This window comes from Wolbachia endosymbiont (group A) of Andrena hattorfiana (assembly GCF_947179565.1).
Classification (GTDB): domain Bacteria; phylum Pseudomonadota; class Alphaproteobacteria; order Rickettsiales; family Anaplasmataceae; genus Wolbachia.
Genome location: NZ_CAMXBT010000002.1, coordinates 1 through 57,671, shown reverse-complemented (window position 1 = coordinate 57,671; position 57,671 = coordinate 1). Strand labels below are relative to the sequence as shown.

At 34.8% G+C, this 57,671-nt stretch carries 52 protein-coding genes, 2 tRNA genes and 3 pseudogenes (1 of these 57 running past the window's edge); 31 read left to right on the top strand and 26 right to left on the bottom strand.

The window, feature by feature from the left end:
• From OM966_RS01980 to OM966_RS01965, 4 genes are all read right to left on the bottom strand, one after another.
• Nucleotides 1–641 carry the beginning of an alanine/glycine:cation symporter family protein gene (locus OM966_RS01980; RefSeq protein ID WP_264328620.1) on the bottom strand. The gene continues 694 nt to the left of window position 1, outside the view, so the window shows 641 of its 1,335 coding nt (coding positions 1–641); its start codon is at nt 639–641; its stop codon lies off the left edge, out of view.
• A 218-nt stretch (nt 642–859) separates the two neighbouring features.
• Nucleotides 860–1,363: a protein-disulfide reductase DsbD domain-containing protein gene (locus OM966_RS01975; RefSeq protein ID WP_264328619.1), complete on the bottom strand. Its 504-nt coding sequence runs from the start codon at nt 1,361–1,363 to the stop codon at nt 860–862.
• Nucleotides 1,364–1,650: 287 nt separating this feature from the next.
• Nucleotides 1,651–3,300 carry a chaperonin GroEL gene (gene groL, locus OM966_RS01970; RefSeq protein WP_264328618.1) on the bottom strand — a complete coding sequence of 550 codons (1,650 nt, stop codon included), beginning with the start codon at nt 3,298–3,300 and terminating at the stop codon, nt 1,651–1,653.
• Between the two features lie 100 nt (nt 3,301–3,400).
• On the bottom strand, nt 3,401–3,691 hold the full coding sequence (locus OM966_RS01965) for a co-chaperone GroES (RefSeq protein ID WP_373457551.1): 291 nt from the start codon (nt 3,689–3,691) through the stop codon (nt 3,401–3,403).
• 173 nt (nt 3,692–3,864) lie between these two features.
• Here OM966_RS01965 and ygfZ point away from each other — a divergent pair, with 173 nt between their 5' ends.
• From ygfZ to OM966_RS01950, 3 genes are all read left to right on the top strand, one after another.
• On the top strand, nt 3,865–4,671 hold the full coding sequence (gene ygfZ, locus OM966_RS01960) for a CAF17-like 4Fe-4S cluster assembly/insertion protein YgfZ (RefSeq protein WP_264328617.1): 807 nt from the start codon (nt 3,865–3,867) through the stop codon (nt 4,669–4,671).
• A 149-nt stretch (nt 4,672–4,820) separates the two neighbouring features.
• Nucleotides 4,821–5,282, top strand: coding sequence for a dUTP diphosphatase (dut, locus tag OM966_RS01955; protein WP_264328616.1), 462 nt, complete (start codon nt 4,821–4,823; stop codon nt 5,280–5,282).
• A gap of 78 nt (nt 5,283–5,360) precedes the next feature.
• Complete coding sequence (locus OM966_RS01950) at nt 5,361–5,939, top strand: hypothetical protein (RefSeq protein WP_264328615.1); 579 nt, start codon at nt 5,361–5,363, stop codon at nt 5,937–5,939.
• Between the two features lie 191 nt (nt 5,940–6,130).
• On the opposite strand, the gene nusB is transcribed toward OM966_RS01950, so the two are convergent.
• Genes nusB through yidC form a run of 3 tightly spaced genes read right to left on the bottom strand, consistent with a single transcriptional unit; the run spans nt 6,131 to nt 8,719 of the window.
• Nucleotides 6,131–6,613: a transcription antitermination factor NusB gene (gene nusB / locus OM966_RS01945; RefSeq protein WP_264328614.1), complete on the bottom strand. Its 483-nt coding sequence runs from the start codon at nt 6,611–6,613 to the stop codon at nt 6,131–6,133.
• Nucleotides 6,613–7,041, bottom strand: coding sequence for a 6,7-dimethyl-8-ribityllumazine synthase (locus OM966_RS01940; protein WP_264328613.1), 429 nt, complete (start codon nt 7,039–7,041; stop codon nt 6,613–6,615). Before OM966_RS01940 ends, nusB begins: the two co-directional genes overlap by 1 nt.
• On the bottom strand, nt 7,019–8,719 hold the full coding sequence (gene yidC, locus OM966_RS01935) for a membrane protein insertase YidC (protein ID WP_264328612.1): 1,701 nt from the start codon (nt 8,717–8,719) through the stop codon (nt 7,019–7,021). Before yidC ends, OM966_RS01940 begins: the two co-directional genes overlap by 23 nt.
• A 134-nt stretch (nt 8,720–8,853) precedes the next feature.
• Here yidC and OM966_RS01930 point away from each other — a divergent pair, with 134 nt between their 5' ends.
• Nucleotides 8,854–9,357, top strand: coding sequence for a TIGR02281 family clan AA aspartic protease (locus OM966_RS01930; protein WP_264328611.1), 504 nt, complete (start codon nt 8,854–8,856; stop codon nt 9,355–9,357).
• A 6-nt stretch (nt 9,358–9,363) separates the two neighbouring features.
• Here OM966_RS01930 and secF read toward each other — a convergent pair whose 3' ends face one another.
• The 4 genes from secF to OM966_RS01910 all read right to left on the bottom strand — a co-directional run bounded on the left by secF (nt 9,364) and on the right by OM966_RS01910 (nt 13,380).
• Nucleotides 9,364–10,239, bottom strand: a complete 876-nt coding sequence (secF, locus tag OM966_RS01925) for a protein translocase subunit SecF (protein ID WP_264328610.1) — start codon at nt 10,237–10,239, stop codon at nt 9,364–9,366.
• Between the two features lie 74 nt (nt 10,240–10,313).
• Nucleotides 10,314–10,520: a hypothetical protein gene (locus OM966_RS01920; RefSeq protein WP_264328609.1), complete on the bottom strand. Its 207-nt coding sequence runs from the start codon at nt 10,518–10,520 to the stop codon at nt 10,314–10,316.
• On the bottom strand, nt 10,520–11,278 hold the full coding sequence (locus OM966_RS01915; protein WP_264328608.1) for a helix-turn-helix domain-containing protein: 759 nt from the start codon (nt 11,276–11,278) through the stop codon (nt 10,520–10,522). The genes OM966_RS01920 and OM966_RS01915 overlap by 1 nt, the downstream gene beginning before the upstream one ends.
• Before the next feature lie 206 nt (nt 11,279–11,484).
• Nucleotides 11,485–13,380, bottom strand: coding sequence for a heme lyase CcmF/NrfE family subunit (locus OM966_RS01910; protein ID WP_458694302.1), 1,896 nt, complete (start codon nt 13,378–13,380; stop codon nt 11,485–11,487).
• Here OM966_RS01910 and OM966_RS01905 point away from each other — a divergent pair.
• The 8 genes from OM966_RS01905 (at nt 13,337) to OM966_RS01870 (ending at nt 22,031) form a co-directional block, all read left to right on the top strand.
• The gene (locus OM966_RS01905) at nt 13,337–13,516 is read left to right on the top strand and encodes a hypothetical protein (protein WP_264328606.1); all 180 of its coding nucleotides are present in this window, start codon (nt 13,337–13,339) and stop codon (nt 13,514–13,516) included. The genes OM966_RS01910 and OM966_RS01905 overlap by 44 nt on opposite strands.
• Nucleotides 13,517–13,618: 102 nt before the next feature.
• A complete protein-coding gene (locus OM966_RS01900) occupies nt 13,619–14,860 on the top strand; it encodes a hypothetical protein (protein ID WP_264328605.1) in 1,242 nt (413 codons plus the stop codon).
• A gap of 122 nt (nt 14,861–14,982) precedes the next feature.
• The gene (locus OM966_RS01895; RefSeq protein ID WP_264329015.1) at nt 14,983–16,308 is read left to right on the top strand and encodes a dihydroorotase; all 1,326 of its coding nucleotides are present in this window, start codon (nt 14,983–14,985) and stop codon (nt 16,306–16,308) included.
• Between the two features lie 208 nt (nt 16,309–16,516).
• Complete coding sequence (locus OM966_RS01890) at nt 16,517–17,701, top strand: dicarboxylate/amino acid:cation symporter (protein WP_264328604.1); 1,185 nt, start codon at nt 16,517–16,519, stop codon at nt 17,699–17,701.
• A 3-nt stretch (nt 17,702–17,704) separates the two neighbouring features.
• Nucleotides 17,705–18,301 (top strand): orotate phosphoribosyltransferase, encoded by a 597-nt coding sequence (gene pyrE / locus OM966_RS01885; protein WP_264328603.1) that lies wholly within the window; start codon nt 17,705–17,707, stop codon nt 18,299–18,301.
• Nucleotides 18,302–18,406: 105 nt separating this feature from the next.
• Complete coding sequence (typA, locus tag OM966_RS01880) at nt 18,407–20,236, top strand: translational GTPase TypA (RefSeq protein ID WP_264328602.1); 1,830 nt, start codon at nt 18,407–18,409, stop codon at nt 20,234–20,236.
• Nucleotides 20,237–20,710: 474 nt separating this feature from the next.
• On the top strand, nt 20,711–20,896 hold the full coding sequence (locus OM966_RS01875) for a hypothetical protein (protein WP_264328601.1): 186 nt from the start codon (nt 20,711–20,713) through the stop codon (nt 20,894–20,896).
• Between the two features lie 115 nt (nt 20,897–21,011).
• Entirely contained in the window at nt 21,012–22,031 is a 1,020-nt protein-coding gene (locus OM966_RS01870; RefSeq protein WP_264328600.1) for an Mrp/NBP35 family ATP-binding protein, read from the top strand.
• Nucleotides 22,032–22,457: 426 nt separating this feature from the next.
• Here OM966_RS01870 and OM966_RS01865 read toward each other — a convergent pair whose 3' ends face one another.
• The gene (locus tag OM966_RS01865) at nt 22,458–23,210 is read right to left on the bottom strand and encodes a hypothetical protein (RefSeq protein ID WP_264328599.1); all 753 of its coding nucleotides are present in this window, start codon (nt 23,208–23,210) and stop codon (nt 22,458–22,460) included.
• A 136-nt stretch (nt 23,211–23,346) separates the two neighbouring features.
• Here OM966_RS01865 and ubiH point away from each other — a divergent pair, with 136 nt between their 5' ends.
• Entirely contained in the window at nt 23,347–24,495 is a 1,149-nt protein-coding gene (ubiH, locus tag OM966_RS01860) for a 2-octaprenyl-6-methoxyphenyl hydroxylase (RefSeq protein ID WP_264328598.1), read from the top strand.
• 446 nt (nt 24,496–24,941) lie between these two features.
• On the opposite strand, the gene OM966_RS01855 is transcribed toward ubiH, so the two are convergent.
• Together OM966_RS01855 and OM966_RS01850 are read right to left on the bottom strand one after the other, a co-directional pair.
• Nucleotides 24,942–25,961 carry a gamma-glutamyl-gamma-aminobutyrate hydrolase family protein gene (locus tag OM966_RS01855; RefSeq protein ID WP_264328597.1) on the bottom strand — a complete coding sequence of 340 codons (1,020 nt, stop codon included), beginning with the start codon at nt 25,959–25,961 and terminating at the stop codon, nt 24,942–24,944.
• Between the two features lie 89 nt (nt 25,962–26,050).
• Nucleotides 26,051–26,123 (bottom strand) — tRNA-Phe (locus OM966_RS01850).
• Nucleotides 26,124–26,204: 81 nt separating this feature from the next.
• Here OM966_RS01850 and coaD point away from each other — a divergent pair.
• A complete protein-coding gene (gene coaD / locus OM966_RS01845) occupies nt 26,205–26,711 on the top strand; it encodes a pantetheine-phosphate adenylyltransferase (RefSeq protein ID WP_264328596.1) in 507 nt (168 codons plus the stop codon).
• A gap of 68 nt (nt 26,712–26,779) precedes the next feature.
• Nucleotides 26,780–26,971 (top strand): zinc-finger domain-containing protein, encoded by a 192-nt coding sequence (locus OM966_RS01840; RefSeq protein WP_264328595.1) that lies wholly within the window; start codon nt 26,780–26,782, stop codon nt 26,969–26,971.
• A gap of 24 nt (nt 26,972–26,995) precedes the next feature.
• Here OM966_RS01840 and OM966_RS01835 read toward each other — a convergent pair whose 3' ends face one another.
• The 6 genes from OM966_RS01835 to rpsB all read right to left on the bottom strand — a co-directional run bounded on the left by OM966_RS01835 (nt 26,996) and on the right by rpsB (nt 31,585).
• Nucleotides 26,996–27,622: a phosphatidate cytidylyltransferase gene (locus tag OM966_RS01835; protein ID WP_264328594.1), complete on the bottom strand. Its 627-nt coding sequence runs from the start codon at nt 27,620–27,622 to the stop codon at nt 26,996–26,998.
• Nucleotides 27,612–28,307: a polyprenyl diphosphate synthase gene (gene uppS, locus OM966_RS01830; RefSeq protein WP_264328593.1), complete on the bottom strand. Its 696-nt coding sequence runs from the start codon at nt 28,305–28,307 to the stop codon at nt 27,612–27,614. Before uppS ends, OM966_RS01835 begins: the two co-directional genes overlap by 11 nt.
• 278 nt (nt 28,308–28,585) lie before the next feature.
• On the bottom strand, nt 28,586–29,143 hold the full coding sequence (frr, locus tag OM966_RS01825) for a ribosome recycling factor (protein ID WP_164224746.1): 558 nt from the start codon (nt 29,141–29,143) through the stop codon (nt 28,586–28,588).
• Nucleotides 29,144–29,150: 7 nt separating this feature from the next.
• Nucleotides 29,151–29,885, bottom strand: coding sequence for a UMP kinase (pyrH, locus tag OM966_RS01820; protein WP_264328592.1), 735 nt, complete (start codon nt 29,883–29,885; stop codon nt 29,151–29,153).
• Nucleotides 29,886–29,895: 10 nt separating this feature from the next.
• Nucleotides 29,896–30,756 (bottom strand): translation elongation factor Ts, encoded by an 861-nt coding sequence (gene tsf / locus OM966_RS01815; protein WP_264328591.1) that lies wholly within the window; start codon nt 30,754–30,756, stop codon nt 29,896–29,898.
• Entirely contained in the window at nt 30,737–31,585 is an 849-nt protein-coding gene (gene rpsB / locus OM966_RS01810; RefSeq protein WP_264328590.1) for a 30S ribosomal protein S2, read from the bottom strand. The genes tsf and rpsB overlap by 20 nt, the downstream gene beginning before the upstream one ends.
• 185 nt (nt 31,586–31,770) lie before the next feature.
• Between rpsB and OM966_RS01805 the strand changes: the two genes are divergently transcribed.
• The 5 genes and pseudogenes from OM966_RS01805 to OM966_RS01790 all read left to right on the top strand — a co-directional run bounded on the left by OM966_RS01805 (nt 31,771) and on the right by OM966_RS01790 (nt 36,105).
• Nucleotides 31,771–31,847: transfer RNA gene (locus tag OM966_RS01805), tRNA-Asp, on the top strand.
• A gap of 137 nt (nt 31,848–31,984) precedes the next feature.
• Complete coding sequence (gene yajC, locus OM966_RS01800) at nt 31,985–32,431, top strand: preprotein translocase subunit YajC (RefSeq protein WP_264328589.1); 447 nt, start codon at nt 31,985–31,987, stop codon at nt 32,429–32,431.
• A gap of 32 nt (nt 32,432–32,463) precedes the next feature.
• Complete coding sequence (gene glmS / locus OM966_RS01795) at nt 32,464–34,275, top strand: glutamine--fructose-6-phosphate transaminase (isomerizing) (RefSeq protein WP_264328588.1); 1,812 nt, start codon at nt 32,464–32,466, stop codon at nt 34,273–34,275.
• A 192-nt stretch (nt 34,276–34,467) separates the two neighbouring features.
• Nucleotides 34,468–34,604, top strand: a pseudogene (locus tag OM966_RS07295) (IS4-like element ISWosp8 family transposase); the annotation flags it as partial.
• A gap of 385 nt (nt 34,605–34,989) precedes the next feature.
• The gene (locus OM966_RS01790) at nt 34,990–36,105 is read left to right on the top strand and encodes a WD_0033/WD_0034 family tandem repeat-containing protein (protein ID WP_264328587.1); all 1,116 of its coding nucleotides are present in this window, start codon (nt 34,990–34,992) and stop codon (nt 36,103–36,105) included.
• A gap of 158 nt (nt 36,106–36,263) precedes the next feature.
• Here the strand turns inward: OM966_RS01790 and OM966_RS01785 are convergent, their stop codons facing one another.
• Both OM966_RS01785 and OM966_RS01780 read right to left on the bottom strand, forming a co-directional pair.
• Complete coding sequence (locus tag OM966_RS01785) at nt 36,264–37,217, bottom strand: ankyrin repeat domain-containing protein (RefSeq protein WP_264328586.1); 954 nt, start codon at nt 37,215–37,217, stop codon at nt 36,264–36,266.
• Between the two features lie 71 nt (nt 37,218–37,288).
• Nucleotides 37,289–37,423 (bottom strand): hypothetical protein, encoded by a 135-nt coding sequence (locus OM966_RS01780; protein ID WP_264328585.1) that lies wholly within the window; start codon nt 37,421–37,423, stop codon nt 37,289–37,291.
• Nucleotides 37,424–37,989: 566 nt separating this feature from the next.
• Here OM966_RS01780 and OM966_RS01775 point away from each other — a divergent pair.
• The 6 genes from OM966_RS01775 to OM966_RS01750 all read left to right on the top strand — a co-directional run bounded on the left by OM966_RS01775 (nt 37,990) and on the right by OM966_RS01750 (nt 48,191).
• A complete protein-coding gene (locus tag OM966_RS01775) occupies nt 37,990–39,090 on the top strand; it encodes an ankyrin repeat domain-containing protein (RefSeq protein WP_264328584.1) in 1,101 nt (366 codons plus the stop codon).
• A 61-nt stretch (nt 39,091–39,151) separates the two neighbouring features.
• Nucleotides 39,152–39,295 (top strand): hypothetical protein, encoded by a 144-nt coding sequence (locus tag OM966_RS01770; protein ID WP_264328583.1) that lies wholly within the window; start codon nt 39,152–39,154, stop codon nt 39,293–39,295.
• Nucleotides 39,296–39,656: 361 nt separating this feature from the next.
• Entirely contained in the window at nt 39,657–40,643 is a 987-nt protein-coding gene (locus tag OM966_RS01765; RefSeq protein WP_264328582.1) for a C48 family peptidase, read from the top strand.
• A gap of 54 nt (nt 40,644–40,697) precedes the next feature.
• Complete coding sequence (locus OM966_RS01760) at nt 40,698–40,964, top strand: hypothetical protein (RefSeq protein ID WP_264328581.1); 267 nt, start codon at nt 40,698–40,700, stop codon at nt 40,962–40,964.
• Nucleotides 40,965–41,147: 183 nt separating this feature from the next.
• A complete protein-coding gene (locus tag OM966_RS01755) occupies nt 41,148–43,043 on the top strand; it encodes an ankyrin repeat domain-containing protein (protein WP_264328580.1) in 1,896 nt (631 codons plus the stop codon).
• A 63-nt stretch (nt 43,044–43,106) separates the two neighbouring features.
• A complete protein-coding gene (locus OM966_RS01750; protein ID WP_264328579.1) occupies nt 43,107–48,191 on the top strand; it encodes an ankyrin repeat domain-containing protein in 5,085 nt (1,694 codons plus the stop codon).
• Between the two features lie 165 nt (nt 48,192–48,356).
• Here OM966_RS01750 and OM966_RS01745 read toward each other — a convergent pair whose 3' ends face one another.
• Together OM966_RS01745 and OM966_RS01740 are read right to left on the bottom strand one after the other, a co-directional pair.
• The gene (locus OM966_RS01745; RefSeq protein ID WP_264328356.1) at nt 48,357–49,304 is read right to left on the bottom strand and encodes an IS110 family transposase; all 948 of its coding nucleotides are present in this window, start codon (nt 49,302–49,304) and stop codon (nt 48,357–48,359) included.
• 118 nt (nt 49,305–49,422) lie between these two features.
• Nucleotides 49,423–49,545, bottom strand: a complete 123-nt coding sequence (locus tag OM966_RS01740; RefSeq protein WP_264328578.1) for a hypothetical protein — start codon at nt 49,543–49,545, stop codon at nt 49,423–49,425.
• 92 nt (nt 49,546–49,637) lie between these two features.
• Between OM966_RS01740 and OM966_RS01735 the strand changes: the two are divergent.
• Nucleotides 49,638–49,883, top strand: a pseudogene (locus tag OM966_RS01735) (Rpn family recombination-promoting nuclease/putative transposase); the annotation flags it as partial.
• A gap of 63 nt (nt 49,884–49,946) precedes the next feature.
• Here the strand turns inward: OM966_RS01735 and OM966_RS01730 are convergent.
• Complete coding sequence (locus OM966_RS01730; RefSeq protein WP_253309635.1) at nt 49,947–51,194, bottom strand: IscS subfamily cysteine desulfurase; 1,248 nt, start codon at nt 51,192–51,194, stop codon at nt 49,947–49,949.
• Between the two features lie 249 nt (nt 51,195–51,443).
• Nucleotides 51,444–52,371, bottom strand: a pseudogene (locus OM966_RS07485) (IS110 family RNA-guided transposase).
• Nucleotides 52,372–52,784: 413 nt separating this feature from the next.
• Between OM966_RS07485 and OM966_RS07240 the strand changes: the two are divergent.
• The 4 genes from OM966_RS07240 to OM966_RS01710 form a co-directional block, all read left to right on the top strand.
• Nucleotides 52,785–52,985 carry a hypothetical protein gene (locus tag OM966_RS07240; protein ID WP_319604294.1) on the top strand — a complete coding sequence of 67 codons (201 nt, stop codon included), beginning with the start codon at nt 52,785–52,787 and terminating at the stop codon, nt 52,983–52,985.
• Between the two features lie 86 nt (nt 52,986–53,071).
• Nucleotides 53,072–54,229, top strand: a complete 1,158-nt coding sequence (locus OM966_RS01715; RefSeq protein ID WP_319604183.1) for a cytoplasmic incompatibility factor CifA — start codon at nt 53,072–53,074, stop codon at nt 54,227–54,229.
• A gap of 159 nt (nt 54,230–54,388) precedes the next feature.
• Nucleotides 54,389–54,847: a hypothetical protein gene (locus OM966_RS07235; RefSeq protein WP_319604185.1), complete on the top strand. Its 459-nt coding sequence runs from the start codon at nt 54,389–54,391 to the stop codon at nt 54,845–54,847.
• Nucleotides 54,848–54,895: 48 nt separating this feature from the next.
• Nucleotides 54,896–57,671: cytoplasmic incompatibility factor CifB (locus tag OM966_RS01710; protein WP_319604318.1), on the top strand; the 2,776-nt coding region annotated here is incomplete at its 3' end.

The following is a 57,671-nucleotide window of genomic DNA, read 5'->3' as shown; positions in this document are numbered from 1 at the left end:
AATATGATACCGCAAAGTGTGAGGTAACTTACCGTCATTATCGGTATCATAGCCGATATAAAAATTTTAATTTTTTTTAAGCTGAGAACTGCAACAACAAAAAATATTATGGCCATTATAATGCCACCAATGACTACAGGCACATCTATCATGTTAAGTGGTATTGATAGAGAATTTACCTGAACAAGGTTACCAGCTGTTATTGAAACCATCATCATAACAACCAGAAACACAATTGTAGCTTTTCTAGAATTAAATGTATCAGCCATGTAGGCTACAGGGCCACCTATAAACCGTCCGTTCTTTTCCTTTCTGGTTTTTATACTTAGATAACAAGTGACATATTTTATCACAGAAGTGATAACAATAATTATTGCCATCCATAAAATAGAGCCCGGTCCTCCGGTTTTTAGAGCAACAGCAGTTCCTGAAATGTTTCCTACTCCTAAATTTCCCCCTAAGATTGTAAACAGGGCGGCTATAGAAGAAAATTTATTTTCCCCTCTTTTAACTCCAATGAGTGAAAGGGCGTACGGCAATCTAAATATCTGTAGCCATTTTAGTTTAACCGATAGGTAAACACCAGCAACTAGCATGAGTAATATTGTTGGCAGTAATAAAACAAACTTTACTGTATCCATCTGTAAAAGTGAGATTTTTATTTAAGTATACAACAAAAATTGAAAATACCTAATTTATTGTTTATGAGAGTCACACTACAAAAGCTATAGTAAGCTAATAGCCTGCTATAGCTAAACTGACTTAGATTTACCGACAATTTGAAAAACGACAAATTCGTCATTCCGCTACTTGTTAGCGGAATCTATCCGCGGCGGTATGACGTGTTAGCTATAAAACCCTATTTTTCATACCACTCATTTATAAGTTTATTGATATCAGAATCTATAAAATCCTTTAGTGGTTGCCTGGTTTTTATCTCAACATTTTTAGGGATGCACCTATCTTTACATATCGCATAATTTATATGGAAGTTAAGGTCAATATACCCTTGATTTGAAAATACATTCATCTTAAAGGGAAATAATATCATATCCTTATATACGTTACTGATAAATATCTCTCTTCCTACTTTATCTCTATGTTCCTTTGGAGTAGGCCAGTAAATATCTATGTTTAATGTGTTACCCTTACAATCAAAAGAAGTGGGAAGACCGAAATCTCCAGGATCTTTATAATATATGTGCCAGCCTGGTTCTACTGTAACCTTTATTGCACCTTTAAGAGTGAGGTTTGCTTCATTTATCTCGCCAATAAGTAAATCAAATTTTGCAATTTCCTCGTCATCATATAGTTGGGTGCAAGAAAAAAATAAAAACAATATTAAATATATATGTATTTTCATTAAGGCAAATTTCTCCTTTTATAGAGAAAGTGATTTAGATTTTAAGTGTTATATTTAATAGCATTATATGGATTATTTATTAATTTAGCATTATGCTAGTATAAATACACCAGGGGTTATAGTTTTCTTATGCTGCCTTTTTGTTATTAGACAACCACAATATAAGGGGGTGAAACGGATGCAAACAGTAGTGCCTTTCTGCAACAAACGTATTACCTTTAACGAATAGTAAAATGTGAGATTTTTTGGAACTACCGTGGAGCAGTTGCTCCACGGCTTCACTCTACTCAGAATCCACCCATGCCACCCATTTCTCCTGCGCCCATAGGAGATGAAGCATTTTCTTTGCTTGGTACATCAACTATCATAGATTCAGTAGTAATCAGCACACTCGCAACAGATATCGCTGTTTCAAAAGCAATACGCACCACTTTTGCTGGATCAATCACACCAGCTGTAAATGCATTAGCGTAATTCATAGCCTCAACGTTGTATATAAGCTCTTTATCATTCTGCTTAATCAAATAGTCAATGATAACAGCAGATTCAAGACCAGCATTTTTAACTAACCTTCTAATTGGAGCACTGAGAACTTTCTTGATAATGTTTATGCCTATTTGCTCTTCGTCACTTGCACCTTTTAATTTGTCGAGAACAGATGAAGCATAAAGAAGTGCAACTCCACCACCTGGAACTATGCCTTCTTCAACTGCAGCTCTTGTTGCATGCAGCGCATCTTCAACTCTATCTCTACGTTCTTTAACTTCCACTTCAGTTGCTCCACCAACTTTTAGCACAGCAACACCACCTGATAATTTCGCTAAACGTTCTCTTAGCTTTTCTTTATCATAATCAGAAGTTGAAGTTTCAATTTGAGATTTGATCTGCTCGATTCTAGCTTTCACACTGTCAGAATCGCTATTTTCGCTGACAACTGTGGTATTATCTTTGGTAATTTTAACATTTTTAGCAGTACCAAGATCATCAAGTGTCAGATCTTCCATCTTGATTCCAAGTTCATCTTTTATGACGTACTTAGCACCAGTCAAAGTTGCTATATCTTCGAGCATTTCCTTTCTTCTGTCACCAAAACCTGGAGCTTTTACTGCAGCAACTTTTAAACCACCACGTAATTTATTGATAACTAAAGTGCTTAATGCTTCACCTTCGATATCCTCTGCAATAATAACCAAAGGTTTACCAGATTTAACAACAGCTTCAAGAATAGGAAGTAAAGGTTGAATAATATTTAATTTTTTCTCTGTAATTAATAGATAAGGATGATCAAGCTCCACGATCATTTTTTCATTATTTGTAATAAAATACGGAGAGAGATAACCGCGATCAAATTGCATGCCAGTAGTCAGCTCAACTTCTAACTCTTTTGAACCTTTACTTTCTTCAACAGTGATTACACCCTCTTTTCCAACTTTTTTCACGGAATCAGCGATACTGTTACCTATATCCTTATCACCATTTGCAGAGATTATCGCAACTTGCGCTACTTCATCCATTTTCTCTAGAGAAATTGTACGAGACATTGATGCAATTTCCTTTAATATTACATCTTTTGCCTTCTGTATTCCGTTTTTAATACCAACACGATCGTTTCCAGCAGCAATTGATTTTGAAGCTTCCATGATCATGCTGCTAGTTAATATTGAGCACGTTGTTGTACCATCACCAACTTTGTCGTTACATTGAGAACAACTTTGGGCAAAGATGCTTGCTATTGCAGCATTTAGTGGTTTTTCAGGCTTGATACCCTTCATCACCTTATAACCATCTTTTGTAATTTCTGGTGCTCCATAGGGCTTATTAATCCCTACTGTTTTTCCTCTAGGTCCCGCAGTTATTGCTACCGTTGAATCCACTATTGCTGCGACTTCACGAAAGGCTTCTTGTAACTGCTCACCTGATACTACTACATTAGTCATTTTTATCACCTCTTGTTAATAAAAAATTTAGAAAACTATAATAAAACCATTTACAATGCGCCATGTTGCGCTTTGTTTCAGTTTAGTAAAATAAAGACTGCTATTTAATGACAGCAAGTATATCGGACTCTTTCATCACGATAAGCTTTTCATCATTATGTTCTATTTCTGTACCAGCCCATTGACGATAGAACACTTTATCACCAGCCTTTACAGTTAAAGCTATGCGTTCGCCATTTGAGTTGCGTGAACCTTCACCAGTTGCTACAATTTCACCTTTAGTAGGTTTCTTTTCAGCACTTGATGGAAGCATAATTCCACCCTGCTTTTCCTCGCTAATAGGCTTGATCAGCACGCTATCATCCAATACATTTAAACTTATACTTGACATTTGCTTTTCCTTTCAACAAATTAACCTATAACTTTATATATATACTCGTAAGTTAGATTTCAAGGGCTGGAGCTTGTAAAATATGCACACCATATAAAATATGCACGCCAAAAGCAGTTTCTAAAAGAGCCTAATGTTATATAATAAAATTTAGGTTTATTTATAGAGATTTCATGAGTTATATACCATTCTTAAGTCGTGGTGTGATAGTGCTATATGGGCCTGACACTAGAGATTTTCTGCAGGGCATTATAACCAATGATATTAATAAGCTAGATAGCCAAAAAGCTATTTACTCTTTATTGCTTAGCCCTCAGGGAAAATACCTATATGATTTTTTTCTTATTGAATATGGTAGATATATTTTCTTAGAGTGCGAAAATGTGCACTTACAGCAAATAATCGAGAAACTAGATTTACTTAAAACTTATTTGAGAGTGAAAATTAAAGACATTAGTGCACTATATAAGGTTGGAGTTTTGTTTGATACTAAGTTGGCAGAGTGTAGTAGTAAGTCACAAGTTATTTTTCAAGATCCAAGGCACAAGCTGCTAGGAATGAGGATCATACATAAAGATGAAATAAAAGAACCGGTTGGAGATTTTATTCAGTATGAAAAAGTTAGAATTAAAAACCTTGTTCCAGATGGAGCAAAAGATATGGTACAAAATTCATCGTTCCCATTGCAATATTTAGTCGATAAGGCAAACGGTATAAGCTTTAATAAGGGGTGTTACGTAGGTCAGGAAGTCGTAAATCGAATGAGCAGACAAGAAATATTCAGAAGAAAACTTTATCTTGTTGAGGGGGATAACGCACTTCCAGATATTGGCACTAAAGTGACAAATGAAAATAATGAGGAAATAGGGGAACTGCGCTCTAGTGTAGACAACATTGGACTTGCATTGCTTAATACTCAAAAAAGTCATGCAAATTTATATGTCGATGGGGTTAAGTGCGTTAAGACGTTGTATAATTAAAGTCTTAAGGTAGCACATATAGAAACGAAAAACTTATTTTATGGCCTGGCGTCACGCACTAGAATGACATCATTTACGATGTAACATTTATTACTTTTGCAGATACAATTTACATGCTATAATTGAATCTTCATAGTTGGTAAATTGGAGTGCAAAGAAGTAAAATTAAAGTAGAAATAAAAAGATTATCACACGGAGAAGACTTGTCTCTTCCATGTTATGCAACTACGCAGAGTGCTGGTATGGATCTTTATGCTGCATTGAATGACTCTGCTGTTTTAAATCCACTTGAGAGATTACTTGTTCCAACTGGAATTGTGATTGCAATACCAAACGGTTTTGAGGGGCAAATCCGCTCACGTTCTGGTCTTGCTGCAAAACATGGAATCACTGTCTTAAATTCTCCGGGCACTATAGACTCTGATTATCGAGGTGAGGTGAAGATTTGCCTAATTAATCTAAGTAATCAGTCGTATGAGATAAAAAGAGGAGATAGAATTGCACAAATCCTTATTTCTCCTGTGTCTCAGGTAATTTTGGATGACAGAGAAGAATTCTGCACAGAAGAAACCTGTCGCAATGCAGGGGGCTTTGGCTCAAGTGGTAGGTAATTTGCGAAAAAGCTTGACTATGCCAGTTCTTTTATATACAATTTAAGCATATTAATATTTTATTAAATGAGTTCGTTTATGCTAACTTTCAAAAATCATCGAGGTCAGTTCCACAAAACAAACACTGCACTTGTTGCACTTACTTCTTTGTATGTCATAGGCGCAGCAGTAGCACTTTCAGCACCATATTGGGTGTCTTCAACTTCCATGCTAGCTCCACTTGCAGCTTTTGCAGCTACACCACTTGGAATGAGTGTTTTAGCATTTGTTGCTGTTGCACTGATTTGTTTAGCAGTATATGCCATCAGCAAAAGTAACGAAATATCTGAGTTGAAAGCTTGGAAGATTGTTAGTGTCAGTGATACACAATCAGTGTTACAAATAACAAAAGGAGAGCTTAAGTATATCGAAGAAAATAATAAAAATAAGGATAAAGACGGTAATCTTATAGACGATGAATATCGTATAGATTTTGTTAACCAAAAGGGCAAAGAAGGCTATGTTATTGTGCAAGAAGCAATCAGTGATATGGTACCTGATATTACGCTTTTACTTATAAAGTCACGAGCAATGAAAAACGATGAGGGTGGTGAATACGTTCCAATAGGTAACAGTAAGCTAGTGAACGAGTTAGGCTTACGTACTAAAAGAAAATGATGCTAAAGTGTTCAACTTCTATTTACAAGAAGCTGTTGTTGAACAAGTTGCTTCTCAACAACAAGGAAAATAGACAGTATGGCCAAGTGAAATAAAAGAGGCAGGCTAAGTCTGCCTCTTTATTTTTTAGTGTCAGTTACTTAAATTTATTATGGAAATTTCCTTAACTTTTATATAGTTGTGAGAAGCTGCTAAGGATTTTTATTTAATTTAACTGCATCTTTTGCCTTATCCAATAACCCATTAATAAAACCAATTTCGCTTGGTTTATCAAGTAAATCAGATGCAATGTTAGTATATTCATTAATGACAACTGGAACTGGCGTATCACAATTAGCTAACTCACATATTGCAACACGCAAAATAGATAAGCTTATAAGATTTAACCGTGAAAGGGACCAGCTTGGGTGTAAGTAAGACTCTATTATTTTATCATATTCTTCACTGTTTTTTATAACCTTATATAACAAGTTTTCTAAGAACTGATGTTCAAATTCTTTACATTCAAATATATCTTTCAACTTACTTATGTAGTCCTTAAGTTCACAATTTTCCAATTTAAAAGTGCTTTTGTTGTAACCTACAAAAATATTTGAATAAGCAACTTGTACAGCAAGAAATCTTGCCGTACTTCTTTTTATGCGCCACTTTTTATCTACTGGTTTTTCCTCCATTATTTTAATTTATTGTGTAAATCTATCATATGCAAAACAGTTGAGGCTGCATGGCCACCAACGTTCTTTTTGTTTTTGTCAGCTCTAACTAGTGCTTTATCTTTGCTGTCAGCGGTAATTATGCCCATACCAAGGGGCATAACATAATGCATAATAACTTCATTTAAGCCTTCGATTACTCCTTTACAAACATATTGATAGTGATCGGTTTCACCGCGAATCACGCACCCAAGAGCTAAATAACCGTCATAATTAGCATTCTTGCTTTTGACCGCAAAAAGAATTATAGCTGGTATCTCAAATGCACCAGGAACTTCAATTATGTCATAGCTTGCATGACTTTCTTTTAATCTATCGACTGCACCTTCAAGCAAAAGGTTCGCTATTTCAGTGTGGTAAATTGAATTAACTATTAGTATTTTCGACATTTACTCCTACTTTTCTCGTTAAAAATAATTTTATTAATGATTGTTGGACTAAGGTGATTATATTACTAAATATCCAATATATTACTAGACCAGCGGGAAGGGAAGAAACAATAAAGACAGAAATATAAGGTAAAAATTTCATAACATTCATTTGAACGTCATCTTTTTTGGCATGATCGTTCCCGCTCAATTTTTGTTGAATTAACATAGTAATTCCATAAATTATAGGTAAAATACCTATAGAAACAGGAAAATTGTAATTAAATAGCCCAAATAATGTGAAAATGTTTGTTGGATCAGGAGCTGAAAGGTCCTTAATCCATAAATAAAAAGGTGCATGTCTCATTTCTATAGTAACAAACAATACTTTATATAGAGCAACAAACACTGGGATTTGTATTAGCATGGGAAAAATGCTCGATATTGGGTTTATATTGTTTTTTTTGAATAATGCAATCGTCTCTTTATGCTGTTTCAGACTATCATTTTTATACAGCTCTTTTATACGAGTTAATTCAGGCTGCAGGCTTTTCATTTTAAACATCGAAACATATGATTTATTCGCTAAAGGAAGCATCAAAAGCTTGGTCACCAAAGTGAGCAGTAATATTGCTAAGCCAAAATTTCTTAAAACGAAGTTAAAATATTCAAGTAATAAAAACACCGGCTTGGTTATAAAATAAAGAACACCAAAATCTACAGCTTTATCAAACAAAGGTATATTGAGAGTATCCTTATAAGAATCCAGTAAATTCAACTTTTTTGCTCCAGCAAAAAAATAATTCACATTAGAAACACTTGCGCCAGGAAGTATGCTCTTATAAGGCTTGACAAAATCTACTTGAAATTTATCAATATCATTAGCATTAGTATGCTTAATGCTTACATTTATTTTATCAGATTTTTCAGGTATGATGGCTGTGAGCCAGTATTTATCAGCAAAACCAAACCAATTTTTTTCACTTGAGCTTGCTTTTATTAAATGTTTCTTAGAGATATCCTTATATGTCCACTCCTCCAGTTTATTATCAAATGCACCCAGTACTCCTTCATGGGATATCCAATAAGATTCGTTGATATTGTCACGTTTACGGTTAATTCTACCATAAGGAACCAAAACTACATTATCTTTTGTATTGTTTTCAATAATTTGCTCAACTTTAAACATGTAGTTATCGTCAAGGCTAATTTTCATTCTAAATAAAATGCCATTTTCATTATCCCAAAATAAATTGACCTCTTTTTGATTGAGTTTATCTGCTTGCCAGACTGTTTTAGAATCTGGAACTTTAATCTTTTCATTCGGATCGAGCCACCCAAATTCTGCGAAATATACATCTTTTGATTCTGCAGGTGACAGTAACACCACTTGTGGAGAAGAAGAACTCGGTTCTAAGTAGTAGTTAGTTAAGATTAAGTCATCAAACCTTGCACCTTTCAAAGAAATTGATCCTTTAATCATGTTATTGGTTAAACTAACCCTCTGTTCTCGAGTGGAATTAATAATTTCAGAACGATTTTGGTGTATTATAGGAGCAAGGTCGTTAAAAGATTCGATATGTTCAATCAATGGCTGGTTTTGGTTTGCACTAAAAAAATTATCATAAATAATGTGCCAAGATACCATGATCAACATGGAAAGGATAGCTGCTAAAATTAAACTTTTTGCTTCTGACATGAAATTAAATCAAACATATCTTCTTAAAGTGTATATTAAATATTGTACTAAAACAATAAAATTTGCTTATTTTTAATAATAACTTTTAACGCTAATCTTTAAAATTTATTTTAATAGCTTCAAATTTTAACAATATGAACGCGGTGAAAAGTCTAGTTATTTGGTTACTAATAATAGCTGCCACTTCAATGCTTATTGATTTACAAAGGGACAAACTAAGCGACAGATTTCTCAGTACTTTTTTACCATATAAAGGGAGAATTCAGAATAGTGGAAGTATCGAATTTACGAAATCATACGATGGACACTTTTATATTCAGGCTCAGGTCAATGATCGCAATATAACGTTTTTGCTTGATACCGGAGCAACCGATATTGTTCTATCACAAAAAGACGCATTACATGTTGGTATTAACTTACAAAACGTTCAGGATTTTAAAATATATGAAACTGCGAAAGGTCAAATAAAAGCTGGTGTTGTTCACATCCCTCAGGTTAAAATAGGGAATTTTTTAGTTAATGATGTACAGGCGAGCGTTAACACTCATTCTATGTCTCATTCACTACTTGGAATGAGCTTTTTAAGGTATTTTCATTTCACTATAAGAGATAATAAGTTGATATTATACCGCGACTAAACACTTCTACAATCTACTTATCAAAGCTCTGTAGGTTAATATAGGAGCAGAAATAAATATTGCAGAACAAGTGCCAATCAAAATACCAAAAAAAATGATCAAGCTGAAGTCTCTCACTGCATCTGTGCAGATTAATGTCAAAGGAAGAGCAGCAAGAAGGGTTGTACCCGAGGTTAATATAGTGCGAAATAATGTAGCGTTGATACTTGCATCTACTATCTCACTCATCCGCCCACTTTTACCACTCTTGCAATACTCTCGAATCCGATCGTATATAATTACTGAGTTATTGATTGAATAACCAATGACAGTGAGGAGAGCTGCAACTGATGAAATATTAAACTCAATGCCAGTTAGGCTAATAAAACCAACAGTTAAAATCACGTCATGAATCAGTGCTGTTATTCCACTGAATCCACATTGCCAATTAAATCTAAACCAAACGTAAAAAAATATTCCAACAATTGTGATCAACATGGATAACATTCCTTCAAATATTTGTGTTGAGCTTATTTGTGGGCCAACATAGTCTATTTTACGATAGCTTATTGAGCTACCTAGCTTTTCTTCTAGTATGCTTTTTATCTTTTTGATTTTATCTTCATCTCCTTCATCTTTAAAACGCATGACTAAATTATCACCCGCTTTTGAACTCTGCACTGTAAAACCATTTTCTTTTAATGCATCGAGAATAGAGTGATTCTCATCTGAAGATTGTATCTCTATCAAAATTCCGCCTGCAAAGTCTATGCCTAAGTTCACTCCACGTAACACAACAATGAGCATTGAAAAGATGATAAAAATAATGCTAACGAGTGCAGTCAAATCCCTATATTTACTAAACTTGATATTGGGGTTATCTGGAATGAGTCTAAGTGCCATGCTATTTACTTAAAGTAATCACTTGAATTTTATATACTTTTTAAAAAATTCACTAGTTTATTCTGTGATTGGAGTCATACAATTTCATCAGTTGATAAGCCAGTTATTTGGAGAATAACATCAATAGAGACGTCTAACCTAAGTAGATTCCATGCAACTTCAACCTTAACTCTTTTTATAACCTCTTTTTTGCCAGCCCACATGCCTCCACATAAAACACAGGATAACAAATCCAATACATCCAATAATTCTTGATTATTAATCTCGTTACATTCTCCCATCAACTTAATATCCCTGCTTCACTATTCTTGTTTTTACCTCTTTTTGGTCTAGGCTGTAGAGCTATAGCATCAACTGTTAATTCCTCCGCTAAAGCACATAACATTTTGTGTGGAACATTGTCCCCTTTTTCATATCTTTGTATTTGCTGTTGTGATATCCCGACTTTACTTGCTAAATCTGCCTGAGTATATTTTCGCTTTACCCTCCAGCGTTTTATCCTTTGTCCTGTTGTACAATCTACAGAATCAGTACGAATTTCTCCTTCTGTATTATTATATTCATCGGTAGATAAGCCTGTTGCTTGAGAGATAATATCAACAGAAACTTCTGCTTTAGCTAGACTCTTTGCCAATTCTACTTTGGTTGCTTTTACAGTACTCTTTTCGTTAACCTTGATAGACCTGGCTAGTAAATAAAATGCCTCGTCTAATCCATGATTTTCAATTTCTTCATGTACTCCGACAAGATTTTTCAACACTTTCATCCTATCTTTATCCCAACAACTATGTTCACTTTTAGGGAGTAGAGCTCCGATATTAACTGATAACGCTTTTGCTATGGCATAGAGTTCGTGTGGATAAATGTCATCTACCCCTTGTTCTTGTCTCAGTATTTGCTGTTTTGGTACTCCAATTTTATTTGCCAAATTCTCCTGAGTATATTTTAGCTTTAACCTCCAGTATTTTATCTTTTGCCCTATTTTGTAATTTATAGAGTCAGTGTGCTTTTTGTCATTGCTATCGTTGGAGTCGCTCATATTACTTTCTTTATATAAACAAACATATGCTTTACCATAAGGTTTTATGATAGTATATTATTTTTTATAACTTTTTTTTCATATATTCATAAGATAGCTATCTATAGTAATAACTATATGAAATTTTTGTTGCGAGCTTTTATAAGATGCCTCTCTTTCTTAATGAGATTTAATATAATCCTTCCTAAATACCGTATAACCCACAGCTAAACAACCCTTGTTCGTCCACTAGAAGGCAAAGCAGCAAGGAGCGAACCAAAAGCGATGAGAAAGGATCCAAGCCAGATTATAGACATTCCAGGTTTATAGTGCACTTTAGCTGCGATTTTGCTCTTACTCTTATCAATCTCTCCAATTACAACATAAATATCAGAAAGCAAATTGTGGTAGATACTGCTTTCAACATTTTTCTGACCTTCCGCAAGGTAAAATCTATATTCAGGAGTTACTTCACCCAATATCTTGTTATTCAGCAAATTCCTGATATCCATTGTACCTCTCACTGCATGGAAATTTTTTTCTTTTATTAGCTCAATATTTTGCAAAGTAACTTTAAATTTATTGACTGTTATGCTATCCCCTATTTTTAAGTAATTTTCTTTTTTCTCCTGCCAACCAACTGAATAAGCTATACCAAGCACTAAAATTGCCACTCCAGCATGAGCTGCCATCATTGCATAGTAGGATTTAGAAACTTTTCTTGCTAATAAAATTGATTCACCAAATGCTACCTTAAATAAACAAATTCTTTTACTATATGCTTCTAAAACAAAGATTAATAATGCTATGGAGCTAGTAATTGATAGCACAATTATTAGCTCCATGTGAAAGATAAACGGCAAAATAGCTGCAGCACTACAGAATGAAAATCTGTATTCACGAAATATTGGCAATAGACTATTTCCCTGCCAACGGCAGTATTGCCCGATCATGGTGAGCACTAGAATAGCCAGTGCAATAGGATTAAATAAAGAATTGTAATATGGTGCTCCAACTGAAATTAATTCACCGGTTAAATACTCAAGCACTGTAGGGTATAAAGTGCCAACGAACACAATGAAAAAGGCAGTAATAAATAATAAATTGTTCATCAGCATCATCGTAAGGCGTGAAAAGAATCTTCTACCCTCTGTCACTTGAGTAGCAGATTTCTTTCTGGATTCCAATGTTGAGCACTGGAAAGATGTGCGATTTTTTCTCGTAAACACTACAAATATTACTAAGCTACTGACTGTAATTACACCAAGTAGAGCTAATATATATAGTCCATACCTTGAGTCATCTGCAAACGTGTGCACTGAGGTGAGTATTCCTGAGCGGACTAGAAATGTTCCAGTTACACTCAATATAAAAGTTGTAAGCGTAAGTAAAATAGCGAAATTCCTTAAAGTATTGAAATTTCGTACAACGAGCAACAAATGTGTCAGCGCCACTGCAATTAGCCACGGCATCAAAGAAACGTTTTCCACTGGATCCCAAAACCAAAATCCACCCCACCCAAGTTCGCGATATGCCCACCAGCTACCCAAGCTGATGCCCAAAGTGAGCAGCGACCAAGAAATAAGTACCCAAGGCCTGACAATTTTAGCCCAAACATTTCCTTCAGTATTTGCAATTAATCCAGCTATAGAGAGCGAAAAAGGAACGCTAAATCCAAGGTACCCCAAATATAATATCGGTGGATGAATAGCAAGGCCTATATCTTGCAATATCGGATTAAAACCCAATCCATCTTTTTCAACGCTTGGCATTTTAGTGAAGGGGCTGAATTCAAGTAAAGTGAACAGTAAAAAACAAAAGCAAATCAAGCCTTGGGTGATCAAGGATACTTTCTTCAATTTACTGTCGTTATCAGCAAAAATATCCATCAGAAATAGGTAAAAGGTAAGCACTAATGTCCAAAGCAACATAGACCCTTCTTTATTTCCCCAAACTCCACAAATCTTATAGATCAAAGGTTTTGTTGTGTGTGAGTGGTAATATACGTTTTCGAGTGAGAAATCATTTGTAATGTGGCAGTAGATCAAAATAGCCATTGATGTTGATACACAAAAAAATATGGCAGTGGTAATAAACCGACAAGAACTAAGCGGTAAAAACAAATATGTCAAAGACAATAAGCAGGCTACCAATAGCAATATATTCCCAAGTTCAGGCATAAAAAATTATAGTTTTTATATAAACAATATTACTGATGACAAGTTAGAAGTTAAAGTGTTAATTGACGCTTGCTATTGATGCTAGCATAATGCCCCCGTAGTTAGCTGTGCTAGTATTAATTAAAAATTAAATATTAAATCTTTATACTTTTATAGATAGCGTTAATATTGAGGTAACATTGTGGGTACAACTAAGATTAGTAAATTTCCATTCAATATAAAAGGTAAAGTGGCAAAACAACATGCCGAACCAATAGTTGAAAAAAATCTCTATACTATTTTAGGATTCAAAAGTAGAGAAGATTTTGAAAATAAGACAAGTAAGCTTATTAATAAAAAAGTTTGGCAATCATTTGTTGACTGCTTTGCAAAAGAAATAGATTATGCAGCAACTGAAAAAGTTGTAAAAAACATCGTTTGTAACATTGCAAAGAGTGATCAAGGTAATGCTTTTACCAAAACTGAACATCTGATATTAAATGAAAAGCAAGATAATAAAAAGAGAGAAAAAGCGATTAGAAAAACTGTTGGTATTTTGAGAAAAATCAATCCAGAAAAAGCCTTCAATGAACTTTCAGTAATAAAAAAACAAGCTGAAGATTTTTTACAAACCGATTTTTATAAAGCTCAGAGTAAACCACTTCAAGGATTTGCTCCATCTGGTGGACAGCTCTTTGCGGAAGTTCTGAAATATATAGAAACACTAGAAAAATTAGCTGAAGTTAAAAAGGAAGAGCTAGTTAAAGATTTCTTGTTAAATCATGTTAGTTCATTGAATAAAAAGTATCCTAAATCACAAGGCAAAAGGGAAGATGCTATAACAATACTATCAAGTGATGAGTTGAAGAATTTTTACAATAAAGGTGTAGAAGAAGGAATATTACAACCAATGGTATCTTACAAAGAATGCAGAAACCTGTATGACAAAATGAACCAAATGAAAAATGAATCCAAAAGTATAATTAAAAGAGAAGGACGGGAAGAAAATTTGAAGAAAATAGATAAGTCGATAGTCAGTGCAATTAATGACATAAAAAAACATAGAGAAGCAATCCTTAACTGTAAAGACTTTCAAAGTTCTTACATAAAAGAGAAAAAAGAACATCCATTTAGAGGCAACGCATGTCAAAAAATGATTGATATATATCAAGAGAGAATTGCTGGATATCAGGAGAAAATTTGTCAAAACTTAAGCCAAATAAAAGCGATATTAAAAAGTGCGCCGCAAGAAATGGATGATGTGGAAGAATTAGAGGAAATAATCGATGGTATGCATGAAGCAAAGCAGTGTGATGAAAATTTTGATTCAGCTTTGATTTGTTTATTTAACATACAGAATAAGTTAGATGTTCAGCTAGAAAGTCCTCCAACAGAGCTAAGAGTTTCACACATTAACGTTAAAACTAAGCTAACTAGGTTATAAGAGCCAAATTTTTGAGACAATAAAAGCACTTTAATTCAAGACAGCTCTTAGTCTGTGTTTTAATTTGTTTGTGTTTTATTAAAAAAACTTTAGATTTATTGCATAATCGATACTCAAATATAATGACTCAAACTTGGAATTTGTTGCAAACAGGGCAAAAGGAAGGCTATAAAATTGCGTATACTAATGCTCGTATTATCGACCCGGAAACTAAACTTGATATAAAAGGTTCATTATTGACTGAAGGGGATAAAATTGTTGACTTTGGTGAATCATTATTTTCAACAAGTGGGGTCGATGAAACAATAGACTGTAAAGGGCTTGTTCTAATGCCAGGCCTTATTGACATTCACGTACATTTTCGTGAACCAGGCCAAGAACATAAAGAAACTATATATACAGGCAGCAAATCTGCAGCTGCGGGAGGCGTTACAACTGTAGTTTGTCAGCCGAACACTGTTCCAGCAATTGATAGCGTTGTTTTGGCTAAATATTTGAAATATAGAGCACTTGAAACTTCACATGTAAACGTTGAATTTTACGCTAAAATCACCACTTCGGAAGAAAAGTTGACTGAAATGGCACTTTTAAAGGAAGCAGGTGCGGTTGGGTTCACTGATGATGGCATGCCAGTTATGAACCCAATGATTATGAGACAGGCGCTGCTTTATTCAAGTATGCTGGGTGTTCCTATTGCTCAACATGCAGAAGATTTAAATTTATCAGCAGGTGGTGCAATCAACGAAGGTAAAATTTCTGAAGAATTGGGAGTAAAGGGAATCTTGAGTGCGTCAGAATCGGTTATGGTAAATCGTGATATACTGCTCATAAAAGATATAGAAAATGTGCACTACCATATTCTACATGTCTCTTCAAAAGATTCACTTGATGCTATTAAACGTGCGAAAGATTTGGGATTAAATGTTACATGTGAAGTAACCCCTCATCACTTCACTTTGACTGAAAATATAGTAAAACAACATGGAGCAATTGCAAAAATGAACCCGCCGCTTCGCACTGAAGAAGATCGTTTAGCTATGGTTGAAGGTTTAAAGACAGGTGTGATTGATTGCATTGCAACCGATCACGCTCCGCATGATCGTAATTCTAAAGATCTTCCACTTGAAAATGCTGCATTTGGTATTGTTGGCCTTGAAACAATGCTGCCCCTTTCACTTGAACTTTACCACAGTGGGCAAATGGGTCTACTTGATGTGCTTGCAAAATTGACATATAAGCCTGCAGATATAATACACGTATCACGTGGTCGTATACAAAAAAACCTTGCTGCAGACTTAATTTTAGTTGACCTCAATCATGAATGGGAAATTAAAACTGACAACTTTGCTAGTAAATCAAAGAATTCCCCTTTTGATGGGCGCAAAGTAAAAGGGCACGTGGTACGTACTGTTGTGTCTGGCAAAACTATATACTCACAGAAAAGTTAGTTATCATACCTTATCTATTCCAATTTGTTATCACCAGAATGGGCTAAGTGCACCTGAATTTAAAGTACATCGCATGACATATTTTTAACACTTAATTAATAATGAAATGTTACTTATCTTTCCCTAATCTATAAAGTTATTTTGTCTATCAATCTGATTCCAAAACAGCAAAATTGTTGTATAATGTTACTTTGAAGTTTTATTTTCAATGCACAAGTTTGCAATACTCTTTTCTATACTGTTTGCAATAGTTGCTTACTATTTAAACAGTGAGATTATATTTGAAATAGCAAAGCTGTTTAGTGACATATTTGTTAGTTTGTTGAAATTAATAAGTTTACCTTTAGTTTTTCTATCAATAGTTTCCACAATTTCAGGACTTAAAGACTCAATCGAAATTAAAACCTTAGTTAAGAAAACACTATTTTATACGCTGCTTACAACTATTATAGCTGCGTTTGTTGCATTATTGTTTTACCTGCTAATAGACCCAGTGAAAAAAAATTTCATATGTAACACGATAGGAAGTTTGGATAATAACAATTACAGTTACTTTTCATACTTAAAATCACTCATTCCTTCGAATTTTGTGCAAGTTTTTCTTGAAAATAACGTTATTGGTAGCATATTGATCGCTTTTTTGATGGGTGGAGCTATTGTTTCACTTTCAAAAGAAAAGCAGGACATATTACATCAAATATTCTCTGCACTTTTCGATACGTTACTTAAAATTGCTCAGGGGTTACTAAAGCTTGTTCCACTTGCTGTGGGGTCTTTTATTACATGTTTTTTGCACGAATTAAAAGGTGGTAGCGAGTTCTACAGTCTTTTATGGTATTTTGTTTGCATAATGTCTGCAAATTTTGTGCAGGCATTTCTGATTTTACCGCTACTTATGTGGTATAAAGGCATATCACCAATTCAAACGCTGAAAGGGGTTATGCCGGCACTCACACTTGCGTTTTTTTCTAAATCATCCAGTGCAACATTGCCAACAACTATAGACTGTGTGCAAAATAAGCTAAAGGTGCCAAAGAAATTGTCGTCCTTTATTTTACCAATATGCACAACAATTAATATGAATGCATGTGCTGCATTTATACTAATCACTGTAATGTTTGTTGCAGAGATGAATGGATGCGCATTTTCCTTAAGCGAAATGTTTATATGGATTTTTTTAGCAACTAGTGCAGCAATTGGTAACGCTGGAGTGCCGATGGGGTGCTATTTTATGGCAACCAGTTATCTCATGTCGATGAATGTTCCTCTGCATATTATGGGACTGATTTTGCCTATTTATACAATCATCGATATGTTTGAAACTGCAATAAACGTGTGGTCTGATATTTGTATCACTCAAATAATTAATAAAGAATGTAATAGTGAAACTTAAAAAATGATATTAGACGAAAACAACCTAATAATAAAAGAATTTAAAGAAGCAGAAGCAATTTTGCATGGGCATTTTGTTTTATCATCCGGACTGCATAGTGACACATACATACAGTGTGCGAAGATTTTTGAAAATCCAAGCAGAGCCATGAAAGTTTGCACATTATTAACAGATAAAATAAAAAAAGAATTAAATAGCTCCATAGATTTAATATTATCTCCTGCAATTGGCGGAATAGTTGTAGGTTATGAGATTGGCAGGCAGCTTGGAATAAAGACAATGTTTTGCGAGCGCGTTAATGGCAAGTTTGAATTACGCCGTGGATTTAAGATCAAAAAGGGTGAGAAAATATTACTTATCGAGGATGTGATAACCACAGGCAAATCTTCACTTGAAGCAGTGAAATGTGCAGAAGGGGAGGGAGGTAAAGTCATTGCTGAAGCTTCTCTAATAAAGAGGAATAGTGAAACGAAACTGCCTTTTCCTGTCATATCTTTGATTGAACTGAACATCCAAAACTGCAGCGAGGAAGAACTTCCAAGTGAATTAAAACAACTACCCATAACAAAACCTGGGAGTAGAGAATATTTAACAAAGTAATCCTATAATATCTTGGAAACACAGCACTTATACACAGCTTTAGTTATTTACTCCAAGTGTATTTTATGTATACTTATTACTAAATTAATTTTGAAATGATAGAAAATGAACGAATTTAAATCGATCCGTAATATAGCAATAATCGCACACGTTGACCACGGTAAAACTACTTTACTTGATAACATGTTAAAACAAAGTGGCACGTTCCGCGAGAATCAAGAAGTTCAAGAACGAGTGATGGATAGTGGTGACCAAGAACGTGAGCGCGGAATTACAATACTTGCAAAATGCACATCAATAATGTGGGGTGATGAAAAAATCAATATTATTGATACGCCAGGGCACGCAGACTTTGGTGGAGAAGTAGAAAGGGTATTGTGCATGGCAGATGGTGTGTTGCTGCTGGTTGATGCTGCGGAAGGTCCCATGCCACAAACTAAATTTGTGTTGTCAAAAGCACTAAAAGCAAATTTGAAGCCAATTGTGATAATCAATAAGGTCGACCGACCAGACAGCAGAATTGATGAAGTATTAAATGAAATATATGAGTTATTTTTTAACCTTGATGCAACCAACGAGCAGCTAGATTTTCCAGTGTTGTATGCTTCAGGTAGAAATGGTTGGTGTGCTAAGGAGCTTTCTGATGAAAGAAAAGATTTAAGCCCATTATTTTCAACGGTTATAGATTATATAAAACCTTCTGTTTATGATCAAAATGCCCCTTTTGCTATGTTGGTCACTCTACTTGAGTCTGATAAGTTTCTTGGCAGAATATTGATAGGAAAGGTTTATCAGGGCGTTGCAAAAGTCAATTCAGATCTTAAGGTACTTGATCTGGACGGTAAAGTAATTGAACGAGGGAGATTAACTAAGTTGCTCTCATTTTCTGGCTTGAAACGTATTCCAGTAGAACAAGCTGTGGCGGGAGACATAATTGCAATTGCAGGACTTGAGAAAGCTTCAGTTTCTGACACTATAGCAGTACCAGAGGTTACAACTGCAGTAAGCTCAACTCCAGTTGATCCGCCGACGATGGCGATTACTCTGAGTGTTAATGATTCACCTTTTGCCGGACAAGAGGGAACAAAGCTTACCTCAACCGTTATAAAGGATCGTTTATATGCAGAAGCAGAAACAAATGTTGCAATTACCGTAACTTTGGCATCAAGTGGTGAAGCGTTTGAAGTAGGTGGACGTGGTGAGCTACAGCTTGGAGTGTTAATTGAAAATATGAGGAGAGAAGGTTTTGAGCTTTCAGTATCACGCCCTCGCATACTATTTAAGGAAGAAGATGGCAAAAAACTTGAACCTATAGAGGAAGTAGTAATTGATGTAGATGATGAATATAGTGGAATCATCATGGAAAAACTCAGCTTCCGAAAAGGTGAAGTGACTGACATGAGACCTTCTGGTAATGGCAGGACAAGATTAACGTTTTTAGTGCCATCAAGAGGATTAATTGGTTATCAAGGAGAGTTTTTAACTGATTCTCGGGGCACAGGCATAATTAACCGTTTATTTCATAGTTATGCTCCACATAAAGGTCCAATTTCTGGAAGGCGCAATGGAGTTTTAATTTCTACAGATAAGGGTGAGGCTGTGGCGTATGCAATTTTCAATTTGCAAGACAGGGGAATTATGTTTATCAAGCCACAGGATAAGGTATATTGTGGCATGGTTGTCGGCCAGCATAGCCGTGACAATGATTTGGAGATAAACGTGCTAAAAGGTAAGCAATTAACAAACGTAAGAGCTTCAGGTAGTGATGAATCCATAAAACTCACTCCTCCAAAGATAATGACACTGGAGGATATGATAGCGTATATAGATGATGATGAATTGGTGGAAGTAACTCCAAAATCTATACGTTTACGCAAGAAATTCCTTGATCCAAATGAACGTAAGCGTGCAGGAAGGGCAAAAAATAAGGAGTAGAGGTTTCTTTTTGCAGGGTAACAGATTCCAGTGCGTACTGTACGAACATTTGCTTTTGTTAAGCACAACAAATGGGTCAGCGCATGACGCACAATTCTACAAACATTGTAGCCGTTATTCAAGTAGCCCGCAGAAACGAAAAAACTTGCTTTACAAACTCCGCCAGCCCCCTTATTATGATAATAAGGGTATTTATGACTCAAAACTTGTTTTTGACCTGCAGGCTCAATGACAAAATTCAGTAAAAAACTTAGGGTATTTTTTGGCGGATTACATAAAATTATAGCGGCTGCATGTCTTTTAAATTTTTTCTACATTCAGCCAAACCGCGCTTAAACTAAGCGTCAGGACATTATTACAGCGCCAATTTAAAGTATTAGAGAGTCAAAACTCGCACCACGGGTTTTCTTTTGCCTTTTTTTTATTTGGTAAATTTCTTAATGTTTGTAGCTAAAGCAATTTAAGAGACCGAAAATGGTGTCATTCCAGCGCGTGAAGCTGGAATCTAGTCTTTATTATGCAGCCACTTATTTAAAGTTAAGTTTTCTGGATCCAAGTAGTCTGGGCACTGGGATGACAGGAGAAGGAGGCTACTCGGATGACAGGAGAAGGGGCTACTTGGATGACAAGAAAGAGGCTACTTTCATGATACTGTCATAAAGTGAACCAGTGTCAAGCTACTTGGCTTGTGTTCTAGGCAAAACCTGCTATAACATTTAACATACTGTTTCCGAAACAAATGTTCCGCACTGGGATCTGCTATGTAAGAGGTCTAATGATCAACGAAGAAATTGTAAGAGAGAACTTAAAAAAAGTCATAGAGCAAAAAAGCGGTAAAGATGTGATCGCTCTTGGCATAATATCCTCAATCATTATTAAAGGCGGGGACATTGGTTTTGCGCTTGAAGTTGCCGGTAACACGCAAGCAAACGAAGAATTAAGAAGAAATTGTGAGCAAGCTGTTAAAGCTATACCGGGGGTTACAAAAGTGATCGTGGTTGCTACTGGTCAAAAACAAACTGGGCAACAAAAAGCTAAATTACATATCGAAGGAGTGAAAAATATAATCGTTGTGGCCTCTGGTAAAGGCGGTGTGGGCAAGTCCACAGTTGCGCTAAATCTTGCTCTCTCATTAGCAAAGTTGAAACATAAAGTTGCGCTGGTTGATGCAGATATATATGGTCCTTCAATTCCTAAAATGCTTAGCACTGAAAAATTAAAGCCAGAAATACAGGGTGGAAAAGCAATACCTATAGAAAGGTATGGACTGCATACTATTTCAATCGGCTATTTTGTTGACAAGGATCGTGCAGCAATATGGCGCGGACCTATGATCACAAAAGCACTTTATAATCTGCTCATGGGAACAAAATGGTCCGATATAGAGTATTTGATAGTTGATACACCACCTGGAACTGGCGATGTGCATTTAAGTCTTATGGAAAATTTTAACTTAACCGGGGCGATAATAGTTTCAACTCCACAGGAGCTCTCTTTAATCGATGCTCGCAAAATTTATGATATGCTTAAAAAGCTCAGCGTGCCGGTTATTGGAATTGTGGAAAATATGAGTTATTTCATTCAAAATGACTCAGAAATATACATATTTGGAAAAGACGGCGCAAAAAGAATGTCTGAGGAGCTGGGCATCAAACTCCTAGGCAGGATTCCTCTGGATCCACAAATATGTCATGCTTCTGATTGTGGAAATCCTTTAATGATAAGTGAAGATTTGGCAGAGATTTATGAAGGTATTGCTAAAGATGTTAGGTCTTTGTCTATAAAGCTTGTTTAAACTATTTTCAAAATAGATAAAATATAATTTTACAATTAGCGTGAATAAAATGAATCAGGTGGTAGCTCCTATTGGCCTCATTAATAACTCTGTAGCTGTAAAAATAGTCTACCACTTAAGAAACAGTAAAACGGCATGAATCTAAAACCTTATTTACGCTTAATTCTTTTAAAGTACTGCAAGCTCCTTCACAATTTGGCACCTTTTGAAAAGAGCTTGGATTATTACACAGTCTAGATCTTATTTGTGGTATATTAAGTAACTTATTTATATTATGGCTATACTTTTGTTCCCTGATTTTTTCTTTTATAAACGGATAGCCTTGAAATAAATCCTGGACTAAGTAACTCTTAGAGGATAATTCATAAGGAGTCTGACCTTTCTTGTTCTGAATAAAACAATCTGCACCATGCTCAAATAATAATCTTATAGCAGGTAAAAATTCTGATTCACAGCATTATGTAAAGGTGTATTACCATCATGATCACGTTCATTAACCATACACTTGACCATGTCATGCGTATAGGACCTATTATTACCGCTTAAAATTTTCTCCATTCGTATTAGCCTATTATCACTTCTTAAAAACATCCCCATTCCTGGTTCAGAAGTGAGTCTATGTAACTCATTCTCGTGCTTGTATATCATTTCCTCACGAAGTACTGGTCTTATGTGTGAGTCTAATATTGGATTATAGCGATCAAATTCACTAAATGTCTTCTCACGCTCAAATCTTCTTGCTCTTTCTTCATCCATCATCTTTGCGCTTTCTTCATACGTCTTACGGCACATACGCTCACTCGATTTATTGATCGAATCTGTTAGTAATGTCAAATCTATTTTCTTGTGTGTACAAGACTCTTCTATTGATTTATTGATCGAATCTGTTAGTAATGTCAAATCTATTTTCTTGTGCGTATTAGACTCTTCTATTTCCACAGAACGCGCCATAATAGCACCTGCAATCAGAAGAACTGCAGTAGAAGCGAACGCCACTATTAGTACATAACGCCAAGGAGATGAACTATATGAGAAATAAACTGCTAAAGCACCTGCCAAAGATGCATCTGTCAATTGAGAGAACCTGACTGATGATTTTTTAGTTTTACTGTGCCTTTCGTTTTCTTGAAAACTATCATCTTCATGTTCGCTCAGATCTGCTTTTCTTTGTGTGTTCATTTTGATTAACCCCATTCATATTTAATAAGTAGTTTTATGTCACTTTTAACAAAAAGTCTATATTTTTTTATGAATAACTCTAACACTTATTTAAACTATCCTCAAAACGAATAAAATGTAATTTTAGGTGAATAAAATGAATTATGATGTAATCATTTCAGGTGGTGGGTTGCTTGGTCTTATTACTGCCATTGGCCTCAGTTGTGACTCTGTGTCTGTAGCTGTGATTGAAAAAAATAGTCTACCACGTGTAGTAGATGACAACCGAGCATTTGCTATTTCTCAAGGCTCGAAAAAAATATTGGAAAAATTAGGGATTTGGCAGTTTATAGAAAGCGAAGCTGAGCCAATACTTGATATATGCATATTAGATGCGGTTACTGTGCATTACAATCATAAAATGGTTGGTGGAGAACCAATGGGTTATGTTATTAACAATGCTACTATATGGAATGCAATCAACAATAATTTTCTGAATAAACTAAATATATACTCTCCACATTCCTATAAAACAATTGCTTGTGATTCAGGATATGTGGAAGTTATTCTTAATAATAACCAGGAATTAATATCATCGCTACTTATCTGCGCTGAAGGCAAAAACTCTAAACTACCAGAGTTATTTTCTATACCGACAGTGAAATTTGATTATAAACAAAGTAGCATAGTATTTAATGTAAAGCATGAACTGCATCACCAAAACTTAGCTGTAGAGCGTTTTTTTCCTGGCGGTCCATTTGCAATTCTACCGATGAAGGGTGGCTATACTTCTTCGATAGTTTGGACAGAAAAATCTGGAATTTCAAAAATGCTAATGGATCTGTCTGAAGAAGAATTTATTATAGAGCTCAAAAAAAGATTTGGTTCTTATTTAGGAGAGATAAAATTAGAGGGTGAAAGAAAACTTTATCCTTTAAGTTTTGTTTTCGCAAAAAAGTTATATAAGGGTAGAGTTTTGCTTATCGGCGATGCAGCACATTCAATTCATCCAGTTGCAGGTCAAGGGCTTAATCTTGGAATTAGAGATGTAGAAAGTGTTATAAAGCACATAGTTACTGCAAAAGCATCTGGTATTGATGTTGGCAGTAGTTATTTATTAAAGAAAATTTCATGTAACAGATACTTTGATAATTTTACAATGGCGCTTGCAACTGATGGATTAAATAGGATGTTCTCCAACAGAATATTCTGCGCTAAAGCACTAAGAAATCTTGGCTTGATTGCAGTTGAAAATTCAAATTTTCTCAAAAAAAGCTTCATTCGGCATGCTATGGGATTTATATAAACTACTATTTTATAGCTAATGCAAGTCAGTACGTCATACCGCCGCGGTATCTCTAGATCCCGCTAACAAGCAGCGGGATGACGAATTTGTCGGTATCTGTTCAGATGCATGGCTAATGTACAAATATTGAAGCAAAGTGCGTGACACACAGCTGTACGAACGTTTGTTTGCAAAGGCAGTATGTTAAGTGTTATAGCCGATTTTGCCTCAAACACAAAGGCAGTGCCCAGACACTGGGATCCAGAAAAATTGATTGTAAACAAACGCACTATACAACATTTTCGATCAAAAGCTGGATCCCAGTGTCAAGCACTGGGATGACACCATTTATTGTAAGGACTTACCTTACATTTACTCTATGGTTATACTACCTTGCCGCTATCCTGAACGGATACATGACGAATTTGTCGTTTATCAAATCGTTGGTAAATCTAAAGCTATAGCCATTAAGCACGATAAAGAAAATCATTTATAATCGCTATAGCAACTAGTGTAGACACTTGACGTTCCTTGTGATTTGATAAATAGAGGTTTTTATATGATTTTACAACAAGGGCTTCTGGATGACATTGAAAGTAAATATTACCGTGCTTATCTTCAATAGCCTCTATTACCCCATCACTGGAAAATGCTGCAACTTTATATCCAAGTAACTCCAATTTTCTTCTATTTTCTGGTGTATTACTTACTGCCCCTGAATGAGCATCTGGAAAATATGTTGAAAACCAGCCATTTTCATTAGGTATTAAGAATTTAGCTACTAATTCCGCTAAACGACTGTTTGGAACGATCTTTATCTGCTGGAGAGGTGCATCCTCTTTATGTGGATTAGGTGCTGATTTTAAATGAGATCTTCGCTTCTCTTCATCACTCACAACACTCACTACTTCAATTCCCTTTGCATTCATTATGCCTTCACATATGCCAAGTAAATGAATTGCAGGGTTATCATCCACTATTTTTGCAATTGCTTCAGTAACAAGCTGGCGACAAGGAGTGGGTGGAAAAGGTTCTGAATGAAAATTGTCTGGAATAAATATTCTATTTATTTTGTGCTCTTCAATAAATTGTGCAACTTCAATTTTTATTCGGTCTAATGTCAGCTTCTTTGCCAATGTTTCATCTTGTTTTGCGAGATTAAGTGACTCTGTCTGAATTTTTTTAAGGCTAATTATCTTGTTATAATCAATTAGTACAGTCTTAACTCCAAAGTTATTAAACATCTCGTAGATATTTTGAGATAGCCCAAGCTCATATGGGTATGTCTCTTCTTCCGTTTTCAACAAACCAACAACTATGTCATTATTTACTGTATTTTCTGCCGTCAAGGCAGTTGACGCTGGTTCTTCTTTTCTGGTTACATGTTGAGATGCCGGTTTTTCGCTAACATCAGCATAAGTAATATTGCTTAATAATAGAACTATAATTAATAAGATATTAAATATTCTACTATAACATTTATACATATAGTTTATCTTCTCAATACTTATATCAATATCATAACATATTATAGAACGTTTTATAACAAAAAGGTAAATTTAGTAAGAAAGAGAAGTGGCCTGAGCAGGAATCGAACCAGCGACACAAGGATTTTCAGTCCTTTGCTCTACCAACTGAGCTATCAGGCCAGCTGCATACTTTCATTTTTAGATAAAAAATGTTATCATGTCTATCAAAAGTTTTTAAAGTAGTTTATATAAAAATAAAGAATGGACATTAATAACAAAATAGGAATCTACCCTGGTACATTTGACCCTATAACTTTTGGGCATATTGACATAATCAAAAGAGCGTGTAAACTAGTCGATAAATTAATAATAGGGGTTGCAGAAAACGTTAATAAGCATACTGTCTTTGATACAAAGCTACGCACAAGCATGGCTGAAAGTGAAATCAAAGGGCTAGGAATTGATGCAGATGTTATATCTTTTAATGGGTTGCTAGTGAAGTTTGCCAAAGAGCAGAATGCTTCTGTTATTATTAGAGGATTAAGAGCAGTATCGGATTTTGATTACGAGTTTCAAATGAGTTGGGTAAATTATAAACTTCTTCCTGAAATCGAAACCATATTTCTTCCTGCTTCTGAAGATACTCAATTTATCTCATCAAGTTTTGTAAAGGAAATAGCAAGATTAGGAGAAGATGTTAGCAAATTTGTATCAAAAGGCGTTCAAAACGAATTGATTAACCTGAATAGGATAAAAAATGGAGAATAGTGCTTGTTGTTTTTTATTTCTGAATGGGTATATTCAATATATAAAATGTTATAAGCTAAAGGAGTAGCATGTCAAAAGTGAGGGTTAATAATAGAAAAGTTTGTTGTCATGGTGATGAGAATAATGAGGGTTCCGGCCATCCATTAATATATTTAGATATGGGAGAAGAAGAGGAAATAGCCTGCCCTTATTGTGAAAAGACGTTTGTCCATGACTGTACTGTAGAAGAGGTTGGGGAGCTGACTAGGGATGAACTCTAATGGCACTTTATTTCTTCTGCAGACTTAGCTTATGTAAATAGCAAGAAGAGGGGCAGTAAAAATGAAACTATCCATACGATCGAGCACTCCTCCATGGCCAGGTATCATACTTCCACTATCTTTAACACCGTAAGCTCTTTTAACAAGCGACTCAGTGAAATCGCCAAGTTGCGCTAGAATAGCGATTGCAAGGCCAATGATTGGAGAATAAAAAATTGAAAATAGACCAAAAAATATTGATCCAAAAACTGTGCACACTATTCCAGCTAAAATCGCACCAAGAAGTCCTGTCCAAGTTTTTCCAGGGCTAAGAATTGGGCAAATTTTAGATCCACCAAAATTCTTACCAAATAGGTAGGCAGTAATGTCAATTCCCCAAATGGTTAAGACGAACCATACTAATGCGTATTTTCCTTGTGGTAGGTTATATAAATATATTAATGAGGCGCTTGGTAGTGCAATCAATAATAATGCGAAAACGTATAAAATTTTGTTTCCTTGGGTTAAATTATACCATTCAAAAGAAGATAAAACTGCTATTGAAAAAATCAATAGGTAAAACAATAAATCACTGAAATATGTAGCAAAAGAAAATATGAATAATATTACTATTGAGGACAATGTTCTAATTATAAAATTATTATCTACCATATTTTTTCTCTCTTTTTGTATAATCTTCTAATGCTTTGCTCAAATCTTGACAAGAAAAATCAGGCCATAAAGTATCACAAAAATATAATTCAGCATAAGCTGCTTGCCATAATAAAAAGTTGCTTAACCTTTTTTCGCCGCCAGTGCGAATTAATAAATCCAATTTTGGCAGATCTTTAGTACATAGAAATTTTTCAAATTCCTCTTCTGATACATAAGCAATATTTTCTTTTATAATATTGCTTATAGCTTGTGTAATTTCTTGCTTTGCTCCGTAACTGACTGCCACAGTGAGTAATAAACCATCGTTCTTATGTGTCATTTCTTCTGCTTTTTTAATTTGATCCAATATTTTACTGGATAACAGACTTAAATTGCCAATAAAATTCAACTTAATGTTACAGTTGCAAATGAAATTGACTTTATCTTCATTAGTTAAAACGGAGTAAAATAAATCAAATAGACAGTCAGTTTCGTTTTTGGGTCTAAGCCAATTCTCCATAGAGAATGCATACAAAGTTAAGTAGGGTATGGTTAGGTCCGTACAATACTTGGCAATATCGTATGCAACTTCACTGCCCTTTTTATAACCATCAATTTTTACCTTTCCTTGATTGTTCGCCCATCTACCATTACCATCCATAATAATTGCTAAATGTTTCGGTAAAGATTCTTGATTCAACATTTAAAGTTCACCTAAACCACCCTCCAACACTCTCTTCTGTAACCCCAGTACTCTCTTCTGTCATCCGAGTAGCTGACACTGGGATCCAGAAAAGTTTGCTTGTAGACGAGCAAACTAGCACAGAAAGTAGCTAATCTTGTACTAAATAAACGTTTTTGATTAGGTTGGATAAGAAGTTGGATCCCAGTGTCAGCTACTCGGATAACGCCCTTCTTGGTGGAATTTGCTCTCAAATCACAACGTTCATATTCACTACTGAAGGTTTCTTTCATATTACCTTAGTGATGCAATATATCCTTTTCTTTGATGGACAATTCACCATCAATCTTTTTTATATTATCATCAGTAATATTTTGTATTTCCTTCTTAGCACCATGAAAATCATCTTCTGAGATCTCCTTATTTCCCTTCATTTTCTCTATTTCTTCCATAACATCTCTGCGTATATTTCTGATGGCAATCCGCGCATTTTCAGAAAACTGATGCAATAATTTTACTAATTTTTCACGGGTTTCTTGTGTTAAATCCGGAAGAGCTATACGTATGGTATTGCCCTCAACAACAGGATTTAAATTCAAGTTGGCATTTAATATAGCATTTTTCACTTCACCTACAACATTAATATCCCAAACTTTAATTGATAGGGTTTTGTTATCTATAACTGAAACGCCTGCAACCTGATTTAACTTTTGATGTCCACCATAGATATTTACAACTATACCATCAAGCAACGATGCGCTAGCTCTACCAGTGCGTACGCCTTTAATATCATCATGAAAGGACTGAATAGTTTTTAGCATTCTTTCTTTTGTTTTAGCTTTTATTTCATTTAACATAAATTACCTACTGTTTACAATCTGAAACTATAGTATAAGTACCTTGACCCTTAATAATATTAACTATTTTTTCTCCCTTCAAAGAAAAAACTATAATTGGAATAGAATTCTCACGAGCAAGTGAAATTGCTGATGCATCCATAACTTTTAAGTCATGAGTCAATAAATCCGTGTAAGAAAGCCTATCATACATTACAGCATCCTCATTTTTTTTCGGATCAGCGGAGTATACACCATTTACTTGTGTACCCTTTAGAATAACATCACAATTCATTTCAACAGCACGTAAGGCTGCAGCTGTATCTGTAGTAAAAAATGGGTTGCCTGTGCCTGCTGCAAAAATTACCACTCTACCCTTTTCTAAATGACGAATAGCTTTCCTTCTTATGTAAGGTTCACATACAGTGGCCATGGGTATTGCAGATAATACCCTAGAAGCTACTAAATTTTTTTCTAAAAAGTTTTGTAAAATTAAAGCATTGATTATAGTTGCAAGCATTCCAATATAATCACTGCTTGCTCTTTCACAGCCACTTAAAGACGCAGATGAGCCACGAAAGATATTACCACCACCAACAACAATACATACCTGAACTCCAAGCCTGTTAACATCAGCTATATCTTTGCATAATTGGCTTATTATTCCCATATCATGGCCAAAAGACTGTGACCCCATCAAAGCTTCACCAGAGATCTTCAATAACACTCTAGAGTATTTTACTTTATCTGCTAAGGAAGACATTTCTTACCATTTAGTTTGCACTGCCCAAAACAAGTAACTTGTAATCAGATAATTTAATAGCACTCACCTCGCTTGATTTTATAAAATCAGAAACCTTCATTTTATCATCTTTTATGAACTTTTGTTCTAGTAAAACAACTTCTTCATAGTACTTAGCCATTCGTCCATCTACTATTTTTTTTGCTACTTCTTCAGGTTTATTTAAGCTCCTTACTTGCTCTTCAATTATAGAACGTTCATTTTTCAACTTCATTTGATCTAAATCATCTATAGACAAAGCTTCAGGCTTCATAGCAACTATGTGCATCGCTATTTGTTTTCCAATTTCCTGTAACTTTGCCTTATCACCGGGTGATTGCAATGCAACTAAAGCGCCAGTTTTACCTAAACCACGTACATCACCGTGTACATAACCAGCAACAACTCCATCCTTAGTCTCTAGGTAACAAAGCTTGCTCAACTCTAACTTTTCACAAAGAACTGACGTACCATTCATAATAGCTTCCTGCACTTTGCCAATGCTTTCATACTTGGCATTTTTTAACTCATCAACGCTGATACAGCGTTCTTGATGAGCAATTGATGCTAAATTTGAAACTAACTCTATAAATTTCTCATTCCTTGCAACAAAATCGGTTTCGCAATTGAGTTCAACCAATGCACCATAATTTTCAGTCAAACACATAGCAACGAGCCCATCTGAAGCTACTCTATCAGATTTTTTGTCAGCTTTAGCAAGACCTATTGTACGCAACTTATCAACGGCTTTCTTGATGTCACCATCACATTCTTCTAATGCTTTTTTACAGTCACTTAAGCCAAGCCCTGTCCTATCACGTAATTCCCTTATATTATCTGGATTCATCTTCATTTGTTACTACCTCCCTTTCTTCTTCTTTGTAAACTTTACTACGTTTCCTTTTAGTTTGCACAATACTATCTTCTTTTTCTTGAATAAACTCATCACCTTTTATATTATCAATCTTAACTCCAGATCTTGCTAGACTAGACTCTATTCCAGCTAATATAGAGTCGGTAGCTAATTTACAATAGAGCTCTATTGATTTTCTTGAGTCATCATTTCCAGGTATTAGATAAGTAATATCATCTGGATCAGAATTAGTATCAAGTATTGCAACTATTGGAATTCCTAACTTTTTAGCCTCCTTAACCGCAATATGCTCTTTATTAGTATCAATGATGAATAAGATATCAGGAATTGCTCCCATTTCTCTAATACCACCAAGCGCCTTATCAAGCTTTTGCTTTTTCTTTTCAATGTTCCCCAATTCTTTCTTTGTTAAAATGCTATCCTCGTCATTTAATATTTTCTCATATTGCATCAAGGTTTTTATCGAAAAAGAAACAGTGCCCCAATTAGTAAGCATACCACCAAGCCATCGATGATTCACATAATATTGACCACAACGAATCGCTTCACTTGCAATAATATCAAAAGCTTGAAACTTTGTACCAACAAATAGAATGCGACCACCTTGAGATGCAACGTCATATAAAGCCTTCATGGCCACCTGTAGCAATGGTAATGTTTTTCGCAAGTCAATTATATGTATACGATTTTCTTGATGCACTCCATATATGTATGGAGCCATTTTTGCGTTCCAGCGACTAATTTTGTGACCAAAGTGTACACCAGATTCGGCTAAATCACGCACAGTGACTTCAGGCAAATTTGTCATATATCATTCCTCCAAATAGTTTATCTTCCATGGCATAACCCTAATGGGACTACTTGTACAAGCCATGTGTGAAATTAAATTATTTACATAGTAATAGAAAAGACAGCAAAGCGCAAACAAAAAATATTGACAAAGGGCAACATGTTTATTAGCTTTAAAGTCGAAGCCCGAAAACGCTAAAAAAGGGGGGTGTAGCTCAGCTGGTTAGAGCGCATGCCTGTCACGCATGAGGTCGTGAGTTCAAGTCTCATCACTCCCGCCATACTGGTTTTAGCATAATCTAAAATCCGCAATATTATTGCCGGTATTTAGAAACGTTTTCACCAGACTTGACATGGCATGGTATTGTAATTAATACTTAAGTAGGTTTGTTTTTATCATTAACAATTAGGATTAAATATGCTCATTTCTGAAGTTTTTGCAGCAGATGCAACTAGCAATGCATCAAGTATCGGCGCATCTTTTGCTAGTTTTATTCCATTGATTTTAATATTTGTGGTATTTTATTTTCTTATTATTCGCCCAAACCACAAAAAACTAAAAGAACATAGAAAAATTATAGATCAAATAAAACGTGGTGATACAGTCATTACTTCTGGCGGGATAATAGGTGAAGTTAATAAAGTTGATGAAGCAAATGCACAATTTATAATAGAAATAGCACCAAAAGTTGAGGTGAAAGTCCTAAAGTCCGCTATATCTGAAGTTTTAAACAAAGAAACTCAAAAAGTGGCAGCTAAACCAATTGAAAAAGGCAAAATCGAAAAGAGTGATAAAAAGAATAAAAATCAACCAACAGAGGAAAGTAAAAAGGGAAAAGATGATAAGGGCAAAAATGCTGCATAACTTAAAAAGAAAGTTCATTTGGTGATCCATTTGTGTGCGGAATATTTGGTGTAGTAAGTAGCAGTGATTCAGTAATACCAACTTTACTAACTGGGTTGCAAAAATTGGAATATAGGGGATATGATTCCTCAGGTATAGCAATCATAAATAACGAAGGCGAGATAGAAGTCAAAAAATCAGAAGGTAAAGTTAAAAGATTGTATGAAGTTGTTGATGAAAGTAAGATGTCTCACAGTACAGTTGGTATAGCACATACTCGTTGGGCTACACATGGAGTTCCAGGCCTTAAAAATGCTCATCCCATTCATACAAATAATGTTGTTGTTGCTCATAACGGCATAATTGAGAATTACAATCTGCTAAAAAAGGGTCTAGAAGAAAGGGGAATGTTATTCCATACTGATACTGACACAGAGATCATACCAAATATGCTAACCTTATATCTTGATGAAGGATTGTCGCCAGTTGATTCTCTATTTAAGTGTTTAAACAACTTACATGGCTCATTTGCCTTGGTCTTATTATTTGCAGAATATCCAGATGCCTTATTTGTTGCGAAGAGAAATTTGCCTTTAGCAATAGGCTATAACTGTAACACAGTGTTTGCTGCATCTGACTCTAATGCTTTAAGTGCATTTGTGGAAAGAATATCGTATTTGGAAGATGGCGACATTGCAGTGATAAAATCTAGTGGAGTTAGTATATACAACAATGGTACACAAGTTAAACGTAGTATAGAAAATAGTAGTCCAAGTGATTTTCTAATTAGCAAAAATGGGTATCCTAGCTTCATGTTAAAAGAGATTTTTGAGCAACCGCGTGCATTAAACAAAACAATAAATCAATTTTACAAGCAATATAAAGAGGTCAACAAAAAATTGTTTTCTGAGCGGAGTTACATTACTATAGTTGGATGCGGGTCATCTTATTTTGCCGGGCTAATAGCAAAATATTGGCTGGAAAGTGTCGCTCAAGTTCGAGTATATCTAGAAATCTCATCAGAATTTAGGTATAGCAACGTCAAGCTAGAAGAAGGCAGCATTGGGTTATTCATCTCTCAATCTGGCGAAACTGCAGATACCATAGAAGCGCTGCGTTATGCGAAATCACAGAAGCAAACAATCATTAGTATAACTAACACATTTAACAGCAGCATTGAAAAGATCTCAGATATTGTGTTACATACTCTTGCTGGGCCAGAAATTGGTGTTGCTTCAACAAAAACCTTTTCTGCGCAACTTGCGACTTTAGCATGCTTTGCCGTGGAGCTTGGAAAAATAAAAGGTATACTGGGTGGAGAGAGAATAAAACAGCTAAGCAGTGCTATCAATTCTATTCCCGAGTATGTTGAGCACGTTTTGAATGTGATGCAAATACAACATATATCGGGCAGTATATTAGAACACAATAACGTTATTTTAATCGGCAGAGGAAGTTCATACGGAGTTGCAATGGAAGGCGCATTGAAGATAAAAGAGCTTTCATACATTAATACCATTGGCATTGCAGCGGGAGAAATGAAGCACGGTTCTATTGCTTTAATAGACTCTGCTGTGCTTGTTATAGCAATTATCCCTTATGATAGTTTATTCTTTAAAACGCTATCTAATATACAAGAGATTATTGCAAGAAAAGGCAAAGTAATTGCCTTCAGTGATAAGCAAGGAGCGCCATTCCTAAGGGGAGTTTGCGCAGATGTGGTGCAACTTCCAGACACTGATAATTTTATCTCTCCTATCATCTATAGTGTTGCTATGCAATTCCTTGCTTACTATACTGCAGCAAAAAAAGGGTTAGATGCCGATTGTCCAAGAAATTTAGCTAAGTCTGTCACGGTTGAGTAGTCCATTTAAAGTTAAAGCTAGACTTCTAATTAAGGTAACCGTTCACTCAATGGCGTCAACTTAAGGAAAAATGTCTGCGATTGTGTGTAAAATTTCTCTCTAAATTTTTTCGCATTAAATTATCTAAAGAGTGAAGAAAAAACGCTGTTGTTTCTGTAAAAAAGTTTAAAATGTGTCCTTTTTAGGTGAAACATGCAAAAAGGAAAAAATCTTATTCTACAAATTAAAAATATAATATACTCGAAAACTTTTCAGAAGATCCATTGTGTTGGAAAAAAAGTTTCACACGCACAAGAAAACTTCCTTTTACGACAGTATTAGACTTCCTGCATAACCAATAACAAACTTTTATTGGGAATAGAGACGAAAAAACCTACTTGACAAACTCCACCAGCCCCCTTGTCATGGTATTGAAGGTATTCATTTATCTTCAATCTGTGCAGATTAACCGACAACAGACTCTTGTTTCAATGTTAAACAAAATACCATAGAACTCAAGAAGACAATTCCTAGAAAATTTCTACATCCAAAAAAAGGCAAATCGTCTTAATGCTGTTTCAATGTAAAAGATAAGCTAAATTTTTACAAAGAAAACATTTCAAGCAGCAAGACACCTTTGATCAAAAGAGAGCACCAAATTTATGGGGTGAGCAACTGCGCTATTTCAACTACTACCACTAAATCAATAAATCTATAATAGGAGGAACAAGCACTATGGAAACGTCAAAACTGACTGGTGAATTAGTATGTGATATATATGAGTTAACAAATAAAGATGGAAAGAATATTCAAAAGCTAGCAAGAGAAATAGAGGAAGGGAAAAGTATTGCTGGAAGGTTCAGAAATGGAATATTTAAAAAATCCAGCTATAACGCAAGCACGATTCTTTTAGCGAAAATAGCTTACAAATATCAGGGTAGAGAGGAGACGTTGTCACTACTACATTATGCTATAAGTCATAAGAATAATCAAGCTGTAAAAGATCTTTTGGAAGAAGCCAAAAAACAAAAACTATTAAAGGAAGTTCTGAATGAAGAAATGACCACAAAACATTCAGATGGTCGGGAAGAAACTCATACAATACTTACAGATGCTATATCACGTAGAGACAATGACATTATGAGAGCAGTGTTAAAGATCTCTGAGGAAAATGGTATTTTGAAAGATATTCTAAAAAAGAGAATAATTATAAAACATTCAAATGGCAAGGAAATGACTTACACCCCATTTACCTATGCTGAAGCACGTAAAAATAGTGAGGCTGTAGAAGAAATCTTAAAATTCTCCGGAGAACTTGTTAATAGGAGAGCAACCCAGAAGCCCACTGTTGTAACAGCCAAAACTACTACAGCTAAAGATGAAAATAGTAAGGAAGTGCATGAAGTATGTAAATATAGTGTAATAAATATAGAGCATAAAGATGCTACTCACGTAATTGATAAAGCTACAGAAACTGACACTAAATTATGTAATATTAATAGTGAAGATCTTCAACCTATATGTGAAAGCAGCGAAGAAGTGCAAAATGATTCAACTACTGTAGAGCCAACTTCCGTTGATAGAGCTGACAGCCCATCTTTCGCTGAGCCATGTAGTGGATCTGGCAACACTGTGACCCTCAACACGGCAAAGACAGGCAATCGTAGCAGGTATTGTTGGCACAGCGTTATTGGTGAGCGGTGTTGTATTTTATGTTTTGAAAATCGATGTCACAGTAGCAGTAGCTGTGGGAGTAGTTGGATTGGTGTGTATGAGCTTTGCGCTGTACAATATCATAAACCCCAACACCAAGCTCGAGAAAGTGGAAGATATAGAACAGCTAATTGTTGAGTCTTCTTTGAATCCAACATAAAAGTGTATATTCAAAAAATCATAATCATCAAGAAAATAATTTCTTAAGAAGAATCTCTAAATTATTAACTCAATATTTATTTCCCTGCTATTTCTCCTTACCTTGAGCGTATGAGGTTTTGAATAGCTCCCAAAAATCACTTCTGCAACCTAGTATTGCCACTACAGGTAGAAACTCCTTCAAGACTAGAGTTAGGAGTAGGTAATAGTACATTAAAAAATTCTATAATATCTTGCCTGTTTTGTGCAATAGCTAAACCTATAGGGGTATTTTTATAATTATCTTCAACATTAATATTAGCCCCTTTTTCCACAAGAAACTTGGCTGTATCTAAGTGACCATAAAAAGCAGCAAAGTGCAAAGGTGTTACACCATCCTGGGCTTGAGCATGAATGTTGGCCTCACTAGCAATCAAAAACTGCACCATTTCTAACTGACCATTATATGCTGCATAGTGTAGAGGTGTATAACCGGATTTGTCGGCCTCATTAACACTTATACGATTAAGTAGAAACCCTACGATATTCCTATGACCTGCTGCCGTAGCAATGTGTATAGGCTTTTCTCCATGAGTACCTTCAGCATGAACATCAGCTCCCTTACAAACTAGGAACTCTACAGCTTCTAGCAGGCCTTCCCATACTGCATAGTACAGTAATATTTTACCATTTTGATCAACGGAGTCGACACTTACTTCCTCTATTGCGTTCAGTATTTGTTCTGGAGAAGAATCGTGATTCATAACATGCTGCACAACTGCACTTGTGATATCAACTAGGCTTTTAATTGTTGCTTTCTTTAGATCTTTATCCATATCCGAATCAAATACCGCTTCTGAAAGAACCGCACTTACTTTCTTAGTCTGCTCAGTCCTTACTTCCGCTTGTTTCTTTTTCTCTCTTAGCTTCTCTTTTTCTTTTTCATCGATTATCTTCATTTCAGCTTTAGTAGTCTTTGCCCAAACAACGAAAGAATTACCTGGTAGCTTATCAACCCCTATATCACGAAAGCTTTCAGTAAAACGTCTACCTACCCTAAATCTATCAAATTCTTCTGGCACATTATTAATAAAGCTCCTTACATTGTTCACTACATCAGCCCATAAACTTGTGTGGTTCAAACCTTCACGTTCTACATTCTCAAGTTTGAATGAGTTCCTAGCTATACTCCTAATATGATACCAAAAACTTTCCCATTCTTGTCTGTTCTATTTTGTAAAAAGCTCACTAGTTCACTTATATCTATAGTGTACTGACAATAAAGGGCACCTTCCTTAACATGTTCGTCAAAATTCATTCTTTTCCCTACCAAACATTATCATATAAATATTTTAGCCAGTATTTCAGTGATTGTCAATTATGTGAAAACTTATAGAAAATACTGGATTCTGTAGCACCACAAAAATTTTAATTATTTACTTTCTCCAAAAATAGTACCTACCTTTGTGAGAACGCGTTGCGTAAAAATAGGGTTGTGAAAATAAAAACGCAAAATTGTTGCAACAAAGTTAGGCAAATTAGTTCACATCTAAATGTGGCAAAAGTAGGCTAATATAGCTGATTTTGCGGTATAGTAAAATCATCATATAGAAAAGTTCACACAGAACAAGCGGTAAACCAACACATTACCAACAAAATTGTTCTCATGCTAGCTGGTTTTGGTTGCTGAAAATGACTATATTATTAATTTATTAATATTCTGTAATGATAATTCATTTGAGATATAGTTAGCGTTATGATAACCCCATTACATATTTACTACAGTAACGTTTTATAAGAGTATTGACAAAGCTTACCTCTAGAAGAAAAGATCTGACTATTTTGCTAATATATGATATAAGTAGCATTTTCTTTTGAGGGAATATGAAATACGGAATATGGAAAGAGATATTAAGTGCTATAAATGCTGACAATGATCTAGATAAAGGTAACATAGTTGAAAGGATAAAAGAAAAGTTAAGATTGGGGAGCTTGAAGGAATATTGTGAGTGGAAAGACACCAATTTCGATGTAGGTCATCTGTTTAAAGTTACTGACGGTAATAATGTTGATGATCATACATTATTCAACTTAGCCATTAAAAGTAGCTGTACAAATGTAGTAAATGTTCTAATAAGTATAGGCCCAGATATCAACAAAGTATATCAGCATACATGGACTCCATTACTGTTAGCTATTGAAAGTGGCAATTTAGAAATGTTAAGAGTTTTAATAGACAAAGGAAAAACTATTATTAAAGCATTCGAACGCACTAGATTTCCCTTATTAATTTTGGCTATTGTCGATCATCATCTAGAAATAGCGAAAGTTCTAATAGACGGAGGAGTAGATGTTGATGAACCAACTGAAGATGGGCATACTCCTTTGATGTTAGCTGCTGAAGTTGGCTATGTAGAAATAGTACAAGCTCTAATAGATAAAGGTGCAGATATTAATAAAGGAGATAGAGTAGGATTCGTTGCATTACATCCTGCCATAAGAACAAACGAAATAGCTGCTTGTCAGTGCATAGTAAGTCACATAGCGAAACTAGAAGTTGCTGGCTTACATATTAATCAAGCGAATTTGCAATTAAAAAATAAACTTATAAATCGTGTTCAACCAGGGTATAATAGGACTATAGCTAATAGCTATGAAGCAAGTTTGCAAAAGTGTAAGAAAGATGTTGAAAAACTTGCAAAAGAAGACAAGTCATTATATGAGTTTTTGAAGGAGAGCAACATCAATAAACTAGTTAGCATATGGGAAGCAAATGAAAATATATCCAGCAAATTTAACGATGAAAGAGATACAGACATAAAAGAGCGATATCCAGAGTATGCTCATATTTTAATTCACAAAGCTAATGAAGTAAAAAAAGAAATTTTTCTATATAATCACAAACCATTAGTTGATATTTTGTTGACAAAGTGTGGGCATGATATTAAAAGCATGACATCTACTCGTATAAAAGCTTTTTTTTGAAATTTACAAGAATGATATTGTAGTAGATTTCCTAAAAATAGAAAAATCTCTGATTGAATTTGTGGATTTTAAGGATGTTAAAAAGAGGCGTGTTCCTAGATTGGAGTTGCAAGCATTTGTAAAAGCTATAAAACAAAGCAGAAGACTTGATAATCCAAACGTTGAGCAACATTTAGCAGCTGGTTATCACGTTCTTTCTGAATAACCATATGGATTTATTGCAGAAGAAGTAGTAATCAATTTTTTTGTTTTGAGAGCACGATAATTTTTAGTAGAAGATGTTAAAAAATCTATATGCTCAAGTTAATGGAGTAAAAAGAAGGAAGAATTATCTAATTTAAAATTAAAACTTTCTCAAAAATCAAAGCATTATCTTATTTATCAACTTGCTATGCAATAAGACCATTTTTTCTTAATAAGATTATCCTTTGAGTATTGCTATTAATGCTTTATTTGATCTAACTGTGGTAAAAAAGTGAAAATATATATTGCAAGAGAATATTCTTGTTGAAAATGGACTTAGTCTATGGTAATAAGCAAGTCCATTTATATTTTTAATAAGGCCAATGCACGATATTCTGAATAATGTTTCCGATGTAGGTAACAAAACTGATTTAAACGTTGAAACAACAGTAAGTCCAAGAAATCATACTCAAGATTTTCGTAAGCTTTTATTACAAGGACGTAGATCTCGTCGTTCTCCTGGGCAGGCAGATTCTAGGAATGAAAACTCTGATCTTAGATCTAGTGCTTTCATCAGCGCAACTGAGAGAGGAGATTACACTTATTGGTTAAGTCAAGAAGACATTGCTAATATAGCAAAGTTTCGATATGGATGGTATGGAGATGATGGCAACATGATATTTGAAGTAGTTGGATCAGCAGAACAACTGAGGCAACAATTACAACAATACAAAGATAGATTGGGACATGATAGACGACTACTGGCGCTTATTATCAACTTAGGAAGAAGTCACTGGGTAACATTGGTTGTTACTTCCGACAATCAACAATCTCTTTCAGCTTATTATATTGATTCTCTTGGAAATAACGCTCCTAGTTGGATTAATGAGGTAGTGATGGGAGAGGTCCATAGTATTGATAGTTCTCGTATAAGACAGCAAGAAGATTCATTTAACTGTGGAATCTTTGCTTTAGAAAACATAAGAATAATAAGTGACGTTATACGATCTGATGATGATGAACAAGTTTTTCAGGTGGAGGATTATCGTCCAAGTAGAGAAAAGCTACAAGAAATAAGAGAAGATTTTATGATAGTATTAAGATATTATCTTGGTTATGGACAGAGTCGAGAAGGAGATTCTGAATCTATTATAGATCGATGTAGGAAAGCGATTGCACAGGCTAAAGAAGAAGGTATGAAGGAGGTGGAAAATATAGATAATGAGAAGGAGGGACGAATTTTAAATGGATTGCAGGAATTACTTGATATGTCTATACCATCTGATGGAGCGAATTTGCTAGATAAACTTGGACTATATCATAATAGTGGAATCGATGAGTTTTCTGGTGAAGAAAAAGAAGCGCTTTGAGGTTTATTTGATGATATAGATCTATATAAAAAGCTATCCACTAGGGATAAAATTATGGGTGGGTTAGGAGACAACAATTCAAGAAGGTTGTATGAGAGTCTACTAAACATTATAAGGGGTAATCAAGATCCCGATGAAATTAATCAAGAGATTAAAGAATTCTTAGATCACAATAAAATTGACATTACTTCTCGTGATCCAGAGCAAGGAATTTCATTTTTAGGTCGAGCAATTATCGAAAATAGAGCTGATTATGCTATTGCTCTAATAAATTACTACCTTTATAAAGGAATCGATATTAGCGCTGCTATTACTGGTTAAGGTTGGACACCGCTGCATTTTGCTTCTCTTGGTGGACAATCAAGTATTACTAGAAGTTTTTTTATCGAAATCCTTAATCCTATAGAAAGGTACATTAATGGAGAACTTGCTCTAGCTGAAAGGAATATTTTAGTAAAGCTTATTCATTCGGAGCCTGAGATCGTAAGAGAAATCAATTATTCAATGGATAGAATTGCAAAAGAGCTTATTGCTAAAGGAGCAGATCCTAATAAACCAACTCTGGGTTCAGTAGGAAATTATGATGAACTATCTCCAGGTGAACCAATTCCAGGTGAAATTCTTCCAGAATATGTAAAAAATTTTAATCCTGACACCCCTTTTACTTTTGCTGTTCTTCACAGAAGAATATCTGTGCTTTTAGACATGATTAATAAAGTGGGTTTAGAGCGATTGAATTTTAGTCGTACAAATACACCATTACACTACATTGCTAAAAGTATAGGTATAGGTGATGAAGGAAAAACAAATGAAGAGATGCGACAAGAACGCGATTTAGCTGAAGTTCTTGCTCGAGCTATGGGTGATATCAGTAAAAAAAATTATCTAGGGAATACTCCGCTGCACGAAGCGGTAATAAATCGTAATAGGTATATAGTTAAGCTTTTCCTTAAAAGGGATTACTTGTTTCCTCAAATGAAAATTTTATCCATACAGAATTTGAAAGGTAGGACTGCTATTCACGAAGCTGCTGCTAGAAATGAACACGAGATTTTAGAGCTTTTAGTCCGTGTTGCTACACAAAAGGATTTAGATATTCGAGATGGAGGTGGAAGAACAGCGATTGAATTCATTGAGGAAGCAGTACAAGGATTAGGGACAAATCTTGAGTATGAAAGAACACTGTCTATTTTAAGACAATCAGCCTATCAAGATTGGAAGACAGGAGAATTAGGTTCAAAATCTAGTTTTCCAATCCCTCCTGATGTGCTTCAAGACTATGGAAATATACATGTACATCTAGATGAAGCAAGAAGATTTTATCAAGAAGGATTGTCCTTGAACGAAGGAGGAAGATATTTGTATGCTATCACATCACTGAAACGTTTTATTTTGCATTATCAAGCAGATAGATTGAACTCACCTGGTGAAAAAGTTGAACTAGGTAATACCTATTGGTCATTAGGCTTAGTATATATGAGATCTTCTAAACTTAAACAAGCAGTACTCAATATAGAGAGAAGTATTGAATGGTATAAATCAGCAGAGAGGTATAATTTTCTAGAGCGTCCTTATCGGCAATTAGCAAGGATATATCTAGATTTAGATGATATTGTGAAGGGCTATATGAATAATCATATACGAACCATAGAGGATAGTAATGCACGTAGTATAAACAAGCTGTGTTCTCATTTGGCGTTAGCTGGAATTTACTCAGTAGTAACAGAACGACAATTAGAATCAAGCCTCGGATTAAATCCAGAACATGTCAAGTGGAAACAATCTTTTCATTATAGTGAGGCATATAAACTTACTCAAGGTGATCTGGATAATAGTGCTCATGTAGTGTTACAACGTGAAATGGGAATAGCTTACAATGAAAATATTGGCACATACAATATTCAGCAATGTGTAGCGGTAGTTGCTCACGATACAAAAACAGAGAAAGTTGTTCTGTCTCATTTTGATAGATATTCAGGACCGCTTAAATTTATTGAGCAAATACTGGAACAATTTCCTTCTCAAAATAAGATAGACATACATGTATATGGAGGAAGAGATCGTGCCACTTTTGATGAAAGTGGAAGATATCTAGTGTCTGATAATAACATTAATCAAGTTTTAAAGCAGATCTATCATTATTCTGCAAGGGTTAATGTTATTTCAATTAACGTAGCTAGATCCTTACCGCCAGGAGTGGTATACGTTGTGAAAGACAGGAAATTAGTGCACGCTACTCCCAATCATCCTGATAAGAGTATTAGTTCAAGAGCTGCGATGATAAATCTGAGTTTATGGCCAAAAAAAACTGGCGAGTATTTATGTCCAATATATAGAAAGGATTTCTCTAAGAGCGAAGAAAAAAGAATAGCATTGTTTAATGATGAGCAGAAGAGATGACTGCAGGAAATCGGAGAACAGCAAAAGCAATGGCTTAATTCAGAAGGGAGTGCACGCAGTCTTATGTGGTCATCCAATCAAATATTACACCCAATAGATGATACACTACAACAAGGTCTATCAAGTATGGAAGTACAACAAGTTGTACTAAATAATATCGATAGAGTAGCTGGGAATCGGAATATTGAACCTATTATTGACCATCAATTAGTCTTAGCGCAGACAAATAGACAGAATCCTGGTGTAGAGGATCTTATCGATTACTATATAAAGGAATTACAACCAAGTGATTTAGATGATATTGAGATTGATGCATCATTATCAGGTGATTTAGATGATATCGAGATGCTAGATTTAGATGGTTGTTTAGGACAAGGTAATAGAAAGAAAAGAAGTACAAAAGGATCATGCACAGACTCACGTAGTGATGAAATGATAATGAAGATCAAGCTCAAAGGATTAGAAAGTAAAATAAATGATGAGGTTCCAAGTAGACATGAAGAAATAGAAAATGTTGCTGCTTACAATGTAAATAAGAGTGATATGTTAAGTAACGCATCGCAGTCTTTAAAACTAAGTAAAATGCTATTGTTGATGAGTCAAAAAAATGAAGTATCTACAGAATTACAAGAAAAAGCATATTACAACGCATTGATTGATATTGGCGCACTCATTCATGATCACAAAGATCATGTCCATGGGGATCATTTAAGCGCATTAGAAAGTAGGGTTCAGGGTAATCAGTTATTTAGTGTAGCGTATGACTTATATTACTTATCGAAAAGCGGAGGTAATGTTGATCAAGATAAATTGTATTCTGACCAAGTAAAGAGTAAAATTAGTTCCTATATGGAAGGCGAAAATAGACTAGATGATATATATAGTGAATTCAATATCATAGACATAAAGGGTTACTTTAGTGATAGTGATGTTAAAGACTTTTATACGGAAGCTGAGGCCTATGATAAAGAAGTAATAACTATACATTCTACTCAGGTATTTGCTGATGGGGTTGAAATATATGTGGAAGTGAAGGATAATAACGGTAATCATCAAAAATTAGTGATAGGTGACATTGCAAGCATACAAAACATAGAAAATTATGTATTAGATAGGGAAATTTCTGAGATCAAACTCAGAATAGATGATGATAAAGAGTATACTACAACACAAGAATTAGAAGAAGGGCACGTTAAACATTATTTGAATATTCCTGGAGGGTATAAAGTAAAGGTTGGTAATATAATTAGCAGCTTTGCTGAAAATATAAAAAAAGCGATTCATAGTAAATTACATAGCCTAGAGTTATCAGCAAGTAAAAAAGATGTTGAAGAGATAAGCAATGCTGAAATCACTGACCAGGATTACAATAATGTTGTAGATGAAGTTAAACAAAGTTTGTTACAAAAAGGGGTAAGAGAAGATACTTTTAACCAATTAAAAAATCATCTTGACAGTCTGGGTAAAAAGGTTTTTGTAGAGTACATTAGCGATGTAGAAAAAAAACTTGAGGGCCATGGAATTGAATTTGATCGCAATAAGTTTGATTCAGCAAAAGTAAAGGGGGCTAAAAGTGGAAAATTTTTCTCCTTCATGGCTATATATGATCTGTTTGACAGTATAAGTGATGTACCAACACTTGGGCGACATGATAATGATGCTCTGAAAAAAATATTTGGTATAAACAGTATACTGGATGCTATAAATGACATAAGAGAAAGCCTTAGTGCTAGCTATATACGTTCTGATGGCAAGGTGATAACAAAGATTTCTCGTGATAGCACAATGGGGAAGGTAATTGGTAAAGTACCAGATCATATACGTAAAACTTTTGTTAAAATTATTAATAATCCTGTAGTTCAAGGCATTACATTTGCAACCATTGCTTATCAATTTGGATATAGCATAAATGAAATAGCAAAAGGTAACCATCACCCATTAAACTATTATTGGACAGCTAGTAGCGGTATAAAGCTAGCAAGCATGAGTATAAAGCCTATAAGTATAGGAGTTAGTTCTGCAATGAAGGGTATAAGTGCTACTACTAAGGTTTTGAGAGGGTTATCTGCTGCAAGCAAAGTTTTAGGCAAGATATCATCAGTTACTATGGTTGCTGATGTATTGATGACAATTGGTGTAGAAATTCATGAAAGAATGGAGTATACCAAGGCAATAACAGAACAAGTACCCTTGCTACCTGGTGATGAGCAGGCAGAAGTATTTTTTGCAAAAGTGATCAAAGATTTTACAGGAAGAAATATAGAAAAAGAATATGAAGATAGCATTATACTAAAAGAGCAGCTTCTATCCATCAAGATCATAGCAAATGACCTACTTAGCAAAAACCAAGATATAGGTGCAGTTGTGCTGCATGTGAATAAAATTGAAATGGAATATGATGAGATAATTAAGTTTACAGGTAATAAGAATGAAGTTAAAGAACTAGCTATTGTAGAACAAGTTTGTGCATTCGAAAAAGTCTATTCTCCTGATTTTAAATTCGATTATGGATTAGAACTTAATTCATCCACATTAAATGTAAGTCAAATTCTTCCTTTAACATCTCACACTTTAGTTTTGAATCGAGATCTGGCACAATTTGGTTGTGACTTTATTAGAATTTTTTCTATTGATCAAGGTAGAAGTTGTGAAGCGTCATTGAATGATAAACGAGCGTACTTCATTGATTTATCAAAAAAACATCTTCCTCACCTCTCTTGGTATGAATACGAAAATGATGGTTTAAGAGTTGTAAGCATACCACAGGATTATAAGGAAAAAACTACTTGTTCTGATATTGTGAATGATAAATATTATAAGACTAGGTATGGATTATTAGGAACCGAATATAAGTGTAATGTTGACAAGGTATACAGAAAATGCACAAAAGTTTTTACTCTTCCAGATCAACCCTTCATTTTTACTAATATAAAAAGAGGTAGTCTTTCTCCAATACTATATCTATCAGGGCCTAATCAGTTAACAGCAGCGGAAAACTATCCAGCGGTGATGCATGTTCCAAAAGGTAGGGTAGATGATAAAGGTTCGAAAAACCATGAAACCATCTTTGTTATTAATCACAGCACGTTTGGCAACCTTACAGGTGGAATAGAGAAAAAAAATACTATAATAATAAATGCAAAACATGGCCGAATCCTTGCGAACCTACATACCGGGATGATAAGCCGGAAAACAAGTGATAGCGGAGACTTAGATATCGTTCTTCATTTAGCAAATGTTTATAACTATATATCTAATTCTCACAACAGTCAAGAGGTTCATACCGATTGTGGTACAAGGTTAATTAATGTGAACAGTACAAAGGGTAATTCAGTAGTTCAAGGCGGTTTACATTGCAAAGATCAAGATTATGAGATTAGGGTAGTAAATCAAAAGGATATACATTATAGGGGTTTGAAACAAACAATATTTGTTGTTAGTAAAGATAGTAATGATACTAAGATAGTCAACAATATATATTTTGGAACTAAAAAAAATTTAGATATAATATTTCTAAAAGATGCTGATATTGCACAATTAAAAATAAATGAGCATCAAGCTGATTACAGCTTAGAGCTTTTAACTGATGATAAACGAAGCACAGTTACAAGCACTAAAATAGATAGTTTTGAAAATTTAGTAATTCAAGTAGAACATTATGGAATAACAAAAACAATTATAGTACAGGATGAATCTCTGCCTGATATAATAGGAGATATGGCATATCAAATGAAGCTAAATCACTCAGGAACCGATATTGATAGGAAAATTTTAGAAAACAGTAAAAAAAGATCAAAAGCAGTGATAACCGCAGATATTACAGGTTCAGGAAATACCACGGTTTACGTATTTGCAAAAAAAATTGCAGAGAGTAGTGGTAACTTAGGTATTATAGTATCTCAAATAGAGTTAATTAAAGGTGATATAACACTGCACTATGCTGTTAATAATATAAATCAAATTAAACTTATTCTTAATAATAGTACTGGTATTAGTGCTGGAGAGCGAGAGAACTATAATAGCCTTTTATTTGAAGCTATAAAGAATGGAAATCTTAATGATGTGAAAGATCTTCTCGACAAGGGTGCTGAAATTGAAGCTGAAAAAAGTGGTTTTACAGCTTTAACCTATTCTCTTTATTGCGAAAAAGATTATATTGTTTACTTTCTTCTTGAGATGGGCGCTGATGTTAATAATAGAGGTAAGAATAATATGTGGCCTTTAGAATTGGCTATTTATATTGGGTACCTAAATTTAGTAAAAGAACTTGTAAGTAAAGGAGTTAATATTTGTCCTGAAAATTATAGATGTGAGAAACTTCCAGAGATAGCAAATAAAGCTGGTAATCCAGAAATAGCGGATTTTTTAAGGGAAAAACAAAACAAGAGGCCTGTACAACGTAAGCGTCGTCATCACCATGGAGATCACCCTCATCATCACTCATTGCGTAAGCTTCTTGCTACAGATTTAAGTAATCAACCTGAGATAGCAGCAAATAGTGCGAATCAGAAATCTTCATGGATAAATGTTTTTGCTAATACTATTGTGGATGCTGTTAAAGGTGTTTCTAAGTTTATCTTTTCTCCTTTCAAGCCAGCTATAGATATGAAGCATTCCCAACCTTCTAAAGCTATTACAGCTCAAGGTATTGATACAAATGGTACACTTCTTTTATTAGATGTATTTATAAGAAAAGTTACAGGCCAAAAGTATATTTCTAACGATATAAGGAGTATTTCTGAACAGGAAGCGCAAATTTATGCATTACCTATTGCAAAAGAATTTGAACAAGCATTAGAGAGTGCTGCTATTGAGTCAGGGATACCAGTTACAAATCTAAAATTTAATCCTGTAGAAGTATTCTTAAAGGTGGCCGGGCAAATAAGAAGTGGTAAATTCTCTGAAATATCAAAAACCTTATACTCATCTGCAAAAGAAGCTTGTCCAGAGTTTGAACAAACTGGTGAGTTTCTAGTTCATGTGAAAAGCCATCTAGAAGAGTTTTTGGCTAAAAAGGAAACTGTATTTCTACAACAAAAGCAGACTGCAGATCAGCCAACATCTAGTGTTTCAAGGAAAGTAGTTGCAATGGAGCCATCTAAAAAGCCTGATATCAACTATGTTTTTTTAAAAATTTTTTATTTGTAATTTTGCAACTTCATATGGGCAATAAAAACCCATTTGTTATAGAAACAGAATTTTGTATCAAACAGCCACCACAGCAATAACTGAAATTGGTTAATGAATATGCGCGTCCACACACATTAAAAGCGCATATTCATTAACCAATTTCAGTTATTGCTATGTAAATTTTTAAATATGCAAATTAACTGCTTCTTTAAGCCTTGCATTAGCAATCACTATTATTTTACGCATTAGAGCTGTTATAGCCACCATCTTCTTCTTACCACTTTCAATAAGCTTAGAATAAAAGGCACTAAGTGCAGATTTGGACCTTGTAGCAGCCATGGCAGCTGTAAAAAGCTTTGAACGAACGTTACTTCTTCCACCTATAATCCTTCGGTAGCCAATAGCTTTACCACTTTCCTTAGGATGAGGCGCAACACCTGCAAGGCTTGCAATTTGCCTTTTATTTAAAGAACCAAGTTCCGGTATGAGACACAATAAACATTGAGAGGTTTTTCTACCTATTCCAGGGACTGTTTCAAGAATTTTTTGGCATCGTTGCAATTCAGGATTTTCATTGACTATTTTTTGTATAGCTTGATCAAGCTTTTCTACCTGGTTGTTGAGGAATTCAATAGCTTGTTGACAACTTTCCTTAATGTAATCATTTCCAGGAGTTTTTAGCCTATTCTTCTCTTGAACAAGCATTTTCGTAATATCGTCACGACGCTGACAAAGTGCAAACAAGGTGGTTTGTTCTTTTGAGATAGGTGTAAATAGCTGCAAATGTCCACAACGCTCAGAACCATATTGGGCAAGCGCTTTTGCATCAAGACTGTCGGTCTTTGCCAAAGTTCCATGAGATAGAATGAAGTTTTTAACTTGACGAGTATTAGCACGATGCACAGCAATGTTTCTATCAATAAGAAAATACAATAAGCCAAGCTCATAACCTCCTGTAGCTTCTAAAATTACCATGGAGTTGGGCAAGATATTTGAAAATTTTTGGTAGAGTTGTTTCCAACCAACACAACTATTGTCAAATTTGATGACACCTTTTTGTTCATTAACTGCAGTAAAAAATTCAAGTTTTCCGATATCAATGCCAATAAAATTTTGATAAGATGTAACCATAAAGAACCTCGAGAGTTTAAGTTAAAATTTAAGATTGTAAACGGGTGCATATATATGTCCCAAACAACTATTCAAACGTCTCGAAGGATAGGCTTGAGTACCTTGATATCTACGTATGTTATAATACTACCGTCTTACGGTTGCTCAAGCCTGGCGATAACCACATTTTTATAGAGTTATCTTTCTTCTTGCTTCTTTTTATATCACATTTCCAACTTACAACCTTCTGGCTAGTCAACAAGAAAATTATAAAAATTGAATCTCAAGCTGTATTGTAAAATCAAAAAATACTTCTAACTGTGTAGCGGTATACAGATTATAGTTAATGTATATGTTGATAAGTTTCGTTGGAACGAAAAAGATTTAGTAGCTTACGAAAAAAGAATAATGGATCTACGCAAAGAAGAAGCCATTCTTGAATACAGACTTGATCTTGCTACTGAAAAAGGTAAAAAAATTGGTAAAGAGGAAGGGAAAATTGAAGTCGCAAAAGCAATGCTGGCTAATAATGTTGATATCAACACTATTGTTAAGTTTACTGGCCTCTCCATGAATGAGATCAAAGAATTGCAGAATTAAGTGTGAATGACTACAGAGTAATTTCAAAGTGCATTTGCAGTTGGACTGGCTGAATGGATATATTTAATGAAAGTCCCATTTCACGGTGTTCAAATCTACTCCTTCTTGTACCATCTCCCAAAGTGGGCTCATTTCTCTCAGTCGGCCAATATTTTTAGCAACAAGATCTGCTGCGTACAAAACTTCTTCTTTAGTTGTAAATCGGCCTAGGCCAAATCTAATTGATGAATGCTCAAGGTCGTGGCCATTATTTAGCGACCGTATGACATAGGAAGGCTCAAGAGACGCAGACGTGCACGCAGAACCAGAACTTACTGCTAAATCCTTGATTGCCATGATGAGAGACTCACCCTCAACATAGGGAAAGCTCAAGTTTAGGTTGCCAGGAATTCTATTTTCATAATCACCATTTAAAACGATATCAGGAAATGCTTCTTTTATCTTATTGTACAAAATATCTCTCAGTCCTTCCAATTTGCTTGCTTCTGTTTCCATTTCTTCTTTAGCAATACGTGCCGCTTCACCAAAACCAACTGCAAGAGGTGTTGGAACTGTTCCAGAACGCATACCTCTTTCTTGTCCACCACCACTAATCAATGGTATCAGCCTAACACGAGGATTCTTTCTACGGACATATAATGCGCCTATTCCCATAGGTCCATAAATTTTGTGGCTAGAGAGACTCATAAGATCAATGCACATCTCATTAACATCAATTGGAACTTTCCCAAAGCTTTGAGCTGCATCTGTATGGAAAAATATATTATGCTTTCTGCATATTTTACCAATCTCCTTTACAGGCTGAATTACCCCGATTTCATTATTTACCATCATCACTGAAACCAGGATTGTTTTATCAGTAATTGCTTCCTCAAGCTTTGATAAATCTATAATTCCGTTTTGCTTAACAGGCAAATATGTAACTTTAAAGCCTTCATTTTCCAGATGCCGACAAGAATCCAGAACACACTTATGCTCCGTGCAGACAGTTATTATATGATTTCCTTTATTTTTGTAAAAGTGAGCAATGCCCTTGATTGCTGTATTATTTGACTCAGTTGCACCTGAGGTAAAGATAATTTCTTTGCTATCTGCGTTCACCAGATCAGCGATGTGTTTCCTTGCTTTTTCCACTGCTTCTTCAGCAGTCCAACCAAATGAATGGCTGCGAGAGTGTGCATTACTGAACTCACCAAAATAAGGTATCATTACCTCCAAAACACGGGGATCCACTTTAGTAGTAGATTGATAATCAAGAAATATTGGTAATTTTATTTTAGTATCATGTATTTTCTTACTTTCAACATTCATAAAGCTACCACAGAGACAAAATTTACAACGATTTAATAGCATTAAAACTTAATTGTTTCAAGGTATAATCTTGCATCAACAAACATTGTCACCAAAGGGATGTGTGTATGACGCTGGTTCACTCTGTGATGGTGTCATTCCAGCGCCCCTATGATGTCATCCCAGTGCTCCTTTTTTTGTCATCCCAGTGCCCAGACACTGGTTCACTCTATAATGGCAGTGCCTCTATGATGTAAGGAATCTACCGTCTTAAACATCAAGATAAAAATTATTGTTTTTTATCATAGCATTTAAACAAATGATGATTTTTCTCATTACAGCAACTAAAGCGACTTTGCCAGAGTCAACTAAACGCTGGTAAAATACTTTCATTTTTTTATTATGACGCATTGCAACCACAGCAGACATGTATAATGCTTTTCGAGCATAAAATCTGCCACCTATGACTTGGGCCTTGCTCACTTTCCTTCCGCTTTCACTAGTTTTTGGTGCAACTCCAACTAGACAAGCTATTTCCTTATTATCTAACCTACCAAGTTCAGGTACCTCTATGAGTAGGATACTTGCGGTTTTCCGTCCAACACCTTTATAGCTAGTTAGCAGTTTGCTTTTTTCCTTCAAATCAGGATCAGAGTTTATTATATCTTCTATGTCTTGCCTAATTTGCTCTAATTGTTTTTTTGCAAATTCTATCTGTTTTTCTATATATTCCCTGGCTTTTCCTGTAACCTTATGCAAACGACACTTATTTGCATGAACTTCATCGTTTAGATTGCGCTCAACTGCTCTTAGCTCTTTTAGTTCTTCTTGCTTTTGTGAAACTATGTATTCTATTACTTCGTCATTTTTTGTGATAAATTCAGCATATTTTTCTAGTAATTTTGCATCTAATTTATCTGTTTTTGCAAAGTGGTTGCAGGCTTTTGCAAATGCATACCCGATTTGGGTGAGCTCTGTGAACAGCTATGTTATGTTCTTGTAACAATTTTATTACAAGTTTCTCATAACCTCCTGTGGATTCTACTACACATAACTTAACAAATACGTTAGCCATTTTCGACTTTATAAACTCAGATATAGCTCTCTCTGCATTTTCTATACGCTGATGTTTATTGTTGATTGAGATATCAAGTGTTTCTTTTGAAACATCAATACCCACAAAAACTGTTCTAGCCATTTTTGTACCTATAAATATAATCAAATAATAATGTAAATGCTGTACAGGATTGTGATTCGATCTTTTAGATCCTCCTACCGTTCGTACTCCATTTTTTAAAGCTAGGAGTGTACTGAGATGCCTACGATTTCTATCAATCAATCCAATTGACAGTATCACTCCTTGCTCATTATAGTCTTGCGACTTTGATTTAATATACAATCCTAATCGGCGAAAAAAAGGTGAACAGATGTTATCGCTGAAGATACTGGCCTCTCTGTTGATTATATTGAGAAAATTCAAGAAAAGAAGTTTTAGCCATAACGTTTTTTTATTAAACCCTCTATTCTAGTAATTTTAATATTGCAATCCATTCTAATGTCTGTATAATGCCCCTTTTACATAATACTATTAATATTTAATGGGAGGGTAAAATGCCAAGGAAGACAGATCGTCATGCTGCAGTACTTAAAAAGCTACAAGATGTTATAAAACATACAGATTCTGAAATTGCTTCTGGAAGGAAGTTAGCTATTAAAAGGTGGGCGGAAACCTATATAGAGAATATTAAATTTTTTAAGGATGATAAGCTGCAGTTTTTGCACAATGTATTCCAAGATGAAGGTTGTTGGTGAGGTACAAGGTTAAATAATGATGTTTTAGGTACAAGATTGACTGAAGAGAAAATAGGAGAAATCGATAATCCACTTCGCAGAATGAGATGGCTTCTAGTTACTGTGTGGTAGAAAAAATTCTTCCGTTCTTTCAAAAAAGATTCGAATTTCTCAAGAGCAAATTTCCTCCTGGTAAATTTGATGGCAAAACTGAAACTGAAATTGACAAATACGTACGAAACTCCCTGCTAGATACGATAAAGAGGAATGGTCGTATTTTTGATTTCTGGATCAATAGAGAGTCTGGGGAATTAAAGGAGTATGATGCAGTAGAAGGTTTTGACAGTGCTGTAAAACTTAAATGGAGTGAAGGAGTAGAGTATTTTTATAATCATCTAAAAGAAGAAGATAAAGAAAAGAAGCTTACAGAAGCTGTTATTGCTCTTTCTCGTCCTCAATCTGTTGAGAAAGACGCTCCTATTTTAGATTTTTGTGTAAGGAATATAGCTGACAAAGATACTCTTTTACAGAAATTATTGCAGAAAGATAAGGGAGTATATTCCCTTCTTGCTGAATTAATAGAGTCATGTTTTTTTGATACGGTTCATGATTTGGTACAGTGCTGGTGTTATAAAGGCGTTCCAGCAGGAGGAGACTGTTCGGACAAAATATTCTCACAGCGAGACTATGAGCTTCTTCTTTCCTCACTTTCAGATGTGATGTTGAAAAATCCTGAGTCAAGTGCTCAAGCTAGGTCTGTTATTATGAAAATTTGGGAGTGTGACAGCTTGGATGAATACAAAAAGACTGCTATTATTGATACTTCGAATGGTAGAATTCCTATAAAGGGTGTACTTGCAGAATTGATAGTTAACTGGAAACGAGAAGACATTTATAAGTCTGATGAGGAAAAAGAAATAGAGAAAAAAGAAATACTAGATATGATGTTATTTGCTAAAAATAGCTTTCCTGAGAGATTTGAGTTCTTTAAGGAAAAGATAATAAAAAACCTTAGATTGTGTGGTAGAGAAGGTAAAAGAGTAAATGTAGATTACGGTCTGTTTGCAGAAGAATTATTCTCTGAGTTAGAGAAAACAATTTTACCACCTGGTCCTGTAGGTGATGGCCCTAGGTATGATTTACGGACGCAATCTCAAGCTCATGGTAGTAAGAAAACATCTTTGCCACTTGATGGTTCTGGTGATGGTCCGCAGTCCAAGTTTGAAGCTCCTAGTATGAGTGGTGTCTCTAGCCGTAGAAAATAGAAGGGTATCTTATATGAATAATGGTGATGGACTTATTAGGAGTTTAGTGGATGGAGATCTTGAAGGCTTCAGACAAAGGTTTGAATCTTTTTTAGATCAATGTCCATCTTTCTTGTATCATGTAAGTGCAGGTTGTTTCCTTCCTGTATTCTTTTTAGTATGTTTGCTACTGCGCATGATGAAGGTATTTTAGATCCAAGTGAAAAAGTCTATTTTCGTTTTGATAACCATGGTGTTAATCCACGTAATGGTGAAAATCGAGATACGGGAAACCTAAAAGTTGCTGTTTATCGTGACGGACAGCAAGTTGTCAGATGCTACAGTATTTCTGATCGTCCTAATAGTGATGGGTTAAGGTTCAGTACAAGGGAAAGAAATGCTCTAGTGCGAGAGATTAGAGGGCAAAATCCAAATTTAAGGGAAGAAGACCTAAATTTTGAGCAATACAAAGTATGCATGCATGGAAAGGGCAAGAGTCAGGGAGAAGCAATTGCAACAGTATTCGAGGTGATTCGTGAAAAAGATCTTAGAGGTAGAGATAAATTTGGCAAATATTCAGCATCTGAAATTAATCTTATTAGACAGCTCTTAGAAGATCACAGATTAACAATTAAGTAAATAGAAAGGAGACAACTCAATCGAAATCAGTGTGAACAGCTTGATAGGTTGATCAATTTTGCACGAGTCGAACCTAGTCAACAAAGAATTGGCGATTTTATAGAAATGCTAGCAAGCAACCAAAGACAAGATGTAAGAGATTCTCTCCGAGAAGATATTTTAGAATATATAACTGATACCTATAATAATTATAGAGCGCAGATAGAAAATAATATTGAAAATCGCAGTCAAAAGTTTGAGAGTCACGGGTTTTTATTAGGTTTCTTAGCAAATTTTAGTCATCACTACGCAATAGGCATTGACCTTGACTTATCTCCTAGAAACTCACATGTTGCATTTCTTGTACGTCATCAAGCAGAAAGAGAAAATATTCCTATTGTTATTAATCTTGCTATATTTGATACACCGTCAGATGTTGCATTAAACTGTGCCATAGGCTACGCTGGAAGGTTACACACTTCTTCATTTATACCTATTCATACTGAATCAAGAAATACTGTCTGTGTTGGATTAAATTTTAATTTAAATCTAGATCCCTTTAGTGTTGATATAGTAGAACTTCAACAGGATAGATTTCCTTTAGTACAAAGATTATTTGAGTGTTTGGAGAATGAAGGAATTAGAGAAAATATTAGAGATTTCTTGCTTCAACACCTTCCTAATGAAATACCAAGGAATGCAGAGAATTATAACAGAATATTTGATTGTATAACTGGTTTTGCTTTTGGGAGTAGTGCTTTTGATATACATCATTTACAACTAGAAGGTGAAGAAGAAGTAGAGGTACCTATAGCAAAGTATATACTTAGATATGATGATGGGGATCATGCTTTAACCATGGTCTTTCATGCTCAAGGTTCTGATATAGTTATATTTAATATCAGAATTAATGATGATGTACAACAAGAAGCTATCAATTTACAAACTCTCAATATTGATGGGAATGATGTTCATGTATGGAAAGTTTCATTCACACTTAATGACCAATTTGAGCTAGATATTGATCAACCAAATGACCTTGGTTTGTATCACGATTACCAAAATAATAATGCAAATAATTTTCTTGCTGGTGATCTTGTACAAGTGCCTAATGCTGAAAATGTACATAACACTTTGAATCAAGTTATGAATGATGGCTGGCAAAATGTAGGTCAGCATAGAGAACTATTTCAAGAGATCTCTGGAGCATTGATGCCACTTATGGATGCAATAAATGTTAATAGTGAGGATAAATTTCGTTCTATACTACATGGTACATTTTATGCTAGTGATAATCCTTATAAAGTGATTACTATGTATAAAATTGGTCAAACATATAGTTTGAAAAGGGGTCAGGAAGAAGAAGGAGAAAGGGTAATACTCACAAGAATTACAGAACAGAGATTAGACCTTTTATTATTAAGACAACCTACAGAGAATGATCTAGATACTCATCCAATTGGATATATATTAAGATTTGCTGGTAATGCAGAAGAAGTAGCACAAAAGGAGAATAACGCAAAAGATCGAATAAAAGAACTTATGAACAAGCAAAGAGGATATTTGCTTATTACTTCTGGAAATGAGGTGGTTTTGTCTTATGCTCTATTTAATAGAGATGCACGAAGAGAGGAAGAACTTATAACTATTCCACAAGAACTGTATGTACATATAATTGATCGTCATAGTCGTGTTTTAGGGGCAGAACAGACTGGAAGACCTGAAATAGTGGAGGGAATAGGGAATCTAGATGAAAGATTTAGAAATTTTCAGGAAAATGTTAATGAAGGTGAAAGACAGCCATCAACTTTCTTATATAGTCGAGGTAATGATGAATGGGTTGAGGTACATGTTATACGTCACTTCAAGGGTACAAGAGAAGAGGTTTTAAGGAGAATAGGGTCAGGTACAGATAATATTGCACATAATGGATCACAAGGAACTACAACTACTCATTTATCACAAGAACAAATATTACGACAAATAAACAATCTTCTTGGAGATGGTAATCAAATACAAAATGTCAACGATCTGCTTACACTAGAATTTGCGACGAGAAATGGACATTATGATTACTGGCTTCAACAAATTGATATAGCTCACGCTGGAAGATTGCGATATCAGCTTCGTACTGAAGGTAATCACACTTTTGAAGTAGCTAATTTGGCAAGGAATGACGGTAACGAGCACATTGTTAGAGTATTAAATCAATTTAGGGAAAATGAAGAACAACAGCGTTTAACTTTAATAATTACTTTAAATAATACTCATTGGGTTACACTAGTGATTGAACGTCAAAATGGGAACTATGTTGGGTACTATGCTGATTCAACTGCTACTGCTGTTCCAGGTGGTATTACCGATATCATTCAAAATAACTTAGGAAATAATATCAGGATTAATAATGTTTCTGTTCGTCAGCAAACAGATGGTTGGAATTGTGGTTTATGGACATTAGAAAATGCTAGTGATATTAATCGAGTTCTAAACGAAAATCATATTGGGCAAGTGCAGAATATCATAAATATAATACGCGATTTTCTTGGAAGAGGCCTCCCAAACAGAGATAGAAATTACTTTCAGAACATAAGAGTGGGCATTTCACAATTATTCAGGAATGATCCGGGATTTCAAGATGTGCAATTGCAAGCATACATTCAAAATAGAGAACAAATTGATCCATTACTGCGTACTTATCTAGAATTAGGATATCACAGAGTAGGAGGAGGGTATGGATTAGTAGAAGCACCTATATCGCTTGGTGTTAGTGATTCCAGTAATTTTGGTGACCTGCCACAGTCGAGCTTAGAAAGTCCTGAAGCTAGTCGTGTTTCTGACCTTAGCA

Bases quoted from the DNA above. Each gene is read 5' to 3' on its own strand.
- OM966_RS01975 (WP_264328619.1), bottom strand. From the start codon at position 1,363: ATGAAAATACATATATATTTAATATTGTTTTTATTTTTTTCTTGCACC.
- groL (WP_264328618.1), bottom strand. From the start codon at position 3,300: ATGACTAATGTAGTAGTATCAGGTGAGCAGTTACAAGAAGCCTTTCGT.
- OM966_RS01965 (WP_373457551.1), bottom strand. From the start codon at position 3,691: ATGTCAAGTATAAGTTTAAATGTATTGGATGATAGCGTGCTGATCAAG.
- ygfZ (WP_264328617.1), top strand. From the start codon at position 3,865: ATGAGTTATATACCATTCTTAAGTCGTGGTGTGATAGTGCTATATGGG.
- OM966_RS01950 (WP_264328615.1), top strand. From the start codon at position 5,361: ATGCTAACTTTCAAAAATCATCGAGGTCAGTTCCACAAAACAAACACT.
- nusB (WP_264328614.1), bottom strand. From the start codon at position 6,613: ATGGAGGAAAAACCAGTAGATAAAAAGTGGCGCATAAAAAGAAGTACG.
- OM966_RS01940 (WP_264328613.1), bottom strand. From the start codon at position 7,041: ATGTCGAAAATACTAATAGTTAATTCAATTTACCACACTGAAATAGCG.
- yidC (WP_264328612.1), bottom strand. From the start codon at position 8,719: ATGTCAGAAGCAAAAAGTTTAATTTTAGCAGCTATCCTTTCCATGTTG.
- OM966_RS01930 (WP_264328611.1), top strand. From the start codon at position 8,854: ATGAACGCGGTGAAAAGTCTAGTTATTTGGTTACTAATAATAGCTGCC.
- secF (WP_264328610.1), bottom strand. From the start codon at position 10,239: ATGGCACTTAGACTCATTCCAGATAACCCCAATATCAAGTTTAGTAAA.
- OM966_RS01920 (WP_264328609.1), bottom strand. From the start codon at position 10,520: ATGGGAGAATGTAACGAGATTAATAATCAAGAATTATTGGATGTATTG.
- OM966_RS01915 (WP_264328608.1), bottom strand. From the start codon at position 11,278: ATGAGCGACTCCAACGATAGCAATGACAAAAAGCACACTGACTCTATA.
- OM966_RS01905 (WP_264328606.1), top strand. From the start codon at position 13,337: ATGGCAGTGGTAATAAACCGACAAGAACTAAGCGGTAAAAACAAATAT.
- OM966_RS01895 (WP_264329015.1), top strand. From the start codon at position 14,983: ATGACTCAAACTTGGAATTTGTTGCAAACAGGGCAAAAGGAAGGCTAT.
- OM966_RS01890 (WP_264328604.1), top strand. From the start codon at position 16,517: ATGCACAAGTTTGCAATACTCTTTTCTATACTGTTTGCAATAGTTGCT.
- pyrE (WP_264328603.1), top strand. From the start codon at position 17,705: ATGATATTAGACGAAAACAACCTAATAATAAAAGAATTTAAAGAAGCA.
- typA (WP_264328602.1), top strand. From the start codon at position 18,407: ATGAACGAATTTAAATCGATCCGTAATATAGCAATAATCGCACACGTT.
- OM966_RS01875 (WP_264328601.1), top strand. From the start codon at position 20,711: ATGGTGTCATTCCAGCGCGTGAAGCTGGAATCTAGTCTTTATTATGCA.
- OM966_RS01870 (WP_264328600.1), top strand. From the start codon at position 21,012: ATGATCAACGAAGAAATTGTAAGAGAGAACTTAAAAAAAGTCATAGAG.
- OM966_RS01865 (WP_264328599.1), bottom strand. From the start codon at position 23,210: ATGAACACACAAAGAAAAGCAGATCTGAGCGAACATGAAGATGATAGT.
- ubiH (WP_264328598.1), top strand. From the start codon at position 23,347: ATGAATTATGATGTAATCATTTCAGGTGGTGGGTTGCTTGGTCTTATT.
- OM966_RS01855 (WP_264328597.1), bottom strand. From the start codon at position 25,961: ATGTATAAATGTTATAGTAGAATATTTAATATCTTATTAATTATAGTT.
- coaD (WP_264328596.1), top strand. From the start codon at position 26,205: ATGGACATTAATAACAAAATAGGAATCTACCCTGGTACATTTGACCCT.
- OM966_RS01840 (WP_264328595.1), top strand. From the start codon at position 26,780: ATGTCAAAAGTGAGGGTTAATAATAGAAAAGTTTGTTGTCATGGTGAT.
- OM966_RS01835 (WP_264328594.1), bottom strand. From the start codon at position 27,622: ATGGTAGATAATAATTTTATAATTAGAACATTGTCCTCAATAGTAATA.
- uppS (WP_264328593.1), bottom strand. From the start codon at position 28,307: ATGTTGAATCAAGAATCTTTACCGAAACATTTAGCAATTATTATGGAT.
- frr (WP_164224746.1), bottom strand. From the start codon at position 29,143: ATGTTAAATGAAATAAAAGCTAAAACAAAAGAAAGAATGCTAAAAACT.
- pyrH (WP_264328592.1), bottom strand. From the start codon at position 29,885: ATGTCTTCCTTAGCAGATAAAGTAAAATACTCTAGAGTGTTATTGAAG.
- tsf (WP_264328591.1), bottom strand. From the start codon at position 30,756: ATGAAGATGAATCCAGATAATATAAGGGAATTACGTGATAGGACAGGG.
- rpsB (WP_264328590.1), bottom strand. From the start codon at position 31,585: ATGACAAATTTGCCTGAAGTCACTGTGCGTGATTTAGCCGAATCTGGT.
- yajC (WP_264328589.1), top strand. From the start codon at position 31,985: ATGCTCATTTCTGAAGTTTTTGCAGCAGATGCAACTAGCAATGCATCA.
- OM966_RS01790 (WP_264328587.1), top strand. From the start codon at position 34,990: ATGGAAACGTCAAAACTGACTGGTGAATTAGTATGTGATATATATGAG.
- OM966_RS01780 (WP_264328585.1), bottom strand. From the start codon at position 37,423: ATGAATTTTGACGAACATGTTAAGGAAGGTGCCCTTTATTGTCAGTAC.
- OM966_RS01775 (WP_264328584.1), top strand. From the start codon at position 37,990: ATGAAATACGGAATATGGAAAGAGATATTAAGTGCTATAAATGCTGAC.
- OM966_RS01765 (WP_264328582.1), top strand. From the start codon at position 39,657: ATGCACGATATTCTGAATAATGTTTCCGATGTAGGTAACAAAACTGAT.
- OM966_RS01760 (WP_264328581.1), top strand. From the start codon at position 40,698: ATGGGTGGGTTAGGAGACAACAATTCAAGAAGGTTGTATGAGAGTCTA.
- OM966_RS01755 (WP_264328580.1), top strand. From the start codon at position 41,148: ATGGATAGAATTGCAAAAGAGCTTATTGCTAAAGGAGCAGATCCTAAT.
- OM966_RS01750 (WP_264328579.1), top strand. From the start codon at position 43,107: ATGTGGTCATCCAATCAAATATTACACCCAATAGATGATACACTACAA.
- OM966_RS01745 (WP_264328356.1), bottom strand. From the start codon at position 49,304: ATGGTTACATCTTATCAAAATTTTATTGGCATTGATATCGGAAAACTT.
- OM966_RS01730 (WP_253309635.1), bottom strand. From the start codon at position 51,194: ATGAATGTTGAAAGTAAGAAAATACATGATACTAAAATAAAATTACCA.
- OM966_RS07240 (WP_319604294.1), top strand. From the start codon at position 52,785: ATGCCAAGGAAGACAGATCGTCATGCTGCAGTACTTAAAAAGCTACAA.
- OM966_RS01715 (WP_319604183.1), top strand. From the start codon at position 53,072: ATGGCTTCTAGTTACTGTGTGGTAGAAAAAATTCTTCCGTTCTTTCAA.
- OM966_RS07235 (WP_319604185.1), top strand. From the start codon at position 54,389: ATGTTTGCTACTGCGCATGATGAAGGTATTTTAGATCCAAGTGAAAAA.